General features: G+C 66.6%; 49 protein-coding genes, 1 tRNA gene and 1 pseudogene (1 of these 51 cut by a window edge). 17 read left to right on the top strand and 34 right to left on the bottom strand.

Annotation, left to right across the window (positions count from 1 at the left end):
* Positions 1-453: the beginning of a hypothetical protein gene (locus tag F2Q65_RS12585; protein ID WP_150093767.1), read on the bottom strand. The gene continues 936 nt to the left of window position 1, outside the view; only the first 453 of its 1,389 coding nucleotides appear in the window; its start codon is at positions 451-453; its stop codon lies beyond the left edge, outside the window.
* 351 nt (positions 454-804) lie between these two features.
* On the opposite strand from F2Q65_RS12585, the gene F2Q65_RS12580 reads away from it, so the two are divergent.
* Positions 805-996, top strand: a complete 192-nt coding sequence (locus F2Q65_RS12580; protein ID WP_150093766.1) for a hypothetical protein — start codon at positions 805-807, stop codon at positions 994-996.
* Positions 997-1,128: 132 nt separating this feature from the next.
* Here F2Q65_RS12580 and F2Q65_RS12575 read toward each other — a convergent pair whose 3' ends face one another.
* A complete protein-coding gene (locus F2Q65_RS12575) occupies positions 1,129-2,586 on the bottom strand; it encodes a 2Fe-2S iron-sulfur cluster-binding protein (protein ID WP_150093765.1) in 1,458 nt (485 codons plus the stop codon).
* A 212-nt stretch (positions 2,587-2,798) separates the two neighbouring features.
* The gene (locus tag F2Q65_RS12570) at positions 2,799-3,245 is read right to left on the bottom strand and encodes a hypothetical protein (RefSeq protein WP_150093764.1); all 447 of its coding nucleotides are present in this window, start codon (positions 3,243-3,245) and stop codon (positions 2,799-2,801) included.
* Between the two features lie 186 nt (positions 3,246-3,431).
* Between F2Q65_RS12570 and pta the strand changes: the two genes are divergently transcribed.
* Together pta and F2Q65_RS12560 are read left to right on the top strand one after the other, a co-directional pair.
* Positions 3,432-5,591 carry a phosphate acetyltransferase gene (gene pta / locus F2Q65_RS12565; RefSeq protein WP_150093763.1) on the top strand — a complete coding sequence of 720 codons (2,160 nt, stop codon included), beginning with the start codon at positions 3,432-3,434 and terminating at the stop codon, positions 5,589-5,591.
* 41 nt (positions 5,592-5,632) lie between these two features.
* On the top strand, positions 5,633-6,952 hold the full coding sequence (locus tag F2Q65_RS12560; protein ID WP_150093762.1) for an acetate/propionate family kinase: 1,320 nt from the start codon (positions 5,633-5,635) through the stop codon (positions 6,950-6,952).
* On the opposite strand, the gene F2Q65_RS12555 is transcribed toward F2Q65_RS12560, so the two are convergent.
* Entirely contained in the window at positions 6,898-8,433 is a 1,536-nt protein-coding gene (locus F2Q65_RS12555) for a sensor domain-containing diguanylate cyclase (RefSeq protein WP_170265686.1), read from the bottom strand. The genes F2Q65_RS12560 and F2Q65_RS12555 overlap by 55 nt on opposite strands.
* Positions 8,434-8,605: 172 nt before the next feature.
* Between F2Q65_RS12555 and F2Q65_RS12550 the strand changes: the two genes are divergently transcribed.
* Positions 8,606-10,555 (top strand): V-type ATPase 116kDa subunit family protein, encoded by a 1,950-nt coding sequence (locus F2Q65_RS12550; RefSeq protein ID WP_150093760.1) that lies wholly within the window; start codon positions 8,606-8,608, stop codon positions 10,553-10,555.
* Positions 10,556-10,597: 42 nt separating this feature from the next.
* On the opposite strand, the gene F2Q65_RS12545 is transcribed toward F2Q65_RS12550, so the two are convergent.
* Complete coding sequence (locus F2Q65_RS12545) at positions 10,598-11,863, bottom strand: FAD-binding domain-containing protein (protein WP_211354030.1); 1,266 nt, start codon at positions 11,861-11,863, stop codon at positions 10,598-10,600.
* A gap of 212 nt (positions 11,864-12,075) precedes the next feature.
* On the opposite strand from F2Q65_RS12545, the gene F2Q65_RS12540 reads away from it, so the two are divergent.
* Entirely contained in the window at positions 12,076-12,306 is a 231-nt protein-coding gene (locus F2Q65_RS12540) for a hypothetical protein (RefSeq protein ID WP_150093759.1), read from the top strand.
* A 152-nt stretch (positions 12,307-12,458) separates the two neighbouring features.
* Here F2Q65_RS12540 and F2Q65_RS19695 read toward each other — a convergent pair whose 3' ends face one another.
* The 5 genes from F2Q65_RS19695 to F2Q65_RS12515 all read right to left on the bottom strand — a co-directional run bounded on the left by F2Q65_RS19695 (position 12,459) and on the right by F2Q65_RS12515 (position 17,059).
* Positions 12,459-12,863, bottom strand: a complete 405-nt coding sequence (locus F2Q65_RS19695; RefSeq protein ID WP_150093758.1) for a FeoB-associated Cys-rich membrane protein — start codon at positions 12,861-12,863, stop codon at positions 12,459-12,461.
* Positions 12,860-15,391, bottom strand: coding sequence for a ferrous iron transport protein B (gene feoB / locus F2Q65_RS12530; RefSeq protein ID WP_150093757.1), 2,532 nt, complete (start codon positions 15,389-15,391; stop codon positions 12,860-12,862). The genes F2Q65_RS19695 and feoB overlap by 4 nt, the downstream gene beginning before the upstream one ends.
* Positions 15,388-15,654 (bottom strand): FeoA family protein, encoded by a 267-nt coding sequence (locus F2Q65_RS12525; protein ID WP_246156192.1) that lies wholly within the window; start codon positions 15,652-15,654, stop codon positions 15,388-15,390. Before F2Q65_RS12525 ends, feoB begins: the two co-directional genes overlap by 4 nt.
* Before the next feature lie 82 nt (positions 15,655-15,736).
* Positions 15,737-16,243 carry a SprT-like domain-containing protein gene (locus F2Q65_RS12520; protein WP_150093756.1) on the bottom strand — a complete coding sequence of 169 codons (507 nt, stop codon included), beginning with the start codon at positions 16,241-16,243 and terminating at the stop codon, positions 15,737-15,739.
* A gap of 57 nt (positions 16,244-16,300) precedes the next feature.
* Positions 16,301-17,059, bottom strand: a complete 759-nt coding sequence (locus tag F2Q65_RS12515; RefSeq protein ID WP_150093755.1) for a class I SAM-dependent methyltransferase — start codon at positions 17,057-17,059, stop codon at positions 16,301-16,303.
* A 183-nt stretch (positions 17,060-17,242) separates the two neighbouring features.
* Here F2Q65_RS12515 and F2Q65_RS12510 point away from each other — a divergent pair, with 183 nt between their 5' ends.
* On the top strand, positions 17,243-17,662 hold the full coding sequence (locus F2Q65_RS12510; protein WP_150093754.1) for a DUF533 domain-containing protein: 420 nt from the start codon (positions 17,243-17,245) through the stop codon (positions 17,660-17,662).
* A 227-nt stretch (positions 17,663-17,889) separates the two neighbouring features.
* Here F2Q65_RS12510 and F2Q65_RS12505 read toward each other — a convergent pair whose 3' ends face one another.
* From F2Q65_RS12505 to F2Q65_RS12485, 5 genes are all read right to left on the bottom strand, one after another.
* Positions 17,890-18,327: a hypothetical protein gene (locus tag F2Q65_RS12505; protein WP_150093753.1), complete on the bottom strand. Its 438-nt coding sequence runs from the start codon at positions 18,325-18,327 to the stop codon at positions 17,890-17,892.
* Positions 18,328-18,350: 23 nt separating this feature from the next.
* The gene (locus F2Q65_RS12500) at positions 18,351-18,785 is read right to left on the bottom strand and encodes a CVNH domain-containing protein (protein ID WP_150093752.1); all 435 of its coding nucleotides are present in this window, start codon (positions 18,783-18,785) and stop codon (positions 18,351-18,353) included.
* Positions 18,786-19,086: 301 nt separating this feature from the next.
* Entirely contained in the window at positions 19,087-20,775 is a 1,689-nt protein-coding gene (locus F2Q65_RS12495) for a C1 family peptidase (protein ID WP_150093751.1), read from the bottom strand.
* Positions 20,776-21,281: 506 nt separating this feature from the next.
* Positions 21,282-21,935, bottom strand: a complete 654-nt coding sequence (locus F2Q65_RS12490) for a cytochrome b/b6 domain-containing protein (RefSeq protein WP_150093750.1) — start codon at positions 21,933-21,935, stop codon at positions 21,282-21,284.
* Positions 21,932-23,578, bottom strand: a complete 1,647-nt coding sequence (locus F2Q65_RS12485; RefSeq protein ID WP_150093749.1) for a tetrathionate reductase family octaheme c-type cytochrome — start codon at positions 23,576-23,578, stop codon at positions 21,932-21,934. Before F2Q65_RS12485 ends, F2Q65_RS12490 begins: the two co-directional genes overlap by 4 nt.
* 234 nt (positions 23,579-23,812) lie before the next feature.
* Between F2Q65_RS12485 and F2Q65_RS12480 the strand changes: the two genes are divergently transcribed.
* On the top strand, positions 23,813-26,023 hold the full coding sequence (locus F2Q65_RS12480; protein ID WP_150093748.1) for a polysaccharide deacetylase family protein: 2,211 nt from the start codon (positions 23,813-23,815) through the stop codon (positions 26,021-26,023).
* 135 nt (positions 26,024-26,158) lie between these two features.
* Positions 26,159-26,530: a DUF805 domain-containing protein gene (locus tag F2Q65_RS12475; protein WP_150093747.1), complete on the top strand. Its 372-nt coding sequence runs from the start codon at positions 26,159-26,161 to the stop codon at positions 26,528-26,530.
* Positions 26,531-26,597: 67 nt separating this feature from the next.
* Here the strand turns inward: F2Q65_RS12475 and F2Q65_RS12470 are convergent, their stop codons facing one another.
* The 13 genes from F2Q65_RS12470 to F2Q65_RS12410 all read right to left on the bottom strand — a co-directional run bounded on the left by F2Q65_RS12470 (position 26,598) and on the right by F2Q65_RS12410 (position 43,866).
* On the bottom strand, positions 26,598-26,927 hold the full coding sequence (locus tag F2Q65_RS12470) for a DUF190 domain-containing protein (protein ID WP_246156191.1): 330 nt from the start codon (positions 26,925-26,927) through the stop codon (positions 26,598-26,600).
* On the bottom strand, positions 26,924-27,298 hold the full coding sequence (gene crcB / locus F2Q65_RS12465) for a fluoride efflux transporter CrcB (RefSeq protein WP_211354029.1): 375 nt from the start codon (positions 27,296-27,298) through the stop codon (positions 26,924-26,926). The genes F2Q65_RS12470 and crcB overlap by 4 nt, the downstream gene beginning before the upstream one ends.
* A gap of 32 nt (positions 27,299-27,330) precedes the next feature.
* Positions 27,331-28,716 carry a replication-associated recombination protein A gene (locus tag F2Q65_RS12460; protein ID WP_150093745.1) on the bottom strand — a complete coding sequence of 462 codons (1,386 nt, stop codon included), beginning with the start codon at positions 28,714-28,716 and terminating at the stop codon, positions 27,331-27,333.
* Between the two features lie 8 nt (positions 28,717-28,724).
* Positions 28,725-29,435 (bottom strand): outer membrane lipoprotein periplasmic chaperone LolA, encoded by a 711-nt coding sequence (lolA, locus tag F2Q65_RS12455; protein ID WP_150093744.1) that lies wholly within the window; start codon positions 29,433-29,435, stop codon positions 28,725-28,727.
* A 197-nt stretch (positions 29,436-29,632) separates the two neighbouring features.
* Positions 29,633-32,191 carry a DNA translocase FtsK gene (locus F2Q65_RS12450; protein ID WP_150093743.1) on the bottom strand — a complete coding sequence of 853 codons (2,559 nt, stop codon included), beginning with the start codon at positions 32,189-32,191 and terminating at the stop codon, positions 29,633-29,635.
* A 146-nt stretch (positions 32,192-32,337) separates the two neighbouring features.
* On the bottom strand, positions 32,338-33,576 hold the full coding sequence (gene glcF, locus F2Q65_RS12445) for a glycolate oxidase subunit GlcF (RefSeq protein ID WP_150093742.1): 1,239 nt from the start codon (positions 33,574-33,576) through the stop codon (positions 32,338-32,340).
* A 12-nt stretch (positions 33,577-33,588) separates the two neighbouring features.
* Positions 33,589-34,716 carry a glycolate oxidase subunit GlcE gene (gene glcE, locus F2Q65_RS12440; protein ID WP_150093741.1) on the bottom strand — a complete coding sequence of 376 codons (1,128 nt, stop codon included), beginning with the start codon at positions 34,714-34,716 and terminating at the stop codon, positions 33,589-33,591.
* Between the two features lie 255 nt (positions 34,717-34,971).
* Positions 34,972-36,456, bottom strand: coding sequence for an FAD-linked oxidase C-terminal domain-containing protein (locus F2Q65_RS12435; RefSeq protein WP_150093740.1), 1,485 nt, complete (start codon positions 36,454-36,456; stop codon positions 34,972-34,974).
* Positions 36,457-36,485: 29 nt separating this feature from the next.
* Positions 36,486-38,039 (bottom strand): TRAP transporter large permease, encoded by a 1,554-nt coding sequence (locus F2Q65_RS12430; protein ID WP_150093739.1) that lies wholly within the window; start codon positions 38,037-38,039, stop codon positions 36,486-36,488.
* Complete coding sequence (locus F2Q65_RS12425) at positions 38,032-38,778, bottom strand: TRAP transporter small permease subunit (protein WP_150093738.1); 747 nt, start codon at positions 38,776-38,778, stop codon at positions 38,032-38,034. Before F2Q65_RS12425 ends, F2Q65_RS12430 begins: the two co-directional genes overlap by 8 nt.
* A 103-nt stretch (positions 38,779-38,881) precedes the next feature.
* Positions 38,882-40,078 (bottom strand): TRAP transporter substrate-binding protein DctP, encoded by a 1,197-nt coding sequence (gene dctP, locus F2Q65_RS12420; RefSeq protein ID WP_150093737.1) that lies wholly within the window; start codon positions 40,076-40,078, stop codon positions 38,882-38,884.
* A gap of 131 nt (positions 40,079-40,209) precedes the next feature.
* On the bottom strand, positions 40,210-41,592 hold the full coding sequence (locus tag F2Q65_RS12415) for a four-carbon acid sugar kinase family protein (protein ID WP_150093736.1): 1,383 nt from the start codon (positions 41,590-41,592) through the stop codon (positions 40,210-40,212).
* 15 nt (positions 41,593-41,607) lie between these two features.
* Positions 41,608-43,866, bottom strand: coding sequence for a phosphoketolase family protein (locus F2Q65_RS12410; protein ID WP_150093735.1), 2,259 nt, complete (start codon positions 43,864-43,866; stop codon positions 41,608-41,610).
* Positions 43,867-44,179: 313 nt separating this feature from the next.
* Between F2Q65_RS12410 and F2Q65_RS12405 the strand changes: the two genes are divergently transcribed.
* On the top strand, positions 44,180-44,953 hold the full coding sequence (locus tag F2Q65_RS12405; protein ID WP_150093734.1) for an IclR family transcriptional regulator: 774 nt from the start codon (positions 44,180-44,182) through the stop codon (positions 44,951-44,953).
* Positions 44,954-45,010: 57 nt separating this feature from the next.
* Here the strand turns inward: F2Q65_RS12405 and adk are convergent, their stop codons facing one another.
* The 3 genes from adk to F2Q65_RS12390 form a co-directional block, all read right to left on the bottom strand.
* A complete protein-coding gene (gene adk, locus F2Q65_RS12400; protein ID WP_150093733.1) occupies positions 45,011-45,667 on the bottom strand; it encodes an adenylate kinase in 657 nt (218 codons plus the stop codon).
* A 153-nt stretch (positions 45,668-45,820) separates the two neighbouring features.
* A tRNA-Pro gene (locus F2Q65_RS12395) sits at positions 45,821-45,897 on the bottom strand.
* Positions 45,898-45,918: 21 nt separating this feature from the next.
* The gene (locus tag F2Q65_RS12390) at positions 45,919-46,887 is read right to left on the bottom strand and encodes a polyprenyl synthetase family protein (RefSeq protein WP_150093770.1); all 969 of its coding nucleotides are present in this window, start codon (positions 46,885-46,887) and stop codon (positions 45,919-45,921) included.
* A 235-nt stretch (positions 46,888-47,122) separates the two neighbouring features.
* Here F2Q65_RS12390 and rplU point away from each other — a divergent pair, with 235 nt between their 5' ends.
* The 6 genes from rplU (at position 47,123) to F2Q65_RS12360 (ending at position 51,767) form a co-directional block, all read left to right on the top strand.
* On the top strand, positions 47,123-47,437 hold the full coding sequence (gene rplU / locus F2Q65_RS12385) for a 50S ribosomal protein L21 (RefSeq protein ID WP_150093732.1): 315 nt from the start codon (positions 47,123-47,125) through the stop codon (positions 47,435-47,437).
* A 188-nt stretch (positions 47,438-47,625) separates the two neighbouring features.
* A complete protein-coding gene (rpmA, locus tag F2Q65_RS12380) occupies positions 47,626-47,895 on the top strand; it encodes a 50S ribosomal protein L27 (protein ID WP_150093731.1) in 270 nt (89 codons plus the stop codon).
* Between the two features lie 214 nt (positions 47,896-48,109).
* Positions 48,110-49,186: an Obg family GTPase CgtA gene (gene cgtA, locus F2Q65_RS12375; RefSeq protein WP_150093730.1), complete on the top strand. Its 1,077-nt coding sequence runs from the start codon at positions 48,110-48,112 to the stop codon at positions 49,184-49,186.
* 12 nt (positions 49,187-49,198) lie between these two features.
* On the top strand, positions 49,199-50,323 hold the full coding sequence (gene proB, locus F2Q65_RS12370; protein WP_150093729.1) for a glutamate 5-kinase: 1,125 nt from the start codon (positions 49,199-49,201) through the stop codon (positions 50,321-50,323).
* Positions 50,324-50,450: 127 nt separating this feature from the next.
* The gene (locus F2Q65_RS12365; RefSeq protein ID WP_150093728.1) at positions 50,451-51,125 is read left to right on the top strand and encodes a protein-L-isoaspartate O-methyltransferase family protein; all 675 of its coding nucleotides are present in this window, start codon (positions 50,451-50,453) and stop codon (positions 51,123-51,125) included.
* A gap of 63 nt (positions 51,126-51,188) precedes the next feature.
* Positions 51,189-51,767, top strand: a complete 579-nt coding sequence (locus tag F2Q65_RS12360) for an isochorismatase family protein (protein WP_150093727.1) — start codon at positions 51,189-51,191, stop codon at positions 51,765-51,767.
* Between the two features lie 39 nt (positions 51,768-51,806).
* Here the strand turns inward: F2Q65_RS12360 and waaA are convergent, their stop codons facing one another.
* Complete coding sequence (gene waaA, locus F2Q65_RS12355) at positions 51,807-53,138, bottom strand: lipid IV(A) 3-deoxy-D-manno-octulosonic acid transferase (protein WP_150093726.1); 1,332 nt, start codon at positions 53,136-53,138, stop codon at positions 51,807-51,809.
* Between the two features lie 66 nt (positions 53,139-53,204).
* Positions 53,205-54,650 (bottom strand): ArnT family glycosyltransferase, encoded by a 1,446-nt coding sequence (locus F2Q65_RS12350; protein WP_150093725.1) that lies wholly within the window; start codon positions 54,648-54,650, stop codon positions 53,205-53,207.
* Positions 54,651-54,859: 209 nt separating this feature from the next.
* Between F2Q65_RS12350 and F2Q65_RS12345 the strand changes: the two genes are divergently transcribed.
* Both F2Q65_RS12345 and F2Q65_RS12340 read left to right on the top strand, forming a co-directional pair.
* On the top strand, positions 54,860-56,197 hold the full coding sequence (locus F2Q65_RS12345) for an FGGY-family carbohydrate kinase (protein WP_150093724.1): 1,338 nt from the start codon (positions 54,860-54,862) through the stop codon (positions 56,195-56,197).
* Positions 56,194-56,598: a hypothetical protein gene (locus F2Q65_RS12340; protein ID WP_150093723.1), complete on the top strand. Its 405-nt coding sequence runs from the start codon at positions 56,194-56,196 to the stop codon at positions 56,596-56,598. Before F2Q65_RS12345 ends, F2Q65_RS12340 begins: the two co-directional genes overlap by 4 nt.
* A gap of 69 nt (positions 56,599-56,667) precedes the next feature.
* Here the strand turns inward: F2Q65_RS12340 and F2Q65_RS12335 are convergent.
* Positions 56,668-56,787: pseudogene (locus F2Q65_RS12335) on the bottom strand (transporter substrate-binding protein); the annotation flags it as partial.
* Positions 56,788-56,905: the final 118 nt, after the last annotated feature.

Raw genomic sequence — 56,905 nt, 5'->3', positions numbered from 1 at the left:
CGCAGCCAGCTGCTGTTCGACCGCGGCGAGTTGCCGCTCCGCCTCGACAAGGCGTTGATAGACACCGTCGTAACGGCCCGTTCCGCCGAGCACCAGCCAGAGCACCACCACAAGGGAGACCGCGGACAACGCGGCCGCAAAGAGCACCAGTTGCCGATCACCGCGCAGGAAGTCATCTACCTCGTCGCGGTGCGCCGCCAGCGCCTTGCGCACTTGTGTGCTGGTGCGCCGACGCTCGTCATCGACATCCGCAATGCGCTCCACCAGGGATTTCTCGAAGTCGCGCATGGTGTCCGCAGCCGGCGACTCGGGGCTGGCGTCGTTCTTCCCGGCGTCGTTCTTCACGGAGTCGTTCGCCTTGGCCTCTTTCTTCAAGACCGCGGTGAAATCGGGCATGGTGTCTGGATCGCCCGGACTGTCCGGACGCGCCCCGGGGTCGCTGGATGTCGCCATGTGAGGGATACCATTTGAGCTGAATCTAAATCCGTGCCGTGTTGCGGTGACGGTCGGGATGCCCGTCTCAGGTCAGCCTGTCAGGGTGCATGACGAATCTTCCGTTGTCGAGCCCGACGTGCGGCACCTTGCGTGCACATCCGCATGACGGTCGGGAACTTTGCCGAGAATTATGGGGCCTGACAGTTGAACGAAATTCGAGCCTGTCGACGTCACACAACTGTAGTTGAAGAAAATTCCACGAAGCCTTAATAATATGCCCTGGCGTGTGCGCCAAATGCCCTCACGCGAGAACCGAACGCTCGTACGGAACGGGCAGGAACCAAGGAAACAAGACGAAGGGGAGTGACAATGAGCAGCAAAGAAGAATTTTCCGACTGGGTGGCCTCCATCGAACGGGGCGATTGCGGCTTCACCTATGTGCGTTTCTATCACCGGGCGCCCGCCTGGGTACGCAACGAGGCCATCCACCGCTTCGGCAAGGGTACGGTCTTTCTGCCGTCGCGACAGGAGCGCCAGCCGCCCGAAGGGCTGGCCGCCTGACCGATCGCCCGGTAGGCCAACGACCCGGCCAGCCGGTCGATCGGCCAACCCATCGGCGAACCAACTGGCAAACCGGCCAAACAGCCAAACACCCTGTCAACCGACCGGCTGAACCTTCCGCGGCGGCCCTCACTACAGGACCTCCAGCGCAATCCGCTCCTCCGCCACCCCCAGATCGAGCAGTCGCCGGCGCAGGCCATGCAGCAAACTGGCCTCGCCGGCCAGGTAGTAGTATACATCGGCAAGGTCGCTCAGGTCCGCACGCAGCAGGGCCAGGAGATCATCGGCATCGGCCTCCACCAGGGGGGTGAAGGCGAAGTTGTCAAGCGACTCCCTCAGCGCACGACACCAGCGCCGGTAATGGTGGCCGTCGTCCGCCGCCACCGTCCAGTAGAGGTGGAAACCGACCACGTTATCGATGGAGATGGCATGCTCGATCAGGCTCTTGATCGGCGCGATGCCGTCGCCCACCGCAACGAACACCGCCGGCTCGGTGGCCTCTTCCCGAAGCACGAAACGGCCGTAGGGCCCTGCCAGATCGATCCGCTGGCGCGCCTTCGCCTGGCTGAAGAGTTCGCGGCTGAAGGCATCCTCGCCCAGACGCACCGAGAACTGCAGGTTGCGCCCGTTGCAGGGGCAGCTGGCAATGGGCAGTTGTGCCGAAGCGCCGCTCTCCAGTTGCAGCCGCGCCTGCTGCCCGGCCATGAAGCGCAGGGTCTGGGTCCGCGGGGTCTGTACGTGCAGTTGCAGCAGGGTGTCCGAGTCCGGCTCCAGCTTGCGGATCTGCGCCTGGATCTGCTGCTCCGGCAGGTCCGCCGCCGAACGGGCCTCCGCCGCCTCCAGCACCACATCAGTAACAGCGGTGTTGCAGCAGGTCAGCACATAGCCCATCTGCTTCTCACGCTCGCTCAGCACATAGTCGTGCTCGCCCAGCTTCCACACCTCGCCGGAGACCACCCGCGCCTTGCACTCGCCGCAATTGCCGCTGGAACAGCCGTAGCTCAGCCGCAGCCCGGAACGAACTGCCGCATCAAGGATGGACTCGGTACCGTCGACGAAGAATTCGTGACCGCTGGGGATGATCTTCACGCTGGCTGACATGATGCGCAGGAAAGTGTCCTTGGCAAGCAGTTGGGTACGGCCCTCGTCCACCGGTTGCGCGGCGATCTCCGCCCGGCGCCGGTCGAGCCAGTCGCCCAGGGCTCCGGCCTCGGCCGCGTCACACGTCGGCGCCAGGGCAGCGAGGCGTTGGCGCAGCTCTTCCAGCAGCGCCTCCTGGGCATCCACCAGCGCCACCTTGTGCGTCAGCGCCTCGCTCAGGGACCGGATACGCGACAGCAACACCTCGGCACTCGGCAACACGGTGTCATCCTGCGACGTGCGCGGCACCGCCCGGGCCTTGATGCGCTCCACTCGCTCCAGCATACCGGTCTTCTCCAGACTGACCCGGGGGTAGACCCGCAGCAGGTCGGACACCGCCACCTCACCCTCGAAGGTCTGGATTTCACCGCCGCGGATGCGCCGTTGCAACTCCGCGCGGGTGACACCGGCCAGTCGGGCCGCACGGGACAGGGACAAAAGCTGGGTCATGGGCTGGAAAACCTATCTGAAACCAAAGCAGTGACAGTATATGAACTTTGACCATGATGCCGATGCCTTTCCTAGCCTAACCCTCCGACTCATGAGGTTTAGCAATATTGAGCATCGGATACCGGCCATTGCGACGCCCGGCACGCTTGCCGCATCATGGTGGGCTTGATGAGGATGACAGACGTGCTGCACGATGCAACCCTCGTCCGCGGTCAACGACAGAACTGACGCAGGTAGTCTTCATACTCGGCACGTCTACGGCGCAGCTTGACCCCTTGGTCGGCCTTGTAGCCTGCGCGCAGCTGGGCGTTCACGCGCTCGATCTGCTGGCGTTTGGCCAGACAGCGCTCGGCCTGTCTCTGCGCTGCCGCATCGCGGGCGGCGGTGCCGGATGCCCGCGACCGGGTTCGCTCGGGGGGCGGCGCGGTCTCTTCCGGGGGTGAGGGAGGTGTCCAGCCGGTACGCTGATCCTCGATCTCCACTTGGCGGGCAGTGTCGCGCGCGGCACATTGCTGCTGGCGGAACTCCACGGAGCCGTCCGGGGCCGTACACCGATATACCTGGGTCTGCGCAAACGCCGCGGGCGCGAGCAGAAGCCCCAGGCAGGCCAACAGCCGGCCAAGGTGCGTCGTGCTCGGACACCGGATACAAGTGGACATGGTTCGCCCTCCCCGTCTTGAGTGCGCCGGACCTGCTCTCGTGTGTGCATAGTCTCGACCAGATGCGGCGCGCCTGTAAACACCTCGTAACACGCGTTATCCGGTTTTCCGGCATCATCCATGCGTCGAGCCAGCGCGGGCCCCGGCCACGTCGTCCGACCAACCTCATTCGATCAGGGTATTTCGATGCAGAGTATCTACATCGCCGGTGCAGGCGCAGGCAGTGGCAAATCCGTCGTGGTGCTGGGGTTCATGGAGCTCCTGTCCTCGATCAACAGACGCGTGGGCTTCTTCCGTCCGATCGTCAGCGGCAGCGTCCAGGACGACGACCTGACCAATCTCATCCGCGCCCGCTATGATCTGCCGTTTCCGGTGGAGCAGCTATACGGCTGCACCGCCGAGATGGCCAGCGAGCTGGTGGCCGGCGGCCACTACGACGAGCTGCTGAAGCTGATCCTGAACAAATACATGCTGCTGGACGAGAAGTGCGACATCGTGCTCTGCGCCGGCACCGACTACGACGGCCTGGTACCGTCACTGGAGTTCGACTTCAACGCCGACCTGGCGAACAACTTCGGCTGCGCCATCGTGGTGGTGGTCAAGGGCTTCGGCCGCAACCCGGAGTCCGCGCTGCATGCAGTGCACATCGCCCACGAGTCCATGCTGGACCGCCGCGTCGACCTGCTGGCCACCGTCATCAACGGGGTCAACCCGGAATTCGTCGATCTGGTGCAACGGCGTGCCCGCGCCGTCTTTCCGGACACCGAGATGCTCTACGTACTGCCGGAGAACGAGGCCCTGGCCCGGCCCACCATCGGCGAGATCGGCCAGGCGTTGAGCGCGGAAGGCCTGTGCGGTGACGCGGATGCGCTGAACCAGGTGGTGGGCAGCTATCTCATCGCCGCCATGGAAGTGCCGGACTTCCTCAACTATGTCGAAGACGGCTGCCTGATCATCACCCCCGGTGATCGCAGCGACATCATCCTGGCCAGTCTGGCCGCGGACGTGTCGGCGTCCTTCCCGCGCGTCGCCGGCCTGCTGCTGACCGGCGGACTGCGGCCGGCGGACAATGTGCAGCGCCTGCTCGACGGCCTGCGGCGCAACAAGGTGGCCATCTTGAGCACACAGGCGGACACCTTCCGCACCGCCCTGGCGGTGAACCGCGTGGAATCCACTATCCTGCCCGGCGACGACCGCAAGATCGCTGCGGCCCTGGGCGTGTTCGAGCGGCATGTGGAGATCAAGGACCTGCAACAGCGCGTCGCGCTGCACCAGTCCGTGCGCATGACGCCGCTGATGTTCGAATACCAGCTGATCCACCGCGCCAAGGCCCAGCGCAAGCGCATCGTGCTGCCCGAGGGCCACGACGAGCGCATCCTGCGTGCCGCCGAGATCCTGACCCTGCGCGGTGTCGCCGACCTGACCCTGCTGGGCGATCCGGACAAGATCCAGCGCCGCGCCGGAGAGCTGGGCCTGAAGCTGGACGGCGTCGACATCATCGACCCGCAGACGTCGCCCACGCGCAAGCGCTACGCAGACATCTACTTCGAATTGCGCAAGCACAAGGGCATCTCGGAGCAGATGGCCTTCGACGCGCTGGAGGATGTCAGCTACTTCGGCACCCTGATGGTGCACAATGGCGACGCCGACGGCATGGTGTCTGGCGCGGTGCACACCACCCAGCACACCATTCGCCCGGCATTCGAGACCATCAAGACCCGGCCCGGCACCCGACTGGTCTCCAGTGTCTTCTTCATGTGCCTGGCGGACCGGGTGCTCGTGTATGGCGACTGCGCCGTTAACCCCAACCCCAGTTCCGAGGAACTGGCGGACATCGCCATCACGTCCGCCGGCACCGCGGCGGCCTTCGGCATCGAGCCGCGGGTGGCGATGTTGTCCTACTCCACCGGGCAGTCCGGCAAGGGCGAGGACGTGGAGCGGGTGCGCGAGGCAGTGCGCATTGCCCGCGCGCGGCGCCCGGACCTCAAGCTCGAGGGGCCGATCCAGTACGACGCCGCCGTCGATGCCAGTGTCGCCCGCTCGAAGATGCCCGACAGCGAGGTGGCGGGCCACGCCACGGTGTTCATCTTCCCGGACCTCAACACCGGCAACAATACCTACAAGGCGGTGCAACGCAGCGCCGGCGCCGTGGCCATCGGGCCGGTGCTGCAGGGCCTGAACAAGCCGGTCAACGACCTCAGCCGCGGCTGCACCGTGACCGATATCGTCAACACCGTGACAATCACGGCGATTCAGGCCCAAGTCAGTGAACAGGCCAGTGAACAGGCCAGTGAACAGGCCAGTGAACAGGCCGGTGAACAGGCTACCGCACAGGCCAGCACATAGGCCGTACCAGATCCCTCTTCCAGCACACGAGTCCCAACCCCATGTCGAAAATCCTGGTCATCAACTCCGGCAGCTCGTCCATCAAGTACAAGCTGTACGACCGTGACGACTGGCGCGTGCTGGCCTCGGGCTCGGTCATGCGCATCGGTGAACCGGCGTCGGAGATTCACTCGGAATGGCTCGACGGCCGCGGTGAGCACTACAGCAGCCGCAGTACGACACCGATCGCAACCCATGCCGACGGCATGGACCGCATCCTGCTGGCGCTGGCCGGGCAGCTGATCAACACACCGCCGCCCCATGAGATGACCGAAGAGGAGATCGACCACCTCCTCCAGGCCCTGAAGGACGGCGAGGCCCTCGCCGAGGCCGCGGAGCTGGCCGCCGTGGGCCATCGCGTAGTGCATGGCGGCGAGGCCTTTCACCTGCCGACGCTGGTCGACGACGACGTGATCGAGGCGATCCGCCACATGAGCCCGCTGGCGCCGCTGCACAACCCGGCCAATCTCGACGGCATTCTGGTGGCGCGGGAGCTGTTTCCGGGCATCCCGCACGTGGCCGTGTTCGACACCGCCTTCCATCAGACCATGCCGCGCACGGCCTATCGCTATGCCATCCCGGACTATCTGTACCGCGAGCACTGGGTACGCCGCTACGGCTTCCACGGCACCTCGCATCATTATGTGGCCAAGCGTGCCGCGCACATGCTCGGCAAGCCGCTGGAGCAGTGCAACCTGATCACCCTGCATCTGGGCAACGGCGCCAGCGCCACCGCCATCCGCGACGGGGCCAGCGTCGACACCTCCATGGGCATGACCCCGCTGGAAGGGCTGGTGATGGGCACACGTTGTGGCGATCTGGATCCGGCCATCCATTTCTACCTGAGCAAGCACCTGGGCCTGGACAACGACACCCTGGACGATCTGCTCAACCGCCAGAGCGGACTGCTCGGGCTGTGCGGCGTGAACGACATGCGCGAGATCCAGCGCAAGGCGCAGCAGGGCGACGAAGCGGCCGAACTGGCCATCGGCGTCACCTGCCACCGGCTGAAGAAGTACATCGGCGCCTACTATGCAGAACTCGGCCGAGTGGATGCCATCGTCTTCACCGGCGGCATCGGTGAGAACGACGCCGAGACCCGCGCACGCAGCTGCGCCGGCCTGGAACGCCTGGGCATCGAGCTGGACCCCCAGGCCAACACCCGGCCCCACGATCAGCTCACCGACCTGGAGCGCGACATCGCCACCGCCGCCAGCCCGGTGCGGCTGCTGGTGATCCCGACGGACGAGGAACTCGAGATCGCCCGTCAGGCGTTCGAGGCTGTGGCCGGGGCCGACGGGTCGTCATCGGTATCGTCATAGACGGCAATGCCGTTCTTGCCCGCCGCCTTCACCCGGTACATGGCCTTGTCCGCCCGCTGAACCAGCGTAAACACATCCTGGCCATGCTCGGGGAAGAGCGCGATGCCGATGCTGGCCGAGGGCTGCAGCATCTGCTCCTCGATGGCGTAGGGGATGGCGATCGCGGCCCGGATCTTCTCGGCCACGTTCACGGCATCGCGCCGGCCACCCAAGTTGCGCACCAGGATCACGAACTCGTCGCCGCCGATGCGCGCCGGCGTATCGGACGCCCGCAGATTGCGCCGGATGCGCGTGGCGATCTCCTTCAACAGCACGTCGCCGCAGCCGTGACCGAAACGGTCGTTTACCGGCTTCAGGTCGTCCAGGTCCACGAACAAGAGCGCAAACCGGCTGCGGTCTCGCAGGGCCACAGACAGGACCGATTCCACCAGGTGGCCGAACAGCGCGCGGTTGGGCAGATCGGTCAGCGCGTCGTGCTGCGCCATGTGCAGGATCTGCCGCTCGACGCGCTTGCGCTCGCTGATGTCGCGCAGCACACCGACGGTCATCGAGCGGCCGCCGGCGACATAGTGTCCGGCGCTGTGGATCTCGACCGGGATGCGATGGCCGTCGCGGTGCTGCACCAGCAGTTCGGCCATCATCACCTGATCGGTGGCGCTGAAGGTCGCAAATTGCCGGCGCACCTGCTCCACCAGCTCCGGCGGCGACAGGTCGGTCAGCGTGCGCGAGCGCAGTTCGGCCTTCGTCCAGCCCGTTAGCGCCACCGCCTGACGGTTCGCGTCGGTGATGCGACGGCTCTGGCTGTCGGTGACGATGACCGCGTCCGCCAGGGACTCGAACAGGGTGCGATAGCGCCGTTCACTCTCCTGCAGCGCCTGATGCATGCGGCTGCGCTCCAGGGCGATGGCGATCAGCTTGCCGGTGGTGATGCCGAACTCCACCACATCGGCAGTCCAGTCACGCTGCGCGCGCACTGCGTCGAAGCCCACGAAGCCGACGATCTCGTCCTGCTGCCGCACCGGAAAGACGCACAGCGACTGGATGCCCAAGGGCTCCAGCACCGACCGCTCCAGCGCGGCCTCCGCCGGCATGGCCTTGACATCCGGGATCAACAGGTGCTCGTGCGCTTTGATCTGCGCCCACCACCAGGGGGTCGCGTCGATGGGCACGTTCTGCAACACGTCGATCTGCGGCTCGATCCCGTCGCGGCACCATTCGTGGGTGTTGCTCACCAACGTGCCGTCCCCCTGCTTCAGGAAGACGTAGGCCCGATCGGCGCCGAAGAAGTCGCCGCTGCGCTGCAGGATGCGATCGATGGCGAGGTCGAAGTCCCCGGTGGTGGCGGCCATGAAGTCGGCGGCCAGGCTGTTGAGCAGTTGGATCAGTTGTCGGTGCTGCGCGTCGATGACTTCGCAACCCGTGTCGACGCCAACGGCCCGAGGGATGGCGTCGAACCCGATCTCGAGTTTGTCGCTGCTCATCTTGCGCATGCCGTGCACTGTGAGTACCCGGTCAGACAATCGCATAATTCGGGGTGAAATACCAGTGGAAGAGGCAGCTGAATTTTCGCTTTCAGCCTCCATCCGCCGGCATTGACGCCGGAGCCGACTACACTGAAAGGCAGGGAGAACAACAACCCTGCGCGAGGTGATCATGGGGCTGCATCCCGCCCCGGCGGGCTGGTTCGAACTGGTGGTGCCCAGGGTCGATGCGCACGACGCACTGGAGGCCTTGGCCCGGCGCGGCGGCGTGCAGTTCGAGTGGACCGGCGCCGCGGCCGACAGCGGCGCGGTGGCGGAACTGGCACCACTGCAAGAGATCAGCCGCCAGTGGCACCGGCTGGCAGACGCGCACGGTCGCTTCTGGCCGCCGCCGGTGTTCGAGCGGCGCTGCTGCACCCTGCCGCTGGAGATTGCGGCCCGCGCCGCGCTGCGCCAGCTGGAACACTGGCAGGCCCAGGCCCGCCCACTGCTGGGGCAGCTCGAACGCATCGAGACGCAACTGACGGTGCTGCGCCGGTGGCAACCCTGGCTACCGGCCGTGGCCGCCTCGGGTCTGCCCCTGGATCGACTGCAGCAGACCGGCCCGGTCATCACCGGCTGTTGCCTGGTGCTACCGCAGGCCGCAACGCCTGACCTGCCCGAGGCCGCACTGCTGCGGCCACTGGCCACACCCCCTGCGTCGCCCCTGGGCCGGTCACGCGATCCACCGCATGGTGGTACGCTGCACGGTGCACAGAACGGCCCGTCACGCGATCCGTCACGCACTGCGGGCGGCGACCCAGCAGCCCTTGACCCAACCGGTGCGCTGCTGCTGACAACACCGGACCAGCGCGCCGCGCTCTGCCAGCGGGCCGTCGCCGCCGGCGGCCACTGCCTGCAGCTGCCAGACTGGCTGGCGGAACTCGGCGCATCGGCGCCGGAGACCGTCCTCGGCCGGCGGCTCGACCAGGCCGAGGCACAGGCCGCGGAGCAACGCCAGGCGCTGACGGACCTGGCCGAGCGACGCGGTGTCGCCCGCGCCCTGGGCGTGCTGGAGCGCATCGACTGGTTCCTGCAGACCGCGGCGCAGATCCGTTGCGACGCCCAGGTCTGCTACATCAGCGGCTGGAGCGCGGAGCGCCAGGCCGAGCCGATGAACCGGGCGCTGCGCGAGGTGGGCATCCGCGCCGAGCTGGCCTTTCGCCCGCCGCCGGCAGACCTGGCCTCGCCCACCCTGATGCGCCATCCACGCTGGCTGCAGCCGTTCGAGATATTCGCCGACGCCATCGGCGTACCGGGCATCCACGAAGCAGACCCGACCACCTGGGTGGCATTGCTGGTGCCGGTGATGTTCGGCTACATGTGCGGTGACGTCGGTCACGGCGCGCTCATCATGCTGGCCGCGCTGCTGCTGCGAAAGCTTACCCGCCTTTGGCCGCTGCTGCTGGCCTGCGGGTTTGCGTCGCTTGTGTTCGGCTTTGTCTACGGCGACCTGTTCGGCTTCCATGGCCTGATGCCAATGCTGTGGCTGCACCCGTTCGACGACCCGCTGCTGGTACTGACAGTGCCGGTGGCCGCCGGCGCGCTGATCCTGACCCTGGGGGTCCTGCTGCACACCCTACAGACATGCTGGCGGGGCACCGGCGGCTCCGCCGGCGTGGCCGACGCCGCCCAGTTGCTGGCCTACTGGGGCCTGTTGCTGGCCCTGCTGGATGTCCGCTGGGCCTGGCTGGCCGTCGCCGGCGTGCTGCTGTGCACCGGCAACCGGCTGTGGCGCCGGCCGGATCCGCTGGTGCTGCTGGCGGGTCTTGGCCAGCAGTTCGAAAGCACGCTGCAGATGCTGCTGAACACCGTGTCCTTTGCCCGGGTGGGGGCCTTCGCGCTGGCCCACGCGGCGCTGCAATCCGCCATCGTCGGCGTGGCCAGCGGCCTGGACAGCCTGGTCGCCGCTGCGCTGGTGGTCATCGTCGGCAATCTGGCCGTGGTACTGCTGGAAGGCCTGGTGGTGGCCATTCAGACCACGCGGCTGGTGCTGTTCGAGTTCTTCATGCGCTTCTTCCAGGGCGAGGGCCGGCGTTTCCGGCCGGCGGCACAACCGCCACTGGACAAGGTGCCCGGCTGAGACCAGCCGGCGTCACGGTGCTGGCTTCACGGCATCGGCCGATCAGCCCAGGTTCGCCGCAGTCAGGATGGCCGGGATCTGCTTGCGCACCTTGAAGAAACCGGCGGTGGCATGGGGCCAGACCAGGCCGTCCCAGTCCCGGCGCCATTCGCAAAGCCGGATGCCCCGCCGGCTCAACGCCGGCTCCGCCTGACGCAACCAGTCCCGCAACGGCCCCTCGGGCACATAGCCGGTGACGAGTTGCCGCACGCCGACGCCTTCGGCCCAGGCCGCCAGCTCACCTGGGGTGCCTGCGCGCAGCGCATCCACCGGCCGACCGCTGCGGGCTGCGGCATCGGCCAGGGCCGCCGCCTCGAAGGCCTGAACCGGCTCGGCGACGCCCCGCGGCGAGCGCAGATGACTGGCCGACAGGGTTGCGGCGCCACGGATGTCCAGCGCGGACAGATCGAAATCCTCCATCCGGCAGTCCTCTTCGGTGATCAGCAACGCGGTAGGCGGGGCATTCGGCTCCGTTAGAGGCTGGGGCGAGCGCGGCAGACGCAGGCCCTGCAACGGCGGCAGACCCTCTGGCTCATCGAGCTCGAGGCTGCGAATGTCCCCGGCCAGGTCCGTCGCGTCCGGGCGGAACCGCCCGCCGGTGAAGCGGGCGATGTTCCCGGCATCCGCCTGATAGGCCTTGCCCCGGGTATGCAAGCCCGCGACCCAGCGCCAGCTCAGGGTGTTGGATGCCGGATCGCCATCCAGCAGGTGCCGGTAGAACAGATCCGCGCCCAGCCGCCAGGGCAGTGCCAGGGTGAAGATCCAGATGGACGCGAACCACATGCGCGCATGGTTGTGCAGGTAGCCGGTCTCCACGAGCTGTCGTACCCAGGCGTCGAAACAGGCGAGCCCGGTGTCTCCGGACTCGGCGCGGGTCAGTTGCCGTCGCAGGTCGACGTCGGTGTCCAGCCGCGCGAGATCCGCCTGCAGACCCGCCCGGTAGTCTGCCCAGACCTGCGGACGCTGCTCCAGCCAGCCCTTGAAGTAGCCCCGCCAGAGCACCTCCTGGATGAATCTTTCCGCCTGTGCTAGGCCGTGGGTATCAAGCGCGGCGGCAATGACCTCCGTCTCCAGCAGCAGCCGCCTTCGAATGTACGGCGACAGGGTCGACACGTCCCGGTACCGCCCGGGTCCCGGATCGAAATTGCGCCCCTGGGCGTAGTGCCGCCCCATCCGCGGCACGAAGGCCCGCAGCAGCGCCGCGCCTTGGTCACGGTTCGCCAGTAGCGTATTTTTTGTGTTCGAAAAACCGGACTGAGGCATGGTCATCATAGAACCTGCGCAAGGAATCATCGGCGCTCGCTATCAGCAAGTTGCCCAGCTTTCCAGCGAACGATGTCAGAAATGGTCAGGTAGCGTACTTTTATTTACGCTAAGCTCACTTGGTCAACTAAGAGACGAATTCGAACTGGCGTTTGATGCGCGGCAGGACCGGATGCAACGCGTCTCCCATCGCCGCCCTGCTGGACCCGCAGTCTCCCATGTATACCAACGAGAATGCACACCTCGCCCGACTCGTGATCTCCGGACCCTTCGGAATCGTCAAATACACGGTTCGGATCGTTTGGAAATTCCTCTGGTTCTACCGCATCGAGGCGACCCGTCCGACTCAGCTGCCGGGCCGGCGCGTGCTGATGCCCGGAGAGCGGGCCTGGGTGCCGAAACGGGGGGTGCAACGGGTGGTTCAGGCCGAACCGCGCTCAAAGCCCTGATCCAGGCCGTCGGCTCCTGACCCGGCGACCCCGATCGACTGATCCTGACCCCACTGGCCGGCATATGGCCAACGACCATCAGTTTTCGACCACAACTCGAGCGGATTGGGTGTCGCTTTTCTGATGCCGATGTGACCACATCACGCCAGGCTTCACGACAGCTTGGAGCAACCGCCAACCACACAGCCTCCGCCCTGGCGTTCGTGCAGTCTTTGACCGCAGCCGCTGCAACCGCTGCAGCCATCGCGTTTTCGCCAGAACTGGCGGCCCAGGTACCACAGCGACAGTCCCAGCACCAGCCCGATGACCCCGGCATCGAGCAGCGTGATCGGCGGCGCTGCATGGACCGATGGGGCATCCTGGCTGGCCAGCGTCGCGGTCTGGACGCCTGTCTGAGTCCCTGGCTGGACTGCAGCCTGTGCAGTGATGCCTGCGCTGGCTTGATCTCCGGCCTGGGCGCCGGCCTGGGCTCCGAACTGCCCGCCGGCCTGCGGGGCAGCAGGCGGCGCGAGCGGGTTCGCCGTCTGCGGGGACAACTGCTGGGCGGGGTCGGTCATGTCGGCAGCGATGCCGCGGCAAAGCGTTGCCGCAGTTGCCGGCTCGCCTTGCGATCACTGAGCAGGCCAACGATCAGCAAGAGCGCAAAGGCGCTCCAGTAGACCGCGGACATCGCCTCGATGCCGCTGGCGCCCACCGCCGCGCCGATGCTGTAGACCGCGCTGGCCACCGCCAGCCCGAGGATGGTCGGGAAGATGATCGAGAAGACCATCCACTTGTAGGAGCCGGTCTGCACCTTGACCATCATGGTGGTGGCCAGGCAGGGCGGATACAGAGCGAAGAACAGGATCACCGACACCGCCAGCAGCGCGGTCGCACCGCCCGCGCGGGTCGCCTGCCCCATGCGCTCCTCCAGTGTCTGGTTCTCGTCATCGCCCTGCTGGAACAGCACGCCCAGGGTGGCGACACTGCTCTCGCGTGCCGCGAAGGACGCCAGCAGCGCGACATTGATCTTCCAGTCGAAGCCGGCGAACTGGGTGATCGGCTCCAGCCCGCGGCCGATGGCGCCGAGGATGGAGTAGGCGATGCGCTCCTCGCGCATCTGCTGGCGCAGGCCCTGTCGATCACGCGCCAGGTTCCGCAGTGCGCGGTTTGCCTGTCTGGCGTCCCTATCGCCGCCCCGCGTCACCAGCGGATAGAAGTCGGCATTGCGCGCCTGGAAGCGCTCGGTGACCCGCTGCGAGGCCGCCGCGCCCGTTGCGTTGAGCTTGGCGCGCTTGTAGTCGCTGTAGTAGTTGATCAGCGGCACCAGGTTGGCGCCGGTGGCGATCTCGCGATAGGGATTGCCGGCCATGGCCTGCTCGAAGCGCTCGATGGCGGCCTCGGCCTCTTGCGCGAAATACGCCTTGCGCTCGGCCGGCAGCCCCGGCAGATGCAGCAGCACGAACACCACCACGGCCACCGCCAGCACCACGGTGCCGACCTTCTTGATGTACTGCCAGGTGCGCTCGAGCGAGCGCCGTGCGACGCCATTGAATGTCGGCAGATGATAGTGCGGCAGTTCCATCACGAACGGCGAGGTCTCGTGGCCACTGAGCACGGTCTTGGTCAGCAATTTGGCCACCAGCAGCGCGAATATGATGGTCATGGTGGAGATGTAGAACATCATCAGCGACTTGTGCTCGACGAAGAAGATCCCGAGTAGCAGCGTGTAGAGCGGCACCTTGGCCAGGCAGTTCATGAACGGCACTGTGAAGATGGTCGCCATGCGCGCGCGGTTGTCGGGGATGCCCTTGGTGGCCATGACCCCGGGCACGGCGCAGCCGCCGGCGAAGACGCCGCCCAGGATCAACGGCAGTGTGCTCTGCCCGTGCAAGCCGAAGCGGTGCAGGATCTTGTCCAGAATGAAGGCGATGCGGGCCATGTAGCCGGAGTCCTCGACGATGGCGATGCAGGCGAAGAGGATGATGAAGATCGGCACATAGTTGAGCAGGGTGTTGGCCGAGTCCACCAGCCAGAGCCCGAGCGAGCGCACATAGGGGTCGACCAGGAAGTGTGCGCCGGGCAGCGCCCCGGCGATCAGCTCGCGCCCCTTGGCCAGGAACGGCCAGGTGTAATTGGTCAGCTCATAACCCCAGACGATGGAGACCTGATAGATCGCGAACACCGACAGCAGCAGGAAGCCGGGCGCCAGCCAGCGATCGAGCAGGATGCGATCGATGCGCTCGGTCAGCGTGGTGCGGTTGCCCGCAGCACCGGTGATCACCCCGTCCAGCAAGCGCTCCACGGCCCGATCCCGGCAGCCGACCACGTGGTCGCCCACATCGATTCCCTGCCCCTGCTCGAACTCGGCGATCAGGGCGTCGATCTCCTCACGCAGCGGCCGTGCCGACTCCTCGCCCACGCGCTCCACCAGCAAGGTCACCGCCTGGGTATCTCCCTCCAGCAACTTCAGCGCCAACCAACGCCGGGGCAGGTCTGCCAGGGAGTCGAAGTCCGCCAGCCGTTGCCGCACCTGCTCGATCATCGGCTCCAGCGCACCATAGTCCACCGGTGGTGCAGGCGGAGCCCGCCTGACGGCCTGACGCGCCGACTCGGCGCGAATGCTCTGGCGCAGTGCCTCGCGCCCCTGCCCCTTGCGCCCGACCGTGGGCACAACCGGCATCTGCAGCCGCGCGGCGAGTCGGGCCTGGTCGATCTGGATGCCGCGCCCCTCGGCCACGTCCATCATGTTCAGCGCCAGTACCGAAGGCAGTTCCAGCTCCAGGATCTGCAGCGTCAGGTGCAGCGACCGACGCAGATTCGACGCATCGATCACATTGACCGTCACATCGGGTCGGTCGCCGAGCAGAAACTCGCGCGCCACCCGCTCCTCCAGCGAGAACGCGGTCAGGCTGTAGGTGCCCGGCAGGTCGACGGTGTAGACGGTACCCACATTGTCGCCGTACTGCCCATGCTTCTTGTCGACGGTGACACCGGGATAGTTGGCCACATGCTGGCGGGCACCCGTAAGCAGGTTGAACAGGGTGGACTTACCGGCGTTCTGTTGCCCGGCCAGGGCCACCAGCACGCCATCGCGTGGTGTCATCGTGGCATGTCCTCGCCGCTCACCTCTATGGTGACGGCCTCGCGCCGCCGCAGCGTGATGCTTGAGCCATCCAGCCTGAGCTGGATGGGGTCGTTGAGCGGCGCACTGCGCACCAGGGTCACCAGCACATTCGGCATCAGCCCCAGGTCCAGCAGACGTTGTCGAACGGCGCCATTGGAATGATGGCGCCGAATGCGCACCTGGGCGCCGGTACCGATGTCGTTCAGGGTGCGCACATCGCCGCATAGGGGCATCTTGGGCATCGCGGGTTCTCTCGCTGGCTGGGTCTGCTCCCTATGCTAGCGCAGACGAACCGCTAAACGCAAATGCGACTGTTTGTTATTTCTATCTCGAATCCGGCGGTGCGTTGTCCGCGCACACCAGCCGCAAGGTGCCCCGCGTCTCCGGCCGACCGCGCAGAAAGCGCTGGGGGAGCGACTCGAGGAACGCACGCGACGGACGGCGATGGTAGTGCCGGACCACCTGGTCGCGCCCGTCGATGCGCGCCAGCAGGACGTAGCGTGCCGGCACATCCTCGGCGTTCGGCGAGGACGCACGGCTGCTGCCGATGTGATTGCAGCCCACGCGCTCGGCCCAGGCCCGCCAGCGCGGACCATGCCCGGCGCGGCGACCGGCCAGGGCATGGGCCAGTTCATGGCGGATGGTGTCGAGGATCAGCCCCTCGTCCGGCTCGCGCCGGGTCAGGGGCGCGGACAGCTCGATCCGGCGCAGATCGAACCGGCAAAGCCCATGGGCACGCAGCCGGCGGTTCCAGCCGAACGACCAGTCGGCGAGCTGCGAAAATCGGCGTAGCTCGCGCCGCGCCAGCGCCTCGGCGCGATCCAGATTCATCCGTTCTATCCGTTGCAAACGAGCCTTTGGTTTTCGCAGCCAGGGTGTCGACCCTGTTCAGCCGACTCCGGGCCATTGCGCCACATAGACGCCGTAGCCGTAATGGTCCTGGTAGCGTTCGTACAGGCGGATCTCATGCTGTTCCGCCGCGACGATGGCCGTTGCCTGGTCGCCATGGCCGTGGCGAGCAAGAAAGGCATCGAACCGGTCCTGCATGGGGCGATAGTAGTTCTCCAGCCAGCAATGCGGCGGCAGGACGAAGTAGCCCCGAGGGCTGTAGCCGTGCTGCTCCAGGATGCCGATCTTGGCCGATGCGACATTGATCTGCGGATACTCCGACGCCCAGTGGGCCTGGATCTCCGCCGGTCTTTGAGCGCCGAGCCAGGTGATCTCGGAGACCACGAGCATGCCTCCGGGCCTGAGGAATTGGCGCCAGGCGGAGATGCCGGCCTCGAAGCCCATGTTGTAGACGGCCCCTTCGGACCAGATCACGTCGAACGCACCGGCCGCGAACGGCAGCGCCTCCATGGAGGCATGCAGCGGGGTGATCCGCTCCGCCACCCCGTGCTCGTGCGCCCGGGCGCGAAGCGTGTCGAGAAACGCGGGCAGGAAGTCCACCGCGGTGACCTCGGCATCCAGTTCCCGGGCGAGCAGGATGCTGGCGGCCCCGGTGCCACAGCCAATGTCCGCGATCTTCAGGCGCCGCGACCGGTCGAGTCCGGCCAGTTCCAGCGCCCGGCGGGTCTCCGCATCGCCGCCCGGCCCCTGCCGGTCCGCAGACCGATGCAGGTCCACAAGGAGTTCAATATCGTCCACTCAGCCCCCCCCTGAGATCAAGCACAGCGGCCTTCGACAGCACTTCCAAACCCAAACCGCAGAGGCACAGAGAACGCAGAGACCAGCCAGCGTTTTCGCAAGCGTCTCTGCGTACGCTTTGCGTGCTCTGCGTCTCTGCGTCTCTGCGGTCACCCGAACCGCGACAAAGTGGCAAATTTGAAGATGCTGATTATCCAACGTACGCGGTGCGCCGGGAAAGGGCCAGCATCCGGTCCGGCTGCCGGCTGTTTTAGCCAGCTGCTGGCCCGCGCGATGATCGCCGCCGCCAAGGCCGACGGCCAGATCGACGTGCAGGAGAGCCAGACGATCCTCAACCAGATCAACGCCCTGGCGCTACCGCCCGAAGACAAGGCATTTCTGTTCGAGGAATATGGCCGGCCGCTCGACATCCAGGCACTGGCCGGGGCCGCCGTGCAGTCCCGCGAACAGGCCGCGGAGGTCTACACGGCGTCGCTGTGGATGTTCGACCCGCCGTCGATGCCGGAACGCATCTACCTCGACAGCCTCGCCCGGGCCTTGAAACTGGACGCAGCCCTTCAAACGCAGATCCAGGCCACGGTGGAGGCCAGCCGCGCCGGCTGAGCGGAGCATGCGCCGAACAGGGCCCCAAGCGGGGCCCCAACCGGCGCCCCAAACGGCACCAAAACGACGGCGCAGAACGCTCCGCCATTTTCAGTGGTTACGGCCGCTGGCCATCCGGCGACACGGGGACAGCGTTATGGAATGGCGAACTGAAGCTTAAGCCGAACGCCCAAGGCACCAGCGTCTGCCTGAAAGCGGCAAGCAAGCCCGCATCCATAATTCGCGCGTCAGCGAACGCAAATGATATTCTCGCCATTCGTCGGTGGCGTGTTCGCCATAAAGTAATCGGGGAGATGGATCCGCGTGTCCTGCAGGGTGCCGGCCCCGTCACGGCATCTAGCACTCAATTCATCATTCTCCAAGGTGTAGTCCTGACAACTGTCTCCGGCTGCCGATCCGTGAATCATTTGCCCATTGTCATTTCCGACGCAATCATCAATGCTCTTGGAAATCGGTCTGACGATTGTATAGGGTGCTCCAGCCAAATCGACCATTTCAATGTCTCTCTTGCACTCGATCGACCCATGGAACAGGCTCAGCTTGCAGAAGTAGCATTTATCGGATGAATTGGACGTAGTGCAAGCGTAGTCCGAGTCCGCAGCATTCGAGAGACCATGAAAAAAGAAACCTTGGGAGAGAAGACCCAGGAGGATAAAATTTTTCACAATGTTCTTGCTCCTGTAGTAATTTAATTCGCCGAGGAACAGGTCAGCTGACCATCCTGGCTGGACAGACCACGAGACAGATTCAGGGGGATAGAATCCACCTCGACCCCTGCGTCACTGCGGCAAGTCGCGTAGAGCATGGGACCGACTGGCGTCTGGTTGAAACCGATCGAGTGACATTGACTGGAGAAGTCGCGCCCGCCGAAAACAAGATTGCCATCCGGGTCTTCCCCGACGCACTGGTCGAGATCGATCGATGTGCGCCGCATCATGGAAATAGGATAATTCGCCGGATCGCGTGGTCTGAACGTTGGCCTCTCCACACAGAATGCCTCCAGCCGGACACCCTCTTTCAGATCAAATGCGGTGCAGGTCTGTTGCAAGTTTGCGACAGGGAACCAAGCCGCCAGCAAATGACCCGGCAACAAGACGAGACCGACCAATGCCATTTTCTTCATATTTCCACTCTCTATTGTTGCGATCAGGATTATTCTCGTTTTCACCTTTGCGAAGCCGCTACATTCGACATTCGCGTTAGAAAACCGATAATTTCAGGCGCAGGAAGACCTTGGCTGGCTGGCTTTCCCGGTCTGAGCCGGAGCCAACTTCAGCACGCTGTCCGACGTTCGAGTCTTCGGTCTTGTTTTATACGCGGCTTATGTCACTGAAGTGCCGGGTTACCCACCTCGACCTGCTCCTCTGCTAGGCCACTCGGAACGAGTGGGGCATGGCCAAGCGCTTACCGAAGGAGCCCGGCAGCTAAAGACGCCCGCTTTCAAGCGCCCACGGGGCTCGGCTTATGAACGAGTCTTTATCGGAACCTGAACTGCGTCGAACACCACCGCCTTTCCCAAGCCAGAACGGTCCTGGCGATGTCGCGGTGGCAAACGCCTTTAGCGTCACGTTTGCGTCCTCGCCAAGCGAGAACCAGGCATTGCCGTCCGGACTCATATAGCTCTGCCCGTGGACGGAACTTGCCGCGCTGGAGTAGCCCTTTTTCGCAAATTCCAGTCCGACGATCTTGGTCTCCCCTGGGGTTGTCAACCGGACGACTACAGAGAAGGGCTGCCCAGGAGTAACCCGTGCGGGCCAGTCGAAGTGGATGGTGTGATAGCCGGCCTCCGATAGTTCACCGAGCTGTTCATGCTCGAGTGTGCCGGCTGTCGGGTTGATATATGGGAAATTGTCGACGATTTCCGTGCCGGAGTAGATCTGGACGGTGTAGCTGGACGGACCCACTGTATAGAATCCAGCCCCATTGATAGCGGCACCTTTCGCACTGGCGATAAACACGTTCGCAAACCAGGCGGTATCCGTATCGAAGCCCCCAACGTCCACAACGCCTAGTGGATCGTACTGGTAGATGTGCGTGTAGGGGCGACTGGGCACTGCATCCTGAAACTGGGTGATCCGGTCGATGGTGACATCTTCATAAGAGATATAAAAGTAGCCTGCGTCGCCCCAATCGGTCCCCCAGCTGTTCTTGACAATAAAGGCCCCGTTAGCGCCTGGTGGATCGATAAAGTTGGAGGCCGGATAGTGATCGTCCCAGCCAACAATGGTTACTTCGTGATTGGCGTAGGTGTCGATACCGTTGTAATACGCATAGGTGCGTGGGTTATAGTATTGATCTGCCCACATGAATGCCATGAGCACGGCCCCATTGCGATAGAGCGCATTCTTGATCCACCACATTTCCTCCGGGTTCAAGGCCGCACCCGCTTTTTCCAGCATGTGGACGTCCATCGGATAGAAGACGCGGTCTTCGGTTGCAGGCCGATTGATCGGTCGCCTCCATCCCAGGTCGGCCGTACTGGCAGCCGCATCTGGGTTTGGATCGATCGGCCCCGTGGGCGTGCTGCTGAAGTACCAGGAGGGGTATGGCGCGTCCGACTCCGTCAGAGGACCACTGCCGCGCGCGATGTAGGCGGTTGCCATAGTTGGATTTCCGCCCGAGCAGACAGGGTTGTCAAACCCGTGGCGTTCGTTCAGGTCCGCCTCGGAAAGATCGGTGATGACCCCACGCGTATACCGCGTGTTCGATTCGATGGCCGCCATGGCTGCAAACGTCCAGCAGGCGCCGCAAGACCCCTGGCTGACCACCGGGGTCACCCCTTTTGGCCGTGTGGTCCGAAGATCGTAGTACGCGGGCAGCGGCTGCTCGAATTTTGCGCTCGCTCGCACCCCGGCAAGATCCCGACGCGGCGGCATCCGGAATGGGGCCGGCGTGGACCCGAGGGCGCGCCCGTCGTCGGTCTTTGTGATCCACTTGCCGGCGGCACGCCGCTCGAGGAAGCGCTCGAATGCCGCACTGGATGGCGAGACTGACAGGCCGAGAGAACGCAACCGCTCTATGGGCTCTTCTGACAGCGCCATCGTGGGGAGGCAGAGGCAGGCGATCACAAACAGGCGGGGGACGAGAGAATTTTTCAGACAGGTCGGCTTCATGGACGGTTATGCATCTCGGTCTATAAGGGTTGCCGTTGTCACGCCTGAAGTCGAATACCGAACCCGCTGGCGCCAGTAACATCGTACGAAATACGAATTCCTGGCGAGATTGACGCAGGGTTAGGCGTGATGGTGCTCGGAACAAGAAAATCAGGCCGAGACCGTAACGAACCAATGCGGCAGGTACAAGTCAGATTTCGGCTGACATTGGGTGTTTTTCCCACTGATTGAACGCGGTTTTGTCAACGCCCGAGAGAAGGAGCGTTACCGAACACGAAAGGCACCGAGGTCAAGGAAATAGAAAGCGAGGAATCGGCAAAACGCAGGTAGACAACCCCGGCCGGGCGATCCATCAGGGCTTGAGACCGACCCGTTGCAGAAGCACATTCGGGTTTCGCGGGGCTGGAAGCCCCGCCCTTTCCGCAATATCAAACCTCAGCACGAGGTGGCTGTGCCACCTCCTGGTGACAGAACCCCATAACGCGGTTTTCGGGTTCCATACCGCCTCAGCGAATGTCCTGCGGCTGGTCCTTGCGCAGGTAGGCCTCCTCTTCCGGCGTCAGGTCCACCTCGTCGAAGCCCGTGATCATGGGCATCAGGTGCTCGCGGAACGAGTGTCCGGTGGTCAGCATGTAGACATGCACCAGCACGAAGGTCAGGATCGCGAAGGCAGCGCCGGTGTGTATCAAGGCCACCAGATGCAGCCACTGGGCGGCATCGGGGATGTCACGCCAGGCGAAATAGAACAGATAGATCAGACCGGTGATCCAGATGGCCGGGAACAGCACGATTTTGAGCATCAGGTAGGCCAGGGCCTGCAGCGGGTTGTGCTTGCGCCAGTAGGCCTTGCGGTAGGGATGACGCTCGCCCTTGAAGATGCCGAAGCTGTAGAAGCGAAGCACTCCCCACATCCCGGACAGGCTCGGGATGAAGTGGCGCCAGCTGCGGGTGGTGAACAGCCAGAAGGTGGCGAACAGCCACAGGAACAGCAGCACCATGGCCGCGGCGGTATGCAAGGTGACCGCCTGCTCGAACGTGAAGATGTCGTGGAAGCCGTGCAGGCCGAAGCCGGTGACGAGCAGCACCACGATCAGCAGCATCTGCGACCAGTGCCAGAAGCGCTCGAACCGGCTGAAGATCTTGACCCGTTGCAGTGTCATGCGTGGTGCTCCGACTTCGGCGAGAAGAACCGGACCAGGCCGTGGATGATGATGCCAGCGAGGGTGCCGGCCACGATCAGCGTGCCGATGATGTCGAGCCAGCGGTTGCGGTCGCGGCCGGGCATGTAGACCCCTTCCACAGAGGCCAGGCGACTGTTCTGCGGTGTATGGCAGTCGCCGCAGCCGAGGGCCTGCTCCTTCGGCGCCACCATGTGGGTGATGGGCCACCAGGAGATGGTCTCGATGAAGCCGTAGTCACCAGAATAGTCCAGCCCGAAGTCCGCCATGCCCTTCTCGATGGCGGCGGCCATGTCGTAATTGCCCCAGTAGGCGGCGTCATCCTCGCCCCAGAGGTGGGTGTAGACCAGGGTGCCGTTGCCCTTGTCGTACGGCTGCCAGGTGTGCATGCGCTTGAATGGCCAGATGCGCGAGGCTGGATCCGCCCGGGACCCCTCGAAGCCGTTGATCTCAATGGACTCCGCCGCGGGATCGAAACGGGTGTCGATGGTGGTGTAGTGCATCTGGCCATCGAACCAGTCATACGCCGGCACCAGTTTCTCCGCATAGGTGAAGTTGCCCTTGATGGACTTGTAGGTGTAGCGGTGGCCGCCGTTGCCCTGGATGTAGCCTTCCTCGTGGTAGCCCTCGCCGTCGCGGGTCTTGCCGGCGGTGCGCCAGTCCCAGTCGACCACCGTGGCGACGCCGCCGCGGGCGAACTCGGGGATGTGGCAGGTCTGGCAGGCGATGCTCTGCACATGGTCATTGAGCTTGAAGCTGGCCAGGCTGTCCACCGGATGTGGCGACAGGCCGTGGCAGGACTCGCAGGTGGCCACGTCGGTGCGCTGGCCGGGCTTGCCGGTGCCCTCGGTATCCCGGGCGACGATGCGATAACGGCTGCCGGCCCAGACATGCTTGTCGGTCACATGGCAGGCGGTGCAGGCAAAGTTGAGCCCGTCCTCGCCCATGTGCACGTCCAGGGTGCGCGGCGGCGCCTTCAGGGCCGTGGACAGATCGCCATGCTTGACGTTGTCACCGCCGCCGCCGTTGAAGTGACAGGCGCCACAGTTGGCCCGCTGTGGCAGGCCGACGCTCTGCGCGGCAGCGGCCAGGTCGATGGGGGGCTTGCCCTCGAACATGACTGAACAGGCGGGGCTGCCGGCGGAATTCGGCGTCTTGTAGTAATTGCCTGTGGTTTCGTGACAGACCAGGCAGTCGATGCGGGTCTCGTCGGAGAAGTCGAAGTCCTCGTCCTTCCAGCCGTATCCGGCGTGGCACTGGGCGCACATACCCTCGTTGCCGCGGGAATTGGTGCAGAAGTTGTTGATCAGATGGCGCTTGCCGAGCTGCTGGCCGGTCTCCGGGTCGACGTAGGACCAGGTCCAGTGGATGTTCTGCATGAAATGCTGGCCGGTCTCGGTGTGGCAGCCGAGGCAGGCCCTGGTGACCGCCCGGCCGTCCTCGAACGGCCCCCGCAGCTCGTCGAACTTGGCGTGGTCGGCGGTACCGCCCTGCAAGGGGCCGGACACCTGTGCCGGTGCGCCTTCGCTGCCTGGCGGGGTGGGCCAGTTGTCGCGGGCCTGGGCGCCGACGGCGAACACCGCCAGCAGCAGACAAGGCATCAGGATACCAATCGAAGGTCGCATGAAAATCCTCCTTATGGTTGTGCCGCGACGGGCAAAGCCGAATGCGCTCGCCACAGGTATCCTGAATGCTGCTACAGCCTGGCGGCGGGATCTTTGACGCCCGGCAATGGCAGCGCAGTTTCCGTGCTCAAGGCTGCCCCGGACCGACGTAGGCAAGGATCAGGCCTGGGTTCGTTTGCGGTGGGTATAATGCACGGATCGGAATCGCCAATCCATTCAGCACACGGGCCATCCATGGCAATCTTTACCCGCCTGTTCGATATCGAGTGTCCGGACGCGCTTCGGCTGGAGCCGGACGGCAGGCATCCGGCGTTTCCGCTGCGCTTCGGCGCGGACGGCCGGATTCCGTTTCCGCAGATCATCCTGCGCACGCCGGGGCGGGAGGTCCTGCTCAACGGCGACGACCTGCAGGGCCGGCCGGGCGAGGACGGCGGCTGGGTCTATCAGGCGCAGGTGCCGGCCGCGGCCGTCACCGGACCGCGCATGCAGGTACAGATCGAGGGCTGCAGGCGGGCGGACATCGCCGGGGCCGGGGGCGACGACTGGATCAAGCGGCATCGCGAGATCCACCTGACCCCGCCCGTCCGGGCCAGCGCCGACCGGCTCGCTCATGATCAGGCCCGCGATGACCCGACCGCTGCTGACCAGGGGACCTTGGGTCTAGGCTCGGATCTGGAGCCGAAGCCCGTGCCGGCGGTGACCGCCGCCGGCGACACGGTGAAGCTGTACTTCGGCATCCACAAGCACATGCATCAGCCGTATTACGACACCACCGACCGCCTGGCCTGGGACGGTGAAAAGGACGGCATATTCGGCGCCCGCGGCGGCAATTACACGGACTTCATCCCCGCCGCCGTGCAGCGATACATCGATGGCGGACTGCCCCACGCCGGACTGTCCACCAGCTGGAGCGGCTCGCTGATCGAGCAACTCGACCGCTGTGCCGAACTCGGGCGCTGCAGCGGCCGCTTTGCCGGCTGGAACCGCGCCCTGCGCGAGATGGCCGGCGCCCGCACCGCGCTGGGCAATCCGCGCATCGCGTTTGCCGGCCTGGGGTTCTACCATCCGCTGATGCCGCTGATTCCGCCGCGCGACATCGTGCGCCAGATCGAGTGGCACCGGCGGGCCATCCGCGACACCTTCGGCGTCGAGGCCTCCGGCGTGCTGTTCCCGCCAGAAACCGCCTTCCATGTGCGCATGATCCCGGCCTTGCGCCAGGCCGGCGTCAGCGCGGTGATCTACGATTCCATCCACCGCTTTCGCGCCTGCCGCGACTACCCCTACGCCGGCATCGGCGAGGGCATGCTGCCGCCAAACCCGGCGGACCAGGTCAATCCGCCCATGGACGACTGGCTGCAACTGCACAACATCTGGGCCGGCTCGCCGATCTCCCCCAGCCTGCTGCGCCCCGAGTATGTCGGCTACGAGGACCCGTCCGGGGCCATGCACAGCCTGATCGCCATCCCCGCAGAGCGCTACATCGGCAACGAGGACGCCCGCGGCGGCTTTGGTGCACTGCAATATCCGGACGTGCTTGGCCAGGTGTACCGGCGCATCGTCGACAGCGGGCGCTTCGACCCGGCGCATCCGCCGTTCTTCCTGCTGCACTCCGACGGCGACAACCACGGCGGCGGCGCCGACAGTTACTACCATCACAACACCGACGCCCTGGTGCATTGGTTGCGGCAAGACCCCCGCTTTGAGCTGACCACGGCGGAGGACTACCTGCAACGGTTTCCGCCGGACCCCGCGCAGGTCGTCCACATCGAGCCCGGCGCCTGGGCCGGCGCCGACAACGGCGATCCGCAATTCATGAAGTGGTTCAGCCGATACGACCAGCCCTACTCCCCCGACCTCAACTCCTGGGCAGTGCTGACCGCATTGCAGAACCGGGTGCACACGCTCGAGGACGCCGAGCCGGATCATCCGGCCCTGGCGGAGGCCATCCGCCTGCTGCTGACGGCGGAAACCAGCTGCTACTGGTACTGGACCGGCCAACAGCAGTGGGACGAGCAGGTGACCCGTGCCGCCAACCTGGCGCTGGCGCAGATCGGGCCGGCGCTGGACGGACTGGTGGCCCGGGGCGGCGACCGCACCGCACCCACCATCTTCCCGCCCTGGGTCACGCCGGAGAACCCGGGCGGCAAGCGCTGGGGACAGGGGTGCCTGCTGGACGCGCCGCGCCAGGCCCTGGTCCACGCCTTCGTCGACGACTGCGCCGGGCTGCGGCGGGTGGACCTGGTGCTGCGCGGATCCGACGGCGAGCAGCGGTTGCCGATGCGCCGTCACGGCCCCTACCCGTCCGCCACTGGTGCCAGGGCTAGCGCGGAATACCTGACCGCCGAGCTGCCTGCGGGCGCCGGCGATCTGCGCTACTTTATCGAGGCCGAGGACGGACATGGTAACTTGGCCACCGGCAGCCTTGAGCGTATCTTTCTGGCCTGATCACCTGGCTGGTCTGATCGCCTGGCGGGCCGGATCACTTTGCCGGCCTGATCACCGAGTCGGCCTGACCACTTTGCCGGCCAGAATCAGCACCCCCACCCCGGCCATCAACCAACGGAAACGGAGACGCATGACATGAACTGGTATCTAGCGGTCCTGAAAAAATACACCGTCTTCAGCGGCCGCGCCCAACGCGCGGAGTACTGGTACTTCACGCTGTTCAACCTGCTCATCGCCATCGGCCTCGGCCTCGTCGACAGCTCCCTGGGCACGCTCAACCCGGAAACCGGCTACGGCCTGTTCAGCGGCCTCTACATCATCCTGGTGCTGATCCCCAGCCTTGGTGTCGGCGTCCGGCGCCTGCACGACACCGGTCGCACCGGCTGGTGGATCCTCGTCGGCCTGATCCCGGTGATCGGCACCCTGATCCTGATCTTCTTCTTCGTGCAGGACAGCACCCCGGGCAGCAACGCCCACGGACCCAACCCCAAGGGCGTCACCGCCTGAACCCTGGCCTGCACGATGGCCTGATCAAAAAGCCCCTTGCGCCTCCGGCCGCCGGGGGCCTTGCGGATCACCCGTCCTCGATCCGGACGCGCCAGGACACCACATGGTCCGGCCGGACCAGGGCCTTGATCCGCTCGATGGCGATCCGCGCCGCCTCGGCACGGTCATAGAATTCCAGCACCAGCGGCAGATCCGACGACAGGTCCACCAGAGCGGTGCGATGGACCACACCGGAGCCGCCGAAACCGGCCACGCCCCGCACCACGGTGGCGCCACGGACACCAAGCTCGTCATGCAGGCATCGCAGCAGCGGCTTCAGGCCATGGTCTGCCTCGCTGAGATAGACCCGGACCATCAGGAAGTCGTCGTCACCGTCATCGTCACCAGGCATCGTCATAGCGCCCTCGCTGCAATCATGCCGGCCCAGCAACCGGCCAGGCACAACACCACGCTGCCGATCACATTGAGCCCCGCCCGCAGGACCTCGCCCTGTTCCAGCAGGGCCAGGGTCTCCAGGGAGAAGGTGGAAAAGGTGGTGAAGGCGCCAAGAAAGCCCACCAGCACCGCCGAGCGCCACTCCGCCGCCAGCAGGCTGCGCTCCAGCAGCAGCACGAACAACAGCCCCATGGCCAGGGATCCGAGCACATTGACGCTCAGCGTCCCCCACGGAAAGTCCCGCCCCAGCAGGCGATAGACGCCGTTGGAGACAAGGAACCGGGCCACGGCCCCAAGGGCGCCACCAGCCGCAATGGCCAGGATCTGCAGCACGTTGATGTCCGCCCCGCGGGTTGCCCTGCGGCCTAGGTCGACGCCGACCCGGTGCGCGCCGCGGCCTGATCCAGTGCCCGCAGACGCGACAGCTTCTCTCCGATCCGGATCTCCAGGCCGCGCTCCACCGGCGCATAGTAGCGCCTTGGCTCCAGGCCGTCCGGAAAGTAGCGCTCGCCGGCGGCGTAGGCGTCCGGTTCGTCGTGGGCATAGCGATAGCCCTTGCCATGACCCAGGGACTTCATCAGCCCGGTCGGGGCGTTGCGCAGATGCGGCGGCACCTCCAGCGAGCCATGGGAGCGGGCATCGGCCAGGGCCGCGTTCCAGGCGGTGTAGACGGCGTTGCTCTTGGCCGCACAGGCCAGATAGACAACTGCCTGCGCCAGCGCCAGCTCGCCTTCCGGGCTGCCCAGGCGATGCTGCACGTCCCAGGCCTCCAGGGCCAGGGTCAGGGCGCGCGGGTCAGCGTTGCCGATGTCCTCGCTGGCCATGCGCACCACCCGGCGGGCGATGTACAGCGGGTCACAGCCGCCGTCGATCATGCGCGCCAGCCAGTACAGCGCGGCGTCCGGCGCGGAACCGCGCACGCACTTGTGCAACGCGGAGATCTGGTCGTGGAAGACATCGCCGCCCTTGTCGAAGCGCCGAAAGCTGCCTTCGATGACCTGGCGCACGCTGTCGACGTCGATGCAGCGCACCCCGACGCCATCCTGGGGCGGCGTTTCTGTGGTGGCCAGATCCGCGGGGGCCAGATCCGCCGCCAGTTCCAGCAGGTTCAGCGCGCGCCGGGCGTCGCCGTCGGCCGCGGCCGCAAGCAGCGCCCGGGCGTCGGCGTGGATGCCGAGCCCCTGCCCGCCGAGTCCCTGGGCGGGATCCGCCAGGGCCCGATCGATGACCCGCTCCAGGTCCGCCGGCTCCAGCGGCTTGAGCACATAGACCCGCGCCCGTGACAGCAATGCGTTGTTCAGTTCGAAGGACGGGTTCTCCGTGGTGGCACCGATGAACACCACGGTACCGTCTTCCACATGGGGCAGAAAGGCGTCCTGCTGGGCCTTGTTGAAGCGATGCACCTCGTCGATGAACAGCAGCGTGCCCCGGCCCTGCTCATCGCGCAGGCGGCGGGCCGCGGCCACCGCATCGCGGATGTCCTTGACCCCGGACAGCACCGCGGACAGCTTGACGAAACGCCCGTTGGAGCCGGCGGCGATGAGCCGCGCCAGCGTGGTCTTGCCGGTACCGGGCGGACCCCAGAAGATCATGGAATGCAGCCGCTCTGCACTCAGGGCCCGGCGCAACGGCCGGTCCTCCGCCAGCAGATGGCGCTGGCCGACGAAGGCATCCAGCCGGTCGGGACGCATGCGCTCGGCCAGGGGCGGTAAGGGCGGCGAACCGGGCGATGACAGCGGCAGTTCAGCCATCGGCCCGGTCAGTCGATCTGCAGGAAGTCGGCCCCGGCGGGCCGCTCGAAGCGGAAGAACGCATACTGCAGCTGCGGGTTGCGCTCGAGCTCGGTGAAGATGAACCGGGTGAGCTGGCCGAACCGGTCCTCCATCACCAGGGTGTCCAGTTCACCGTCGACAAAGCCGATCTGCAGCCTGACCACATCGGTGTCTTCGGTCTTGGGCACCAGTTCGGCCCAGTCCCGCTGGTCACCGCGGTCGATGTTCCGCATGGTGAAGTAGTCCTCCGGCGGCTGGTCGCTGGCCAGCAGTTGCGCCGGCGTGCCGTCGAGCACCCGCTTCTGGCTGCGATGGCTGACCTGGGCCAGTTCTTCGTCGTAGAGGTAGATGCGCTGGCCGTCGGCGACGATCTGCTGCGACCAGGGCACGGTGTAGTCCCAGCGGAACCGGTTGGGGCGCAACAGGTAGAAGGTGCCGCGGGACTCGATCATGTCGCTGCCGTCCGACGGCAGCGTGATCTGCCGGAACTCCGCCTGCAGGCTATTCAGGCCCTGCAGGTAGTCCTTGACCAGGGCAACGGCATCGGTCGCACGCGCCACTGGTGCCGCCAGCAGCGTCGACGCCGCAAGCACCAGCGCAATGACGCCCGGATGACGGCTTCGGGGAGCAGAAACCAGCGCCTTCTCCGCCGTTCGACCAACCGCAGAGGCGCGGTGAGCGCAGAGAAAAGCCGACATTTTCGCACTCGTTCCGGCCAATACGCTGCGTCCTTTGCGACTTTGCGGTTCGACTCCAGCATCGCGGCATCGGCACAGCTTGCCGTTTCGCCGACGCGGCCCCAAGGGCAAGAAAAATCGGTACAAGTCGGTTTCCTCCGATGGGTACCCGTTGTAGACGAGCGTTTGGATGTTCGCGCATCGGGTGTCGGCCGCAATCAATCCGCCGGCGGTGGCGGGGCCAGCACCTCGCGGTTGCCGTTGGTCTCGGCGGCGCCGACGATGCCGATGCGCTCCATCTCCTCGATCATGCGCGCTGCGCGGTTGTAGCCGATCTTGAGCTTGCGCTGGACACCGGAGATGGACGCCCGCCGGCTCTCCACCACATAGTGCACCGCCTCGTCGAACAGCGGGTCCTGGTCCTCGACGTCACCGCCGCCCCGGGGCTCGGGATCGATGCCCGGCAGGTGCTCGGAGGGCTCCTGCAGGATGGTGTCGATGTAGTCCGGCTGGCCCTGCTGCTTCAGGAAATCCACCACTCGGTGCACCTCCTGGTCGTCGACGAAGGCGCCATGCACCCGTTGCGGGATGCTGCCCCCGGGCGGCAGGTAGAGCATGTCGCCATGGCCCAGCAGGTGCTCGGCGCCCATCTGGTCCAGCACCGTGCGCGAGTCCACCCGGGCGGACACCTTGAAGGCCATGCGGGTCGGGATGTTGGCCTTGATCAGGCCGGTGAGCACGTCCACCGAGGGCCGCTGGGTGGCTAGCAGCAGATGGATGCCCGAGGCGCGGGCCTTCTGCGCCAGCCGGGCGATGAGTTCTTCCACCTTCTTGCCCACCACCATCATCATGTCCGCCAGCTCGTCGATGATGACGACGATGTAGGGCAGCCGCGACAGGGTCGGGATCTCCGGCAGCGCGGCGTCGCCGTCATCGTCCATGGCGAACGGCGGGTTGTCGGCGAAACGGTAGGTCGGGTCCGGAATGGGCGTGCCGGCGTCGATGGCGTCCTGCACCTTGCGGTTGTAGCCGGCGATGTTGCGCACCCCCAGGCTGGCCATGAGCTTGTAGCGGCGCTCCATCTCGCCGACACACCAGCGCAGGGCGTTGGCCGCCTCCTTCATGTCCGTGACCACCGGCGTGAGCAGATGCGGGATGCCCTCGTAGACCGAGAGTTCGAGCATCTTCGGGTCCACCATGATCAGGCGCACGTCTTCCGGCGGCGCCTTGTAGATCAGGCTCAGGATCATGGCATTGATGGCCACGGACTTGCCGGATCCCGTGGTACCCGCGATGAGGGCGTGGGGCATCCGGCCTAGATCCGCCACCACCGGGGCGCCGGAGATGTTGGTGCCCATGCCGATGGTCAGCGGCGACTTGGCCTCCAGATAGGCCGACGAGCCGAGGATCTGCTGCAGCACCACCATCTCGCGCTGGTCGTTGGGCACCTCCAGCCCGATGACGGACTTGCCCGGAATCACCTCCACCACGCGCACGCTGACCTTGGACAGGGCGCGGGCGATGTCCTTGGCCAGACCGGTGATCTTGCTGACCTTCAGGCCTGGCGCCAGTTCCAGTTCGAACAGCGCCACCACCGGGCCGGGATGCACTGCCACCACCTCGGCCACGACGCCGAACTCCGCCAGGCGCGCCTCCAGTTCGCGGGACATGGTCTCCATCTGCTCCGGCGTCTCCGCGCGGGCGCTCTTGCGGGGTGCATCCAGCAGGTCCAGCGGCGGGCGCTGGAAGCCGGACGCGTCACGGCGGCACCGGGCTGGGGGCGCCTCGGCCGCCGCCTTGCGGCGGAACGGATTGCGCATGCCAGGCCCGGGCCTGGCTGCAGGTTGCCTGTCGCCTTCAGGGGCCGGTTGCGGATCGGGTTCCGGTGCCGGCCAGGTTGCTGCCACCGTCTCCGTCAGCGGATCGTCTTGCGGCTTGGCGACCGAGGTCGGGGGCCTGGGCCGGCGCGCGGAGCGACGCAGGTGCGGTTGCAGTTCGGCAGCGTCGAACAGCTCCAGGTCGTCATCCATGTCGTCGTCCTGGCGCGTGAACAGCCGGGACAGGGACATGCCGGAAAGGGAAAGTTTGGGCAGGCGCAGCTGGGGCAGGCGCAGACGCGACAGGCCCAGGTCGGGCGCACGCAGCCGCAGGCTGTCGCGCCCGATCCGACTGCCCAGGCGGACCATGGCGAGGGTCGCCGCACCCACCGCATCCACCAGAAACAGCAGCGACAGGCCCGTAAGCAGTGTGAACCCCGCCAGCAGCAGCGCGGCCAAGGCCAGGGAGCTGCCGGTTGCACCGAACAGCCGTACCGCGTAGTCCGCCAGCAGCTGGCCCAGCCCTCCGCCGATGCCGTTCGGCAGATCCGACGCGAACGCTACCAGGTGGATGCTGGCCAGCGCCGAACCGGCCGCCAGGGTCATCGCGAAGCCCATCCAGCGCAGCGCCAGCCAGAGCAGCTTGGTCTCGGGCTCCGGCTCCCGCTGACGGAACACCAGATAGGCGCTCCAGGCCACCATGGCCGGAATCAGATAGGCGAACAGCCCGAACAGGAACAAAGCCAGGTCGGCGAACCAGGCGCCGAAGCGCCCGCCGGCATTGACCACGTCCTCGCTGGTGCCGACGAAGGACCAGCCGGAGTCCTGGGGCGAATAACTCGCCAGCGCAAGCACCAGGTAAAGCGCGGCGCAGATGAGGATCCACATGGCGCCTTCGCGCCATGCGCGATCGAGGTAATCAGTCAGGCTCAGTTGGCCGACACGCGTTGCCTGGGTCACGATACATCCTCCGAATCCTTCGGTGTATTGTAGCGTCGCCGGCGATTTTTCGCGTCCGTTCTGCAGCTGGCGGCTGGCAACTGACGGCTGGCAATTGGCGGCTGGCAATTGGCGGCTGGCGGATGTCAGCTGATCGCTGCCACCCGCTAGCGCACTGCATCCCGCTGCGGATCGAACAGTTCGATCCAGTGCACCACGGGCACGTCGGCGCCGGCCTGCAGGTGTGTCTGGCAGCCGACGTTGGCGGTGGCGATCAGGGCCGGACCCTGCTGCTGCAGGGCGTCGAGCCGCTGCCGGCGCAGGCGGCCGGCGAGCCGCGGCTGCAGGATCGAGTAGGTGCCGGCGGAGCCGCAGCAGCTGTGGCTGTCCGCTACCGGCAGCAACTCGAAGCCGACACCGCGCAGCAGGGCCTCCACCCGGCCCATCAGCCGCTGGCCATGCTGCAGCGTGCATGGCGGATGAAAGGCGATGCGCGCCGGTACACCGCGCTGCACCGGGTTCGGCAGCCGCGCCAGGTCCTTCGCCGACAGCAGCTCGCTCAGATCGCAGGCCAGGGCAGACACCCGCTCTGCCCGCGCCGCATAGCGGGGGTCGTCACGCAGGTGCCAGCCGTACTCCTTGACCATGGCGCCGCAGCCGCTGGCGGTGATCAGGATGGCCTCGGCGCCGGCCTCGATGGCCGGCCACCAGGCGTCGATGTTGCGGCGCATGAACGCCCGCGCCTGCTCCGGCGCCGACAGGTGCTGGCTCACGGCACCGCAGCAACCGCCGCCCGGGCGCAGCGCCTGGATACCCAGCGCGTCCAGCACGCGCAGGGTGGCGGTGACGACGCCGGGAGTCAGGGATGGCTCGACGCAGTTCTCCAGCAGGATGACCTGGCGCGGATGCGGGCAGCTGCCGACCCTGCCTGGATCAGACGTGGACGAAGCAGGCAGCTTCTCGCGCACCCGCGACGGCAGCAGTGGCCGCAGGCGCAGACCCAGGCCCAGCAGCGGCCGGAACCGCCGCGGATAGGGCACGATCTGGCGCAACAGCCAGCGCAAAAGGCGCTCCGGCAAGGGTCGGCGCACCTGCTGCTCCACCCGCTCGCGACCGATGTCCAGCAACCGATGGTAGTCCACGCCCGACGGACAGGTGGTCTCGCAGTTCAGGCAGGTCAGACAGCGGTCGAGGTGGGCCTGCACCTGGCGCGTGGGCGCCTCGCCCTCCAGCAGGTTCTTGATCTGATAGATGCGCCCGCGGGGACCGTCCAGCTCGTCGCCCAAAAGCTGGTAGGTCGGGCAGGTGGCGGTACAGAAGCCGCAATGGACGCAACTGCGCAGGATGCGGTCCGCCTCGCGGCCGTCGGCGGTATCACGCAGGGACTGGATCAGGTTGGTCTGCATGGCGCCACTCGCTCAGAACTCCGGATAGAGCCGGCCGGGATTGAACAGGCCGGCGGGATCGAAGGCCTGCTTCAGGTTGCGGTGCAGCCGCAACACCACCGGCTGCAACGGTGTGAACACGCCGCCGACAGGGATCGCGGCAGGGGCCGCCTGGTCAGCACCGGCGCGAAACAGGGTCGCGTGACCGCCAGCGGCGGTGGCCGCCGCGCGCAGCCCATCCGCCGGCAGATCGCCCCGTAGCCAGCGCTGGGCGCCGCCCCACTCCACCAGCTGGTCAGCGCCCGGATCATCGCCGGCGCAGACCGCATCGAGACACTCCAGAGGCGTCGCCGGTGGCAGCGACAGGCGCCACAGCGGCGCCTCGCCGGCAAAGAAGTCCAGCCGCTGCTCGCGCAGGTCCTGCCAGAAGCGGTCCGCATCCGGCAGCGGCAGACCGCCGATCAGTCGGTGCGACTCCGCCAGGGCGTCCTCGCTGCCACAGATCCGCACAGACAGCCGCCCGCCGCTCCAGGCGGTGGCGGTGACCGGCAGCGAGCGTCGGGCCCAGCGCCGCATCAGCGCCAGGGCGCCGGAAAGACTCTGCTCCTGCACCAGCGTCATGCGTCCTACCGGCGCCGGGCTCACCTTCAGCGACACCTCCAGCAACACCCCCAGCACACCCAGGGACCCGGCCATGAGCCGGGACAGGTCGTAACCGGCGACGTTCTTCATCACCCGCCCACCGAAGCCCAGGGCCTGCCCCCGGCCGTTCAGCAACCGAACACCCAGCACCGCATCGCGCACCGACGCGGCATAGGGTCGGCGTGGCCCGGACAGGCCGGCGGCGACCATGCCGCCGATGGTGGCCGCGGGGCCGAAGTGCGGCGGCTCGAACGGAAATTGCTGGCCGTTGGCCTGCAGCAGGGCCTCAACGTCGGCCAGCGGCGTGCCGGCGCGGACGGTGATGGCCAGTTCGCTGGGCTCGTAGGCGACCACGCCGCGATGGGTGGCGCAGTCCAGCGTACGCGACGCCCGCGCGGGGTTGCCGTAGAAGTCCTTGCTGCCGCCGCCGCGGATGCACAGCGGCGTGCCGGCATCAGCAGCGGCGAGCACCTGCTCGATCAGCGCCTGTTCGGCGTCGTGTTCGGAGATGTCGGTCATGGTATTCGGTTCAGTGCCTTGGCCGATCCGGTTCCGGCCACAAAGTCGCGGTTGCTGATGTTCTTTTGGATATCGATCCCTGTAGGAAGCGCTGATTTATTCGGCGCTTCCCGTGCGGGGCAGGAAGCCCCGCCATATCCAGTGGCAGAAGCCACTGAACATGAAGCAATTCGGAAACCGCGTTTTCGAATCGCGTGCTGATTTTTGGCCAGGAGGCCAATCAATCAGCGTCTCCAATAGCGGTCTGGCTATTGATCAGAACCTGGGCAACTCGGGAAACTTGAGCTCGCCGTGATGCACGTGCATGGCGCCGAATTCCGCACAGCGGTGCAGGGTCGGCACCGCCTTGCCCGGATTCAGCAGCCCGTGGGGGTCGAACGCGGCCTTCACCGCATGCATCTGTGTCAGCTCGTCGCTGTCGAACTGCACACACATCTGGTTCAGCTTTTCCACGCCGACGCCGTGCTCGCCGGTCACGGTGCCGCCCACCTGCACGCACAGCTCCAGGATGTCGCCGCCGAAATCCTCAGCCTTGTCCAGCTCGCCGGGCACATTCGCGTCGTACAGGATCAGCGGATGCAGGTTGCCGTCGCCGGCATGGAAGACGTTTGCCACCCGCAGGCCGTAGTGTTCGGAGAGGGCCTCGATGCGCTTCAGCACCGTGGCCAGCTCCCGCCGGGGGATGGTGCCGTCCATGCAGTAATAATCCGGCGACAGCCGGCCGACGGCCGGAAAGGCCGCCTTGCGCCCCTTCCAGAAATTCAGCCGCTCGGCGTCATCGCGGGCGGTGCGCACCTCGGTGGCGCCGGCGTCCAGCAGCAGCTCGCGCACGCGCATGACCTCGAACGAGACCTCGGCATTGAAGCCGTCCAGCTCGCAGATCAGCACGGCGGCGGCGTCCTCCGGATAGCCGGCGTGGACGAAGGCCTCGGCGGCACGGATGGCGGGGTTGTCCATCATCTCCAGGCCCGCCGGGGTGATGCCGGAGGCGATCAGCCGGGCCACCGCCGCGCCGGCCCGCTCGACACTGTCGAAGGCCGCCAGCAGGCCCTGGGCGCGCTCTGGCCGGGGCAGCAGCTTTACCGTGATCTCCACGATCACCGCCAGCATGCCCTCGGAGCCGGTCATCAGCGCCAGCAGGTCCAGGCCCGGCGAGTCCAGCGCCTCGGCACCCACCTCGAACAGCTCGCCGTCGATGCCGATCAGCGTCAGGCGCAGGATGTTGTGCACCGTCAGCCCGTACTTCAGGCAATGCACGCCACCGGAATTCTCCGCCACGTTGCCGCCGATGGAGCAGGCAATCTGCGACGACGGGTCCGGCGCATAGTACAGCCCGTGGGCGGCGGCGGCCTCGGTGATGGCCAGATTGCGCACGCCGGGCTGCACCCGCGCAGTGCCATTGTCGGGGTCGATGTGCAGGATGCGGTTGAACCTGGCCAGGGACAGCAGCACGCCGTCCTCCAGCGGCAGCGCGCCGCCGGACAGCCCGGTGCCCGCGCCCCGCGCCACCACTGGCACCCGCGCCGCATGGCACAGGCGCAGCACGGTCTGCACCTGCTCCACGGTCTCCGGCAGCACCACCACCATCGGCCGCTGGCGAAAGGCAGTGAGCCCGTCGCACTCGTAGGGCGCCAGCTCAGCCGGCGTCGACAGCACGCTGGCAGTCGGCAGCCGACGCCGCAGTTCATCGATGATGCCCGGCTGCGGGCTCAGCGGGCGTTCGTCCGGGATTCTTGGCATGGTTTGCATCACCTCCGCGCAATCGGTGTCTATCCGTAGACCAGGTCGGGCAGCCACAGGATCAGCCCCGGCAGCAGCACGCACAGCACCAGTCCAAGCGTCTGCAGGGCCAGGAAGGCCAGCGACGAGCGGAAGATGGTGGCCATGGTGACCTCCGGCGGACAGACGCCCTTGATGTAGAACAGCGCATAGCCGAACGGCGGGCTCAGGAACGACATCTGCATGTTGATCAGGTATAGCACACCGAACCACAGCGCCACCTGGTCGCCGGGCACCGGCGGCAGGCCGAACAGCCCGTCGAAGGTCAGCGACTTGATGATGGGCACGAAGATCGGCACCGCCAGCAGCAGGATGCCCACCCAGTCGAGGAACATGCCCAGGATCACCAGCAGCACCATCATCAGGAACAGCACGCCGTAGGAGGACAGGCCGGTGCTGAGGATGGTCTCGGTGATGAACTGCTGCCCGCCCTGCAGGATGTAGAAGCCGACGAAGATCGACGCGCCGAAGATGATCCACAGCACCATCGACGACGCCTTGACCGTGGTCACCGAGGCCTCCTTGAGCGCCAGCAGGTCGAAGCGACCATGCATGACAGCCACCAGGATGGCACCGAAGGAGCCGATGCCCGCGGCCTCCACCGGGGTGGCGATGCCGGCGAACAGCAGTCCCAGCACCAGCACCACCAGGGCGATGGGCGCGATCAGCTTGGGCAGCAGTTTCAGCTTGCCGACGAGACCGAGCCGCTCCTCCACCGGCAGCGCCGGCCCCAGGGACGGTTGCAGCCAGGCGCGTAGCAGCACATAGGCAATGTACAGGCCCGATAGCAGCAGGCCGGGCACCACCGCGCCCAGGTAGAGTTCGCCCACCGACTGCTGCGCCACCACGGCGTACAGGATGGCGAGGATGGATGGCGGGATCAGGATGCCGAGGGTGCCGCCGGCCATGATGGAGCCCAGCGCGATCTGCTGGTCGTAGTTGCGCTTGAGCATGGCCGGCAGCGCGATCAGGCCCATGGTGACCACCGCCGCGCCAATGACGCCGACCATGGCCGCCAGGATGGTGGCTGCCAGGATGGTGGCTGCCGCCAGGCCGCCGCGCAAACCGCCCATCCACTGATAGACCACGTCGAACATCTCGTCGATGAGTCCGGCGCGCTCCAGCATGGCCGCCATGAAGATGAACAGCGGGATGGCGGCCAGGTCCGAATTGGTCATCATCGGGAAGATGCGCGTGGGGATGATGTTCAGCATGTAGGCATCGCCCACCAGGTAGATGAACACCGCCCCGAGGCCGCCGGTGACGAAGGCCAGCGGCAGTCCCATCATCAGCAGCACGAACAGGCTGCCGAACATGATCAGCGTCAGCGTACCGATGTCGGTGTCGTAGAGGATGCCCGACAGGCGGAACAGGAAGTACTGATCGCCGTAGGGGTCGTAGAACAGGATGTTCACCAGTTCCACCAGCACCACCAGCACCAGCGCGGCGGAGACGGCGATCAGCAGCCAGGTGCCCCAGGGGGCGCCGTGGCGGGGGGGTGGTGCGCCTGCAGTGGCGCCCTGGTCGACGGCCGGTTCAGTCATGGGACGCACCTCCCGGCGACGGAGCCGATCGGCCCGGTTGCCGACCCAGCTGGCGGTAGAGCAGGATGTCCTTGGTCAGCCGCGAGATGCCCGCCAGCAGCAACAACACGGCGCCGAGCACCATGACCGCCTTCACCGGCCAGTGCTGGATTCCCCAGGTCTCCACCGTGATCTCCTGCATCTGATAGGAGTCGAGGAAGAAGGTCCAGCCGGTGCCCAGCAGCGCCAGCGCGAAGATGAAGAAGAAGACGGAGGTGAAGATGTCCATGCCGACGCGACCCCGCGGCGGCAGCTTGGCATAGAGCACGTCCACCCGCACATGGGCGCCGTGCAGCAGGGCGTAGCCGCCGGCCACCAGGTACTGCATGCCGAACAGCAGGTAGGCGCCCTCATGGGCCCAGATCGTGGGGGCATTGAACAGGTAGCGCGCCACCACCTCGTAGAAGTAGGCGACCACGGCGTTGATGGTCCAGAAGGCCACGAACAGGCCGGACTGCTCCGACACCCAGTCGATGGCGCGGGTGAAGCGATTGCCCGCGAACGCCACCGTCGGGTCTTCCTCGTGCACCGCCTCCAGCGGGTCCGCGCCCGCCGTTCCGGGTTGGCGCCCGGATCGCCCCCCGGCGGATCGGCGCTCGCTGCGGGCAGACCACAGCATCAAGACCGGCGGCATCAGCATCAGCCAGCCCCAGTAGGCCCAGTGCGGCAGCACGAAGCCGAAGCCCTGCAAGTCGGACATGTTCGCCTCCCGCCGGTCCGGGCGGACGCGCCCGGACCGGTATCACCCACACTCAGGAATGTCCCCGGGAATCAGCGTCCCCGGGAATCAGCGCCCTCGGGTATCAGCTTAGCCCTTTCAGGTCCGCCTCGCTGACATAGCCCATGATGTCGTTCTTCATGTAGGCGAGCTGCAGATCGAAGACGCGCCGGGCATCTTCGTCCTTGTTCGCCCAGTTGAACCAGATCGGGATCGCCGCGCGACGGAATTCCATCACGTCCTCGCCGCTGAGGCGGCTGACCACGCTGCCGGCCTCCAGGAACTTGTCCATGGCCTCCATGTTGCGTTTCTGGATCGCGGTGTAGTGGCGCAGGGAATAGTTGTGCACCTGCTCCTCGACAAAGCCCTGCATCCTCGGCCCGAGGCGGTCCCAGGCGCGGACGTTGACGGTCAGGTCCATCAGGTCCACCGGCTGGTAGATGGACATGGTGCCCGGCGGACCGAACAGGATGTACTTGGCCACCTGCGCGAAGCCCAGGTCCCAGTTCACCGCCGGGCCGACGTAATCGGCCGCGTCGATGGTGCCCTTCTCCAGCGCCGGGAAGATGTCCGACCCCGGCAACGACACCGTGGAGACGCCGAACTTCTGGAACACCTCGGCGACCATGCCGCCCGGTACGCGGATCTTCATGCCCTTGAGGTCCGCCAGGGAATTCACCGGCCGCTTGGAGTGGATGATGTTGGCGTCATGCTGGATCGGAGCCACGTAGACAAGGCCCTTCTTGCGATAGATCTCGCGCGCCATGTCCAGCATGCCCAGGCCGTAGAACATCGTGTCCCACTGCATCGGCTGGTCCGGCCCCGCCGGGTAGGAGCTGAGGAACACCGAGGCCGGAATCTTCCCCGCCCAGTACAGCGTGAACGGATTCATGCCCTGCAGCACACCGTTGCGCACCGCATCGAACAGGGCGTTGTTGTCGGCGGCCACCGACTTGGCCGCGAATGGCTGCATCTCGAGCTCGCCGCCGGAGAGTTCCTTCAGGCCCCTGGCCCATTCCTCGAACAGGGTGTAGCCGGTGGTGCCCGCATCCCACACCGTCTGCACTTTCCAGACATGGCCCTTGGCGGCCTCGGCGTTGCGGATGAACGGGGCGCCCACCAGGGTTGTAGCGCCGACGGCCGCCGCCGTCTTCAGGAACCCGCGGCGCCGGGCATCCGGCGCTGCGTCGCGCCTGTTGCCGGTCACTCCGCCGGTTTCTGCAACAGCAGTCCCGGCGGCTGCATCGTGGGTGGTTGTTATCTCGCTCGTTGTCTTTTTCATCGGCTTTGGTCTCCTCCAGCGTGGTCGTCTGACTCTCACGGTCATGCGCTAACATCCCGGCGGCATGCGCGCCTCAGGGTTAGTTGGGGACGAATGCAGGCTTCACCATGCGCACCGGTGTTCTTGGCCCATCAGGCGCCAAGCACCCCCATGCCGGCCATGGCGGCTGCCACCGGCACCGGATCGGCCGCCGCGGCAGGCGCCCGCGCAAGGATGCGATAGGTCTCCGCCAGCGCCTCGTCGCCGCCGACATTGCCAGGAAAGATGACCACCGGCAGCGACGGCTGGCGCGGATGGTCCTCCGGACAACGCACCACGGAGCAGCCGGCGCGAATCTGCCCGAGCACCCGCGCGGTGCGCAGGGCCAGGCCCTTGCTCAGGGTGTCGTTGGAGGTGATGCCGCCCTTGCTGATCAGGAAGCCGATGTCCTGCGGCAGCCCCTGGACGATGCGCACCAGCAGCGCCGCCACCCGGTCGCCGAAGGCCAGCCGCTCGGCCTTGGTGTCGAATCGGCGCTCGCCGCGGCTGGTGTAGAGCACCACGCCACGACCGGCGCTGACGCTCGCACCCACGCGCTTCGCGAGATCCCGCAGCAGGGCGTCCTCATCGGCCAGCATCCGTTGCAGATCGATCTCCAGCGACAGCACGTCGGTCTGTGCGATCAGGGTGTCCAGCTGCCGGCTGGAGGTGCCCACATGGGAGCCCATGAGCACCACACCGGGGCGCCCGCCGCGCACGAACGCCGCCATGTCCCCGGCGGCCACCGGCTGCGGCGGCAGCGCCGCCAGCGAGGTCAGCAGACTGGCCGCACTGCGGAACAGGAAGCGCTTGCCCGCCGCAGCGGCGGCCAGCAGCTGCCGGCACAGGTTGTCCAGATCCGCCTGCTCCTCGGCGTCGACCACGCAGCAGCGGTTGCCAGTCAGCCCCTGCAGCCGCGCCCGCACGTCGCCCCGCACATCAGCGAGACCAAAGCGCTCGACCGCGTCTACCGGGATTCGCCCGCCGGTCTTCTCCTCCACATAGGCCGGCAGAAAGGCGGTGCCAAAACCGAACACCGAGTCGCGGGCGAATTCCGTTTCGTGCACCGGCACTGGCTCACCGTCTACCAGCAGGTAGTGCATGCCGTCGCGGGTGATCCGTCCGCCCTCGAAGAAGGCCGGCACCAGGAAATGGGCGTCAAAGGGCCCCAGTTCCTCGGCAATCACATCCGTTTCCACCGGGTAATGCCCGCGCAGGGTGCTGTCGGAGCGACTGACCATCAGCGGCTGCACGGGCCGTCCCCGCTCCGCCTCCCGGGTCAGGGCCGTGCGCAGGTTGACGCAGATCTCGCGGGTGACCGCCGCGGCCGCCTCCGCATCCATGCCGCGGGTGTTGCTGAGCACGAAGAACAGCGGCGACGGATCCTGCAGGGCCTCGACCAGGGTGTCCGGGTCCCAGCGCGTCAGCAGCAGGCAGCCATGCACGGTCTGCGACCCCGTGGGGTCGTCATCGATGGCGATGATTTTCGTTTCCATCAGGAAACCCCCAGGTCAGTTCTTGCCGTCGCCGAGCAGGGCCGTTGCCCGCTCGGCCAGGCTGTCTGCGGTGATGCCGTTGAAGGCCATGATCTCCGCCGGACTGGCGGTGGTCTCGCCGCGCTGCCAGCCGAACAGATCCCGCGCGGCGGCCTTGCTGCGCAGCAGGACCGGTTCCAGCGCCACGGTGCCACCGCCGCTGACGCCGATCAGCGCGTCACCGTCGAACAGTTCAGCGAAACGGCCATCGTCCATGAAGCGGCCGTCTGCCTCGGCACTGTGCCGCCAGGCCACGTCGCCGGGACGATACAGCCGCCGCGGGTTGGCGATGGCGACAATGCGCACCGCATGGCCGGCCGCCTCCAGCCGGTCCCGGGCCTCGAACACCGGCAGCAGCACCATGTCGCCGGTCACGGCAAAAACGACCCGGCGCGCCTGGGGCCCGGTCTGGTCCGCCGGGGTCTGGTAAAGGATCGTCGCCCCTTCATCGATGGCCTCCCAGGCCTGCTCCGGCGTGCTGTACACCGGCAGCGCGGACTTGCTGGCGACGATGCTGATGCACTTGTTGTGCTGCTCCACCGCCCAGCCGTAGGCCGCCTGCATCATGTTGGCATCCGCCGGATAGAGCAGGTAGACGTTACCATTGCGCATCTGGCCGCCGATGTAGTTCTCGATCTCCGGGCGCTGATGGGTCCAGCCATTGCGGCCCTGCTCCAGCGCGCCGGCGGTGAACATCGACACCACCGCCGGGGTCCGGCGCCGCAGCTCGGCCATGGCCTGCCCCACGGTCTGCACGATGGGCCAGCCGTTGATGGCGAAGCTCTCGTAGGACAGCCACAGCGAGCGGCCGCCGAACAGTGCCAGCCCGGCGGCGAGTCCGGCACAGGCATCCTCGTTCAGGGGCTCGTAGACCTGGCCGGACGGCGACTGGTTGTAGACCCAGTCCTCCGTGGGATGGCGGATGCGCAGCCGCTCGTTGATCACCTTCATGTTCGACGCCTCGTTGCCGTCGGCGTTGGTGACCAGGAAGCTCGGGTCCCGCTCACCCAGCACCGCGACCATCTCGGCCATGGCCGTGGCCGGCACTGCCTTGTCGCCGACGGCGTAATCCTGCGTCGGCAGCCGGCCGATGTCCGGCAGGGCACGCTCGCGCTCGGTCACCACCGTCTCGCCCGCGGGGCCGCCACCGGCCCGGCCGAGATTGGCGCGCACCAACTCCCAGGCGGCCGGCGCCAGGGCGCGGCGTTCCAGCGCGGCGGCGATGCTGGCCTTCTTCGGCGTGTCGCCGGGATACAGGTTGTGCGACTTGGCCCCGCTGGCGTGCACGCCGGCGCCCTTGAGCTGCTTGACGATGACCGCCGTCAGGGTGCCCCCCAGGGCAGACTCGGCCGCCTCACGCATGCCCTCGAGCACGGCGCGGGTGAAGGCGTTGCGGGCGCCGTCGCTGAACAGGGTACTGTCGACATAGGGCCCGTCCTGGCCGGCATCGTCGAAGTCCTTGGCATCGATCAGGATCACGCGCTGGAAGTCGTGCGCCTGCCAGTAGGCGGTCATCTGCGCGTTGTCCATCAGCGACACCATGGAGTGGTGCTCCTGGCTGAAGCCGTTCCAGACCAGCACTGGCAGGAAGTTGGTCACCTCCGGGAAGCTGGTGTGGAAGTGCTTCATGGCCGACAGGATGTAGGGCTCGCCGAGACCGCCGTCGCCGATGGTGCACGGAAACAGCGTACCCGGATGCAGGTAGGCCCCGGCCATGGCGAAGTGCTGTCCCTGACCCAGCGGACCCGCCGGCGCCAGCAGACCCGGAATGGCCCCGGACAGGTGCCCCAGCAGGCCGTCGCGCTCGCGGAAGCGCGCCTGCAGGTGATGCATGGTCTCGATGCCCATGGCCGACAGGGAGCCGTCGAGGAACATGGTGCTGTAGAAGCCGGGGGCGTGATGCCCCACCTCGGTGACGAGGTTGGTGTGCCCGAGCATGATCAGCGCCGCCATGGCGTCGGCCGCGCTGGCGAAGCCGCCGGGGTGGCCGGACTCCTTCGACGCACACAACTGCAGGGTGGTGTAGCGCAATGCGTCCGCCACCAGCCGGGTCTGATAGACCGCGGCGGCGTCGATGTCGCGGATGGCGTGCTCGCCCTCGGCGATGGCGGGCTCGCGGCCGTGCTCGGCATGCTCCGGCGCCAGGTCGCCGAAGTGCAGCATGCCTTCGCAGAAGGTGGGGATCTGGGTGGCCAGGTCGTCGCGGATGGCGGTGGCGGTTGCGCTGCTGGTCATGGTCGGCGTGCTCCGTAAAGATGGCTGAAATCCGTCACCCGGCTGCGCCAGCCGCCGAGCGTTGGCATTAAGCTAGGCGCCCGGAGAAATTTCCGCAATACTCAAAGAGTTTCATAATGCGGAAAAGCGGGCTCTAAACTGTTGGACACCGCTGCCGCGTTGCTGGGCGTCGCTGCAAAGCCGCCACTATGCACCTGAATTGCACTACCTGAAGGCTGCCTGCCCGGATCTCGGACAGGATAGAGGTCGACAACAGCCCCGACAGGTTTCATGATGTAAAAAAACAAGAGGCCACTTTTCGGAGAATACCGCCGTGACGTCTGCCGCATCCGAACCCGCCCGCATCCAGGTCATCGACCGCGCCGCGGCCTTGCTCGACGCCCTGGCGCGGTATCCGGAACCGGTCAGTCTCAAGGTGCTCGGCGCAGAGACCGGGCTGCACCCGTCCACCGCGCACCGGATACTGGCGTCGCTGATCCAGAACCGATTCGTCGAACGTGACGGCTCCGGCCGTTACCGGCTCGGCCTGCGGCTGTTGCAGCTTGGCGTGCGCCTGCATGGCGATGTCGACATGCGGGCCATTGCGCATCCGGTGATGGAGGCGCTGCGCGACCGACTGGGGGAATCGGTGAATCTGACCATCCGCGAGGGAGACGAAGTGGTCTACATCGACAAGGCGACGCCGAACCGCATGATCCACGTCCAGCAACTGGTGGGCTCGCGGGCGCCGCTGCATGTCACCGCGGTGGGCAAGCTGATGCTGGGCGCGGCGGGGGAAGAGGGTATAAAGGCCTATGCGCGACGTACCAACCTGCCCGCCTACACGCGCAACACCATCACCACACTGCCGCGACTGATGGACGAATGCATCGGCGCCCTGGCGCAGGGTTACGGACTGGACAACGAGGAGGCGGAACTGGATGTGGGCTGCATCGGCGTGCTGCTGCACGACGGCACCGGACGCGTCGCCGGCGGGCTGTCGGTGTCTGCGCCGATCGAGCGACGACGGCTGGAGTGGATCGAGGAGGTGATGGCCGCCGGACGACGCATCTCGGAACAGTTGGGCTGGCAGGCGGAGGATGGCTGAGCAGACCGCCTGCCCGGCCCGGTCGTGACCGGGCCGGTTGCCAGTCCAGCCGTGGAATCAGCCGCCGAGGCCGGAGAGGATGCTGTCGCGGATCGCACCGACGTCGCCGATGCCGTTGACCTTGACGTAGCGTGGTGCGCCTTCGCCGCCCTGCTCCGCCCAGCTGGAATAGTAGTCGATCAGCGGCTCGGTCTGCTCGTGGTAGACCTTCAGCCGGGCGCGGACGGTGTCCTCCTGATCATCGTCCCGCTGGATCAGGGGCTCGCCGGTGACATCGTCCTTGCCCTCTTGCTTCGGCGGATTGAACACCACGTGGTAGGTCCTGCCGGATGCCAGATGGACTCGGCGGCCCGACATGCGCCGGATGATCTCCTCGTCCGGCACGTCGATCTCCACCACGGCGTCGACATACACTCCCGCCGCCTTCAGCGCATCGGCCTGGGCCAGGGTGCGCGGAAAGCCGTCGAACAGGAAGCCGTTCTTGCAGTCGTCCTCGGTGATGCGCTGTTTGACCATGCCCATGATGATGTCGTCGGAGACGAGCCCGCCCTCATCCATGATCTTCTTTGCCGCCTTGCCAAGCTCGGTGCCTGCCTTGACGTGCCCGCGCAACATGTCGCCGGTGGAGATCTGCGGGATCTGGAAATGCTCCTTGATATGACCCGCCTGAGTACCTTTGCCCGCTCCGGGGCCGCCAAGCAGAATGACACGCATGCTCGAATTCCTCGCTCTAGTCAGTAGTCGTGAGTAGCCAAGGCTGCCACAGCCAGACCTGCGGAGCAATTTCCGCATGTCAGTGTTGGCCGTGGGCGAGGCAGGGCAAATGAAAAAGGCCGGCATCGCGCAAGCGATGTCGGCCTAGAATGCTGGTCGGGGTGAGAGGATTCGAACCTCCGGCCCCTACGTCCCGAACGTAGTGCTCTACCAGGCTGAGCTACACCCCGATGTTGGTCCTGTATCGCACCTCAGTAGGTGCGTGCCACCGCGAAGTCTGCCGTGGCCTCCATGGAACGCCGCGCCGGACTGTCCGGCAATCGCTGCAGCGCATTCTTGGCCAGGTCCGCGTGTTTCCTGGCAAGCTGCACAGTATAGTCGATCGCGCCGCTGGAAACAATGGCCGAAACGACATCGTCGAGATGTTCGCGCCCGCCGGTCTCGATGGCGACGCGCAGACGCTGACGCTGCGCTTCATCGCCCACTGCCATGGCGCGAATCACCGGCAGTGTCGGCTTGCCCTCTTCGAGGTCGTCACCGATATGCTTGCCGATGGTGGCGGAGTCCGACTCGTAGTCCAGCGCGTCGTCCACCAGCTGGAAGGCAATGCCCAGGTGCAGCCCGAAGTCCGCGACCGCGTCTTCCAGCTCCCGCGGCACGCCGGCCACCAGGGCACCGAGCCGGGCGCCGGCCTCGAACAGGGTCGCGGTCTTGCGCGCGATCACCTCCATGTAGCGCTTCTCGTCGGTGTCCGCATCGTGCGTGTTCAGCAGCTGCAGCACCTCGCCCTCGGCCACGCGACTGGTGGCGTGGGACATCACGTCCATGACCCGCATCAGGCCGACGTCCACCATCATTTCGAACGCGCGGGCGTAGAGGAAGTCGCCCACCAGCACGCTGGCCTCGTTACCCCACACTGCGTTGGCGGTATCGCGGTTGCGGCGCAGTTCGGAACGATCCACCACGTCGTCGTGCAGCAGGGTGGCGGTGTGGATGAACTCGACGATGGCGGCCAGATCGCGGTGCGCCACGCCGTCGTAGCCGCAGGCGCGGGCCGCCAATAGCACGAGCAGCGGACGCAACCGCTTGCCACCACTGCCGACGATGTAGTGACCGATCTGATTGATGAGCACGACATCGGACTGCAGGCGCTCGAGAATCAGCGCGTTGACGGCCTGTATGTCTTCGCTGACAGGTGCCCGAATTGCGGTTAAATCCATGTCTTTGGTGCCGAACTTCACGGAATCCGCCATGCTAGTGGCCACCGCCGCAGGCTGTCAACCCGCCACCGCAATCGGAGGTCAGCGCGGGATTGACGCCGGACGTCCTGCACCGCTATCCTAGTGGGTCTTTTATCCCTTGGCCGATGCCAAATCCCACTGCGCGTACGGCCAGGACGCGACCAGTATCCCCGGGTGCCGGCATTCGGGCAACTTTCAGGCAGGGAATGAATCCATGTACGCTGTGATTGAGACAGGCGGTAAGCAGTACCGCGTCGCCGAGGGCGACAAAGTGCGGGTCGAGAAGATCGACGCGGAGACCGGCGCCAGCATCGAGCTGCCGAAGGTGCTGATGATCGCCGACGGCGATCGGGTGACCCTCGGCAAGCCGTTCCTCGACGGCTCCAAGGTGCTCGCCGAGGTCACTGCCCACGGCCGTCACGCCAAGGTCAAGATCATCAAGTTCCGTCGGCGCAAGCATCACATGAAGCGCCAGGGACACCGGCAGTGGTTCACGGAGCTGAAGATCACCGGCATCGCCGCCGCCTGAACCAGGTCGTCAATGCTGATGTAGTCAGCACCAATTGGTCGGCGCCGCATGATCGGCACCGCTTGCCCGGCGCCACATACCCGGCCCGGCTGCGTCTGACCCCGACCCGACACACCGAGATTCAGATGACGGCCTCGACTCCCCATGCCGAGGTCAGGACGATCAGAATCCAGCAGAGGTAACTCGCAATGGCACACAAGAAAGCAGGCGGCAGTTCTCGTAACGGCCGCGATTCAGAATCCAAGCGACTTGGCGTCAAGCTGTTCGGCGGCCAGCAGGTCCGCGCCGGCAGCATCATCGTGCGCCAGCGCGGCACCCGTTTCCACAATGGCACCAACGTCGGCTGCGGTCGCGATCACACCCTGTTCGCGCTAAAGGACGGCGTCGTGCAGTTCGAGGTGAAGGGGCCCAGGAACCGCAAGTTCGTCAATATCGTTGCGGATACCGCAACGGCCTGACGCAGCATCGGGCTGACTGCCCGGCGGCCCGAAGACGCAACAGCTCGGTGCGGCTGTTGCCCGAAACCGAAGCCCCGGCAGTGAATTTGCGGCGCCAGTCGCCGATCTGACAGTCCGACCAGCCGGTTTGGGCCTTCAGCCCGGGGCCGCCGATCTGAGCCTTGACTCCAAGCCCCGCCCCGATGCGGGGCTTTTTGCGCCGGGAGCGTGCAGCGTGAAGTTCGTCGATGAGGCAACAATCGAGGTCATCGCCGGTGACGGCGGCAATGGCTGCGTCAGCTTTCGCCGCGAGAAATTCATCCCCAAAGGGGGGCCGGACGGCGGCGACGGCGGTGACGGCGGCAGCGTCTATCTGGTCGGCGACGAAAGCCTGAACACCCTGGTGGACTTTCGCCACCGGCGCAAGCACAGGGCCGAGCGCGGTCACAACGGCATGGGCCGGAACATGACCGGCCGTTCCGGCGCCGATGCACTGGTGCGTGTGCCGCTGGGCACCTGCGTCCGGGACGCCGACACCGGCGAACGCCTGGGCGAGCTGCTCGTGCATGAGCAGCGCCTGCTGGTTGCCAAGGGCGGTTTCCACGGCATTGGCAATGCCCGCTACAAGTCCAGCACCAACCGCGCGCCACGCCAGTCGAAACCCGGCACCCCCGGTGAGCGGCGGACGCTGGAACTGGAGCTGCTGTTGCTGGCGGACGTCGGCCTGCTTGGCCTGCCCAACGCCGGCAAGTCCAGCCTGATCCGTCGCCTCTCCAGCGCACGCCCGAAGGTGGCGGACTACCCGTTCACCACGCTGCAGCCCAACCTGGGCGTGGTTAGTCTCGGGCCGCGGCAGAGCTTTGTGGTGGCGGACATCCCCGGCCTGATCGAAGGGGCCGCCGCGGGGGCCGGGCTGGGCACCCGCTTCCTGAAACACCTGGCGCGGACCCGGCTGCTGCTGCATCTGGTGGACTTCGCGCCCGCCGAAGGCAGCCCGTCGCCGGCGGAACAGGTCCGCATCGTCGAGCGTGAACTGGCCGCATTCGGCGCCGCGCTGGAGCACAGGGAACGCTGGCTGGTATTCAACAAATGTGACCTGCTGACGCCGCAGGAGGCCGCAGAACGACGTGATGCCACCTGCCGGGAGCTCGGCTGGGACGGCACCACCTTCATGCTGTCGGCGGTCACCGGCGACGGCAGCGACGCCCTGGCCCAGGCCCTGATGCAGCGGCTGGAACAACTGCCCCATCCCTGGCGGTCGGAATCGACAACCCCGGAAGACTCCGACGCCGACTGGCATCCGCTGGACTGATCCACCACGCCGATGTTCTCCCGCGAACGCATCCCCTACACCCGCCGCTGGGTCATCAAGATCGGCAGTGCCCTGCTCACCCGTGACGGCGCCGGCCTGGATCCCGGCGTGCTGGAACCCTGGGTGGAACAGATGACGGCACGCCGTAAGCAGGGCCACCACCTGGTCCTGGTATCGTCCGGCGCCGTCGCCCAGGGCATGGCCCGCATGGGCTGGCGCCGGCGGCCCCGGGCACTGCACGAGCTCCAGGCCGCCGCCGCCATCGGCCAGATGGGTCTGATCCGCGCCTACGAGGACGCCTTTGCCGGCCGCGGCCTGCATACCGCCCAGGTGCTGTTGACCCGTGACGACCTGGCCAACCGCGAACGCTACCTGAATGCCCGCAGCGCCCTGCGCACCCTGCTGTCGCTGGGCGTCATTCCGGTGGTGAACGAAAACGACACCGTCGCCACGGACGAGCTGCGGTTCGGCGACAACGACACCCTGGCCGCCCTGGTGGCCAATCTCATCGACGCGGAACTGCTGATCCTGCTTACGGATCAGGACGGCCTATTCGAGGCCGATCCACGCCTCAACCCCCAGGCCCGGCTGATCGACCAGCTGCGCATCGACGACCCCTGTCTCGACCAGATCGCCGGCGGCAGCCGCAGCGGACTCGGCACCGGCGGCATGACCACCAAGGTGCGCGCCGCCCGACTGGCCGCCCGCTCCGGTTGCGCCACCATCATCGCACCGGGCCGCAGCAGCGACAGCCTGGCACGGATCGAGCGCGGCGCCCAGGTCGGCACCCTGCTGATCCCGGTGCAGGAACCCCAAGCCGCTCGCAAGCAATGGCTCGCCGGCCACCTGGCCGTGCGCGGCCGGCTCACGCTGGACGACGGCGCCGTGCGTGCCCTGCGCGAGCACGGCCGCAGCCTGCTGGCGGTGGGCGTGACCGGGGTGCATGGGCTGTTCAAGCGCGGCGAGGTGGTGGCCTGCGTCGATCGGCACAACCACGAGATCGCCCGCGGCCTGGTCAATTACGATGCCCAGCACATGCTGCTGATCCAGGGCCGCAACAGCGGCGACTTCGAATCCATCCTGGGTTTCATCGACGACCAGGAGGTCATCCACCGCGACAACCTGGTTCTGCTGTAAACAGACCGCAGAACCCGTGCGCGCACCGTCGACATGACGTCAATACACTTGCCTTGAGCACCGGAAAGCCGTAGCCTTCGCAGGTTATTGACTGAATTCGAGACAAAGTATTGGAGTGAACAGCGGCATGAACTCGACCCTTGAGCGCGCGCGTTTCAACATGATCGAGCAACAGGTTCGCCCCTGGGACGTACTTGACGCCTCTGTGCTGACGGTCATGTCCGAACTCAAGCGCGAGCTGTTCGTGCCCGACGCCTATCGCGCCCTGGCCTACGCCGACATCGACATCCCCATCGGCAGGGACAGCCACATGCTGTCGCCGAAGATGGTCGGCCGCCTGCTGCAGGCCCTGCAGGTGCGCGCCGGTGACAAGGTGCTGGAGATCGGCACCGGCACCGGTTACGTGACCGCCTGCCTGGCCGGTCTGGGCGGCCGGGTGACCAGCATCGAGCTCGACCCCGAGCTCGCCGAAGGCGCACGCAAGCGGCTCGAAGCCCTGCATATCGGCCATCCGCCCCCCGAGGTGGTCACCGCCGACGCCATGGCCGGCCCGGCGCCCGGCGGCCCCTTTGACGTCATCGCCGTCACCGCCTCCATGCCAACCGAAGAGCCCCTGCCCATGCTGCGCGAGCAGCTGAAGCCCGGCGGCCGGCTGTTCGTCATCGTCGGCGAGCCGCCGCTGATGCACGCCTGTCTTGAGACCCGCATCCACAGCGCCTCGGAGATCCGCCGGCAAAGTCTGTTCGAGACCTCCGTGGCCCCCCTGGACAACGCCCCCGCGCCATCACAGTTCGTCTTCTGAAGGGACGCGGCGGCAAAATACAGCCTACGGGTATAACAACAGAGTCGAGTGAGGTCCTGATCCATGAGCACCCATCCAGCCCCGATGCCGCTATGCCAAGGCGGCTTGTCCCAGTTGTTGATCATCGATGCGCAGGAACGGCTTGCCGCGGCCATGCCCACCGACGAACTGGCCACCGCCGTGGGTAACATGAAACGGCTGCTCAACGCCGCCAAGATCCTGGACATCCCGGTCATCTCCACCGAGCAATACCCCCAGGGGCTCGGCAAGACCCTGGCAGACATCCGCGACGAGCTGCCGGAGAACGCCACGCCCACCGAGAAGACCAGCTTTTCCTGCTGCACGGCCGCCGGCTTTGAACGCGCCCTGACCAGCCAGCCCGCGCGCAAGCAGGTCGTACTGGTAGGCATGGAGGCCCACATCTGCATCGTGCAGACCGCCTCCGGCCTGCAGCGTTGGGGCTATCAGGTGTTCGTACCGGCGGACGCGATCTGCTCGCGCGATCCTGCAAACCGGCTCAACGTGCTGGACCGCATGCGCCACTGCGGCATTCAGGTCACCAACACCGAGTCCGTCGCCTTCGAATGGATTGGCGACTCGACCAATGACAGGTTCCGCGAAGTCTCCAGACTGTTCAAGTAGAAGCCCCTGATTCAATCAGGGCTTCGATCAGCCCCCTGTTCAGTCAGGACCAGGGTCCGCGGCTACGCCACCGGCGGTATCTTCGGCGGTACTCGCCGGTGCAGCCGCCGACCGGCCCTCCTCCAGCCGGGCATCCACCAGCCCGATTAGCCTATCCAGCGCCCCTCGATTCGACTCCACCGCACGGCGACCGTTCTCGCCGATACGGGCCCGCTCCGCCGCATCCCCCAGCAGCCGTGTCAGGGCCTGTGCCAGGGCATCGGCGTCCGCCACCTGCATGGCCGCCTGCCGCGCCAGCAGCAATCGCGTGATCTCGGCAAAGTTGAAGCTGTGGGGCCCGATCAGCACAGGCACGCCCACCGCCGCAGGCTCCAGCAGGTTGTGTCCCCCATGGGGGATCAGGCTCCCGCCCACGAAGGCCACATCCGCCGCCGCCAGAAAGACCGGCAGCTCGCCCATGGTGTCGCCCAGAAACACCGCCGTGCGTTCGTCACCAAGCTCACCCAGGCTCCGGCGCGCCAGCCCCATCCCCTGGCGCGCCACCAGCATCGCCACCCGGTCGAAGCGCTCCGGATGCCGCGGCACCAGCACCAGCAACGCATTCGGATATGCCTGACGCACCCTGGCGTGGGCCGCCAGCAACGGCTCTTCCTCGCCCTCGTGGGTACTGGCTGCGACCCAGACCGGCCGGTTGCCCCAGCCCAGGCGCATCACTTCCGCCCGGTCCATGAGGCTGGCGGGCAGCTGCACGTCGAACTTGATGCTGCCGGTCACGACGATGCGCGCCGGTGCAACGCCCAGGGCGCGGAATCGCGCCGCATCCACCGGCCCCTGCACCGCGATACATGCGAACCGCTGCATGGTCTCGGCGCTGAAACGGGGCGCCCGGGCGTAGCCGCGGGCTGAGCGCGCCGACAGTCGCGCGTTGATGAGCATGACATCGACCCCGCGGCGAGCACAGGCCGCGAGCATGTTGGGCCAGATCTCGGTCTCCATCACCAGGACCAGTCGCGGCCGCGCAGCGCCGAGAAAGCGGCCCATGACCCAGCCGAGATCGAACGGGGTGTAGCGATGCTGGACGGCATCGCCGAACAGGTCGTGCAGCCGGCGTGCGCCGGTGGGTGTGGTGGTGGTGACCAGCACTGAGTAGCCGCCCCGCAGCAGGTGGCGGATTAGCGGCTGCGCGGCCTGGACCTCGCCGACGGACACTGCATGGAGCCAGACATCGACGGGTTGCGGTGGCGGATGGAACAGGCCCAGGCGCTCGCCCCAGCGCTCTCGGTAGGCCGGCGCCCGGCGGCTGCGCCACAGCAGGCGCAGCAGCAGACCCGGCAGCAACAGCCACAGCAGCGCGGAGTAGAGATGCCTCACCGGCGTTCGCCTGGTTGGCGTCTCAGGCAAACGCAGGTCCGGCGCGACATCTCCGAAACCCCGGTGCTACGGCAGTGCCGACAGCAACTGCTTCAGGTTGGCTGCAAGCTCCGGCTCGGCAAGGTCGATCCAGGGCAGGTGCAGCAGGGTCAGCAGTCCCCACAGCAGCACCACGCCGGCGGGCCAGACCAGCAGCGCCGCCGCACCGGGCGGCCGGTAGCGCACGACGATCCAGAACCAGGCGAGGGTGAAGATCGCCGCCGCCGCATAGGCGATGGGCTGCCACTGGAAGCTGTAGTCCATGGGCATGACCGCGGCGAGCAGATCCAGTTGCGGCGGGTGGCCGGTCTGCATGATCCAGATCCACAGCGCCCACAGGCCAATGGCCGCTGCCGCAAACAGCAGCACCGCCACCATGTACAGCGGCTTGACCACCCAACCCGGCAGCCGCGGCACCACGCCGGCGCCGATTACCGCCAGCGGAACCAGTAGCGGCAGGGCACTCAGTTCAGTGGCCACCGGGGAAAACACCAGCACGGCCCAGCCAGCCAGCGACAGGACCAGCGAGGCCTGCACGCCAGGGCTGGTGAGCGCCGGATACGGACGGAACAGCAGCGCCAGCAGTGCCAGCAGCGCCGCCGGGAAGGTCAGCCACGGTGCGGTCCGCAGCCAGTAGTCGGCGCTCTGGGGGGCGCTGAAGTCGATGCCGGCGAGGTAGGGTCCGATGTTGTGCCCCCAGAACCAGAGCTCGAACAGGGCCGGATCGCGCTGGTACAGGTAGGCCGGCCAGACCAGCAGCCAGGGGGCCGCGAAGACCACGGCAGTCAGCAGCGCGCGCGGATAACGCCCGCGCCGCCAATGGCTGAACAGCGGCATCAGCAGTGCCGTGACGACCAGGATGGCCGGCCCGAACAGCCCCTCGGCCATGAATGCCAGACCGATGCCGGTACCGAGCCAGAGCCCGCCGAAGAGTACCCGCGACGGGGCCGCGATGAGTCCGTACAGGGCCATGGCAATGCCGGCGGTCAGCGCCACATCGGTACCCATCAGGTGTCCGCCGTAGAGCACCCCCAGGGTGCCGAGCAGCACCAGCAGGGCAATGGTTCCGGCGGACTCGTCCCGACCGCCCCAGGCCGCCCGGCCGATCAGCACGGTGAAGCCGAACGCGATCAGCAGGTAGAATCCGGTGGCGAGTCGCGCGGCATCATGCGCCGGCAGGTAGTCACGCAGCGCATGGGCCAGACCGACCGCGGTCAGGGTGTACAGCGGCGGGGTCTCCACGTTGGGCTTGCCGTCCAGCACCGGTGCCACCGGATCGCCGCCGTCCAGGGTGTTCTGGACCATGGCGAACGTCTCCGCCTCCGGCGCCCAGGGGCCGTGACCGACGAGCCCGGGCACCACATAGGCCAGCGCAAACAGCAGCGCAAGCAGCCCTAGCCAGATGCCTGACCTGCGGGCCGGTTCGTCGCCGGCCGGCGACGCGGATTGATTCGGCTCTGATGCATTCGACATGGCATGACCCCCTGATCGGCATCGGTTGATAAAGCGGAAAATATAACACAACCGACTCATGGGCTTGCCGCTTGTCGTCAACAAGAAACCGAGCGGATACTGCCCGACATCAAGGCATGGCGTATCCATGTCCACTCCGCTGTCAGGATCCCGTCGTCCTGTTCCCGGTATCATCGAGTCCGGACAGCGCAATGGGACCGGTGACAGACATGACAGCGGCTTTCAGCATCGGCATCGACCTCGGCACCTCGGGCTGTCGCGCCGTCGTGCTGGATGCCGCCGGCAACCGGCTGGGGGCGGCCCGGGTGCCGCTGGCGGCCCCGGTACGACGACAGGACGGCGGCGTCGAACAGGACCCGCACCTCTGGCTGGAGGCGACCCTGCAGGTGCTGCAACAGGTCGCGCCGCACACACACGGGCTCGGCCCGGGCCGGCTCTGCGTCGATGCCACGTCGGCCACGCTGCTGCTGAGCCGGCCCGACGGCATCCCCCTGGGCCCGGCGCTGATGTACAACGATGCCCGCGCCATCCAGCAGGCCCGGCGCATCGACGAGGTGGCCGCGCCGGCGTCCGCCGCCCGCGGCCCGGGCTCCAGCCTGGCCAAGCTGCTGTATCTGGCGCAGCGGCATTCGGCCGAGGGGCATTGGCCGCGGGCGCCGGTCCTCGCGCTGCACCAGGCGGACTGGATCAGCGCCCGCCTGATGGAGCAGCCGGACGCCCTGGATCTGCCGGACCGGCACGCGGGGGCCTGCGGACACAGCGACTGGAACAACGCCCTGAAGCTGGGCTTCGACCTGAACACCGAGACCTGGCCGGGCTGGGTGCGCGGGCTGGTCCCGTCCGGCGTTCAACTGCCCCGGGTGCATCCGCCCGGCAGCCCACTCGGCCGAATCCATCGCCGCATCATCGACCAGACCGGCCTGCCGCACGACCTGACGGTCTGCGCCGGCACCACCGATAGCACCGCGGCGGTCATTGCCGCAGGCGCCGGCCAGGTCGGCGACGCCGTCACCAGCCTGGGCAGCACGCTGGTGCTCAAGATCCTTGGTGACAGGCCGATCGCTGCCCCGGAGTTCGGAGTCTACAGCCACCGCCTGGGCCGGCACTGGGTGGCAGGAGGCGCGTCCAACAGCGGCGGCGCCGTGCTGAGGCACTACTTTGCCGATGAGCGCATCCAGGCGCTGAGCGCGCGCATCGACCCCGACACGGCGTCCGGGCTGGACTATTACCCTCTGACGGCAGCGGGGGAGCGCTTTCCCTTTGCCGACCCGCACCGGGCCCCGCGCCTCGCGCCCCGACCGCCGGACGACGCACGCTTCCTGCAGGGGCTGCTGGAGGGCATCGCCCGCATCGAACAGATGGGCTACCAGCGGCTGGCCGAGCTTGGGGCGCCGATGCCCCGACGCATCCTCACCACTGGTGGCGGCGCCCGCAACCACACCTGGCTGCGCATGCGCCAGCGACTGCTGGGGGTCCCGGTAGTGGTCGCAACCGAGCAGGACGCCGCCGTCGGCGCCGCGTTACTGGCACTGCGGGGTCAACCATGACGGACTTGCATCTGCTACGCACCACCGCCGCCTGGGGGACACCGGGCTTCGAGGCGGCGCTGAAGGCGGACATCGAGCAGCTTGACATTCACGCCCTGCCCTTGCAGGCCGGGCTCACCGCCGGCAGCCGGGTGGGCGACCAGGGCTTCCAGGTCATGGTGCTGCGAACCGCCGCGGACACAGACCTCATCCGCGCCCGGATCGGCGTGTTCTTCACCGGCGTCGAGGCCGGCAGTTGCTGTGCCGACGACCCGTCGCCCCCGGATGCCCGCCCGCAGTACTGCCAGTTGCAGGTGGCTATCGACCGGCATACCGCCGAGGCACGCCTGACGCTGCTCCCAGACCCGGAGTCGGAGCTGGACCCGGCGTCGGACCCGGCGTCGGAATCCGAGGCGAACTGAGCAAAGTCCTGCTCATGGCCTGTTGCAAACGGGCTTTCGGTTTTCGCGCAATGGTTTTGAAGCCGATTTGGTAGTGCGCGGATAGACATAGTCGGTGCCCGCCAGCACCCAGCGCTCCACGCCAAGGTCGTTCGTCAGATAGTCGACGGCCGGAATGGCCTGCTGATTGGGCGCGGCGCCGGTGTAGAATCGTCTTAGGAACGCGCCCAAAACAAGGTGAACACTGTAGGGCGGATAAGCGAAGCGCATCCGCCAGTGTGGGCGGTGGGGGGTGGGGGTGGGGGTTCCGGCCGACCGTGGCTGCGGT

It is taken from the genome of Thiohalocapsa marina (assembly GCF_008632335.1).
GTDB classification, from domain to species: Bacteria; Pseudomonadota; Gammaproteobacteria; order Chromatiales; family Chromatiaceae; genus Thiohalocapsa; species Thiohalocapsa marina.
Note: the sequence above shows the minus strand (reverse complement) of the source record. Positions and strands in the feature narration are given on the sequence as shown.

Bases quoted from the DNA above. Each gene is read 5' to 3' on its own strand.
- pta (WP_150093763.1), top strand. From the start codon at position 3,432: ATGCAGAGTATCTACATCGCCGGTGCAGGCGCAGGCAGTGGCAAATCC.
- F2Q65_RS12545 (WP_211354030.1), bottom strand. From the start codon at position 11,863: ATGACCATGCCTCAGTCCGGTTTTTCGAACACAAAAAATACGCTACTG.
- F2Q65_RS19695 (WP_150093758.1), bottom strand. From the start codon at position 12,863: ATGACCGACCCCGCCCAGCAGTTGTCCCCGCAGACGGCGAACCCGCTC.
- F2Q65_RS12520 (WP_150093756.1), bottom strand. From the start codon at position 16,243: ATGAATCTGGATCGCGCCGAGGCGCTGGCGCGGCGCGAGCTACGCCGA.
- F2Q65_RS12410 (WP_150093735.1), bottom strand. From the start codon at position 43,866: ATGACCAGCAGCGCAACCGCCACCGCCATCCGCGACGACCTGGCCACC.
- F2Q65_RS12460 (WP_150093745.1), bottom strand. From the start codon at position 28,716: ATGGCTGAACTGCCGCTGTCATCGCCCGGTTCGCCGCCCTTACCGCCC.
- F2Q65_RS12495 (WP_150093751.1), bottom strand. From the start codon at position 20,775: ATGAAGCCGACCTGTCTGAAAAATTCTCTCGTCCCCCGCCTGTTTGTG.
- F2Q65_RS12475 (WP_150093747.1), top strand. From the start codon at position 26,159: ATGAACTGGTATCTAGCGGTCCTGAAAAAATACACCGTCTTCAGCGGC.
- feoB (WP_150093757.1), bottom strand. From the start codon at position 15,391: ATGACACCACGCGATGGCGTGCTGGTGGCCCTGGCCGGGCAACAGAAC.
- F2Q65_RS12490 (WP_150093750.1), bottom strand. From the start codon at position 21,935: ATGACACTGCAACGGGTCAAGATCTTCAGCCGGTTCGAGCGCTTCTGG.
- F2Q65_RS12340 (WP_150093723.1), top strand. From the start codon at position 56,194: ATGACGGACTTGCATCTGCTACGCACCACCGCCGCCTGGGGGACACCG.
- lolA (WP_150093744.1), bottom strand. From the start codon at position 29,435: ATGTCGGCTTTTCTCTGCGCTCACCGCGCCTCTGCGGTTGGTCGAACG.
- F2Q65_RS12570 (WP_150093764.1), bottom strand. From the start codon at position 3,245: ATGTCCACTTGTATCCGGTGTCCGAGCACGACGCACCTTGGCCGGCTG.
- F2Q65_RS12425 (WP_150093738.1), bottom strand. From the start codon at position 38,778: ATGTCCGACTTGCAGGGCTTCGGCTTCGTGCTGCCGCACTGGGCCTAC.
- F2Q65_RS12350 (WP_150093725.1), bottom strand. From the start codon at position 54,650: ATGTCGAATGCATCAGAGCCGAATCAATCCGCGTCGCCGGCCGGCGAC.
- F2Q65_RS12550 (WP_150093760.1), top strand. From the start codon at position 8,606: ATGGGGCTGCATCCCGCCCCGGCGGGCTGGTTCGAACTGGTGGTGCCC.
- glcF (WP_150093742.1), bottom strand. From the start codon at position 33,576: ATGCAGACCAACCTGATCCAGTCCCTGCGTGATACCGCCGACGGCCGC.
- F2Q65_RS12540 (WP_150093759.1), top strand. From the start codon at position 12,076: ATGTATACCAACGAGAATGCACACCTCGCCCGACTCGTGATCTCCGGA.
- F2Q65_RS12575 (WP_150093765.1), bottom strand. From the start codon at position 2,586: ATGACCCAGCTTTTGTCCCTGTCCCGTGCGGCCCGACTGGCCGGTGTC.
- rpmA (WP_150093731.1), top strand. From the start codon at position 47,626: ATGGCACACAAGAAAGCAGGCGGCAGTTCTCGTAACGGCCGCGATTCA.
- F2Q65_RS12580 (WP_150093766.1), top strand. From the start codon at position 805: ATGAGCAGCAAAGAAGAATTTTCCGACTGGGTGGCCTCCATCGAACGG.
- dctP (WP_150093737.1), bottom strand. From the start codon at position 40,078: ATGAAAAAGACAACGAGCGAGATAACAACCACCCACGATGCAGCCGCC.
- proB (WP_150093729.1), top strand. From the start codon at position 49,199: ATGTTCTCCCGCGAACGCATCCCCTACACCCGCCGCTGGGTCATCAAG.
- F2Q65_RS12480 (WP_150093748.1), top strand. From the start codon at position 23,813: ATGGCAATCTTTACCCGCCTGTTCGATATCGAGTGTCCGGACGCGCTT.
- F2Q65_RS12415 (WP_150093736.1), bottom strand. From the start codon at position 41,592: ATGGAAACGAAAATCATCGCCATCGATGACGACCCCACGGGGTCGCAG.
- F2Q65_RS12560 (WP_150093762.1), top strand. From the start codon at position 5,633: ATGTCGAAAATCCTGGTCATCAACTCCGGCAGCTCGTCCATCAAGTAC.
- F2Q65_RS12360 (WP_150093727.1), top strand. From the start codon at position 51,189: ATGAGCACCCATCCAGCCCCGATGCCGCTATGCCAAGGCGGCTTGTCC.
- glcE (WP_150093741.1), bottom strand. From the start codon at position 34,716: ATGACCGACATCTCCGAACACGACGCCGAACAGGCGCTGATCGAGCAG.
- adk (WP_150093733.1), bottom strand. From the start codon at position 45,667: ATGCGTGTCATTCTGCTTGGCGGCCCCGGAGCGGGCAAAGGTACTCAG.
- F2Q65_RS12555 (WP_170265686.1), bottom strand. From the start codon at position 8,433: ATGAGCAGCGACAAACTCGAGATCGGGTTCGACGCCATCCCTCGGGCC.
- F2Q65_RS12435 (WP_150093740.1), bottom strand. From the start codon at position 36,456: ATGCCAAGAATCCCGGACGAACGCCCGCTGAGCCCGCAGCCGGGCATC.
- F2Q65_RS12470 (WP_246156191.1), bottom strand. From the start codon at position 26,927: ATGACGATGCCTGGTGACGATGACGGTGACGACGACTTCCTGATGGTC.
- F2Q65_RS12525 (WP_246156192.1), bottom strand. From the start codon at position 15,654: ATGCCCAAGATGCCCCTATGCGGCGATGTGCGCACCCTGAACGACATC.
- F2Q65_RS12485 (WP_150093749.1), bottom strand. From the start codon at position 23,578: ATGCGACCTTCGATTGGTATCCTGATGCCTTGTCTGCTGCTGGCGGTG.
- F2Q65_RS12500 (WP_150093752.1), bottom strand. From the start codon at position 18,785: ATGAAGAAAATGGCATTGGTCGGTCTCGTCTTGTTGCCGGGTCATTTG.
- F2Q65_RS12510 (WP_150093754.1), top strand. From the start codon at position 17,243: ATGCTGATTATCCAACGTACGCGGTGCGCCGGGAAAGGGCCAGCATCC.
- F2Q65_RS12430 (WP_150093739.1), bottom strand. From the start codon at position 38,039: ATGACTGAACCGGCCGTCGACCAGGGCGCCACTGCAGGCGCACCACCC.
- F2Q65_RS12345 (WP_150093724.1), top strand. From the start codon at position 54,860: ATGACAGCGGCTTTCAGCATCGGCATCGACCTCGGCACCTCGGGCTGT.
- rplU (WP_150093732.1), top strand. From the start codon at position 47,123: ATGTACGCTGTGATTGAGACAGGCGGTAAGCAGTACCGCGTCGCCGAG.
- F2Q65_RS12365 (WP_150093728.1), top strand. From the start codon at position 50,451: ATGAACTCGACCCTTGAGCGCGCGCGTTTCAACATGATCGAGCAACAG.
- F2Q65_RS12390 (WP_150093770.1), bottom strand. From the start codon at position 46,887: ATGGATTTAACCGCAATTCGGGCACCTGTCAGCGAAGACATACAGGCC.